We start from the raw sequence: 57,108 nt of genomic DNA, 5'->3' as shown, positions 1-57,108 counted from the left end.
AGGGTCGCCCCCACCACCCGCCACGCCACCCCGGCCAGCACGGCGACCAGCAGCGGGAACGCCACCAGCAGGATGGTCCGGACCACGTGGGTGCTGTGCCGCACGTCGGCCATCGAGCGGGCGACCAGCACGGTGAGCGGGTCGGCCGCGGTGCCGGCGGGTACGGCGACCACCCGGACCGGGCCGACGAGCCCGACCCGCTCGGCCGGCACCTCAAGCCGCTGCCGACCGTCGCGGTTCAGCCGCTCCGGGCGGACCATCGGCACCAGACGGTCCGCGTCGATCGAGGCCGCCCGGATCCGTCCCTGCCCGTCAACGACCTGAACGCGGACCTGCCCGCCGGCCACCGGCAGCGGGTCGGGCAGCGCGTCCTCGGCGGCGAGCAGGGCGACCGCGTCGGCGGTGCGGAACGCCTCGGTGTCGACAGTGCGCTGGAGTACGAAGCCGAGCGCGCCGAGCAACACCACCCCGCCCACGGCCAGCCCGATGGTGAGACCGACCACACCGATCGCCATGAGTCGCCCGCGCAACCCGAGGACCGGCATCCAACCGGGCCTGGCCCGACGGGTGGTGGCCGGGCCGTCGGCGGTCACGTCGCCAGCCGGTAGCCGGCACCCCGGACCGTCTCCAGCCGGTCCCGGCCGAGCTTGCGGCGCAGGTAGCCGACGTACACCTCGACGGCGTTCGGCGCGGTCTCCAGGCTGGCGTCCCACACGTGGTCCAACAACTCGACCTTGGAGACGACCTGGCCCGGCCGGCGCATCAGGTAGTCCAGCAACGCGAACTCCCGCGCGGTCAGCGCCACCTCGGTGTCCGCCCGGGTCACCCGTCGACGGGCCGGATCCAACCGCAGGTCACCGACGGCGAGGACGGTCGGGCGCTCCGGCGCGCCCCGACGCAGCAGGGCCCGGAGCCGGGCCAGCAGCACCACGTACGAGAAGGGTTTGGTCAGGTAGTCGTCGGCGCCGCAGTCGAGGCCGTCGGCCTGGTCGTACTCGCCGTCCTTGGCGGAGAGCATCAGCACCGGCAGCCAGTGCTGTTCCGCGCGCAGCCGCCGGACCAGCTCGTACCCGGAGAGGCCGGGCAGCATCACGTCGAGGATCATGGCGTCGTACCCGCCGTGCCGGGCCGCGTCCAGGCCCGCCGGGCCGGTCGTCGCCACGTCCACCGCGAACCCCTCCGCCTGGAGACCCCGTTGCAGGGCAGCCGCCAACCGGGCCTCGTCCTCCACCACCAGCACCCGCACAGGCTCAAGGGTGCCACCCGGGTCAATCGGCGCGGTTCGGTGTCCTCAGCGCGTTCACAGCACGGACGAGGCAAGATGGCCGCAGGAGGTGCCACCATGTCCGTCCTGAGAAGCCGTCCCGTCCTTCGCTGGCTGGTTCCGGCCACCGCGGCCGTCGCCGTCATCGGCGGTGGCGCGGCGATCGGCACGTTCGCCGCCGAGGCCGAGCCGAGCCTGCCGCCCCGAACCGCCGCTCAGCTCCTGGTCGACCTGCAGACATCCCGGCTGGAGGGGTTGTCCGGGACCGTCGTGCAACGCGCCGACCTGGGCCTGCCGTCCCTCGTCGGGCTGGTTCCCGGCAACGAGCTGACCACCCTGCTGACCGGCACCCACACCCTGCGCGTCTGGTATTCCGGGCCGGACAAGCAGCGGGTCGCGCTGATGGACACGCTGGGCGAGCAGGACATCATCCGCAACGGCCAGGACCTGTGGACGTGGCAGAGCCGCAGCAACACCGCCACCCACCGCGCGCTGGGCGGCGACGCCGGAGCCTGGAAGCCCGCACCGGAACCGGCAGCGAGCCTGCCGTCCACCCCGCAGCAGGCCGCCGACCTGGCGTTGAACGCGATCGACCCGAGCACCGAGGTCAGCGTGGGCCGGTCGGCGACCGTCGCCGGACAGGACGCGTACGAGTTGGTGCTCCAGCCGCGCGACCAGGCCTCCCTGGTGCACCAGCTGCGGATCGCCATCGACGCCAAGCAGCACGTGCCGCTGCGCTTCGAGGTGCTCGCGAAGGGCAGCGACCGGCCGACGTTCGAGGTGGCCTTCACCCAGGTCGACTACCGCCGCCCGGACGCCGACCAGTTCCGCTTCAACCCGCCGCCCGGCGTGACTGTCGACGAGGAGAAGGCCGCGCGCCCGACGGGCAAGCCCGGTCACGTCGAGCCGGCGGGTGACCCGCAGGTCCGTACTGTGGGCGACGGCTGGACGACAGTGCTGGTCGGCCGCCTCGACGGGGCCGATGCCGACCGGAAGCCCGCCCCGAAGCAGGCGACTCCCCCGGCCGGAGCCGGGCCGGACCTGGACATGTCGAAGCTGCTCGGCGGGTTGCCGACGGTCAGTGGTGACTGGGGCAGCGGTCGGCTCCTCACCAGCAAGCTGTTCAGCGTGCTGCTCACCGACGACGGCCGGGTGCTCGCCGGAGCGGTGACTCCGGAGCGGCTCTACGAGGCCGCGCGCGGCTGATCTCCGCGGTGTTCGCGCCGGGTCGACCTCACGGTCGGCCCGGCGCTCCGCTGTGGGTCAGCCCGGGTCAGGCGACGCCGAGGGCGCTGAGATACGCGTCGGCGAGGACCGCGTGGCCGGGCAGGTACGGGTGGACCCGGTCGTCGGCCCAACGCGTCGCCGGACTCACCGCCAGCACCCGGTCGAACGCCGCCTGGTTGGGCACGTGCACCGCGTCGAACTCGGCCGCCAGCCCCGCCATGACCGCCGCGTACCGGTCGGTGTCGGCGCGCTGCGGGACGCTCCGGTCGGGCTCGATGAAGAACGGGTCACCGAGGATCAGTCGGCAGCCGGTGGCGTCGACCGCCCGACGCAGCAGGTCGCGCAGCGTGCGCTCGTACTCCTCGATGCCGACGGCCTCATCCGGCCGGTCACCGTAGTGCCGCCAGATGTCGTTGATGCCGATCAGCACCGCGAGCCAGTCGGGGCGCTCGGCGATGGCGTCGTCGTCCCAGCGGGCGGCCAGGTCCCGCACCGTGTCGCCGCCCACACCCCGGTTGACCCATTCCAGCTCCAACTCCGGGTGCCGCGCGTCGACCAGGGCCCGCACGAGACTCACATATCCGCTGCCGTAGGGCGCGGCGACGTCACGTCGACCACAATCGGTGATGCTGTCCCCGATGAAGACCACCCGTTGGCCGGTCCGCAGGATCATCTGTCGTCACCTCGCGATCACCGGCGCGCCGGACCGCCCGGCTTGGTGAGAACCGGCGGAACGCGCTATCTTCAACAGTTCGAAGGCACAAAAAAGAACGGCTAAAAGCCGTTCCTGCAAAGGATTCTAATCTTTAGGGAGACGGCTTGTCAAGGCACTCCGGCGGTTCCGGCGAATTGCCGCTCGACGACGAGATCGGTCGCGAGCAGGAGTACGTCTCGATGCTCTACAACCGGCTGGACCAACTGCGTCAGCAGGCCGCCCACCGGCTCACCGCCGAGCTGCACAACACCGGCGGCACCCTCCAGGACCGCTCGCAGCGCGACAGCTCGGTAGCGATGTACGCCGATCAGGTCGAGCAGTTCTCCGCCGTGGAGAACGGGCTCTGCTTCGGCCGTCTCGACGGCGACGACGACTCCCGCCGCTACATCGGCCGGATCGGCATCTTCGACACCAGTGGTGACTACGATCCGCTGCTGATGGACTGGCGGGCACCCGCCGCCCGGCCGTTCTACCTCGCCACCGCCGCGAACCCGCAGGGCGTACGCCGTCGCCGGCACCTGCGTACCCGGCAGCGCAAGGTGACCGGGCTCAACGACGAGGTGCTCGACATCGACACCGCCTCCCCCGGCGCCCACGAGGAGCTGACCGGTGAGGCGTCGCTGCTCGCCGCGCTCAACGCGGGCCGTACCGGCCGGATGCGCGACATCGTCGAGACCATCCAGGCCGAGCAGGACGAGGTCATCCGCGCGGAACTTCCGGGCGTGATGGTGGTCCAGGGCGGCCCCGGCACCGGCAAGACCGCTGTCGCGCTGCACCGGGCGGCGTACCTGCTCTACACGCACCGGCGGGAACTCTCCAGCCGTGGCGTGCTGCTGGTCGGCCCGAACGCGACCTTCCTGCGCTACATCTCCCAGGTGCTGCCGACGCTGGCCGAGACCGGCGTGCTGCTGCGTACCCAGGGTGATCTCTTTCCCGGGGTGAGCGCCCAACGGACCGAGCTGGCCGAGACCGCGGCGCTCAAGGGCCGGGCGGTGCTGGCCGAGGTGTTGGCGCTGGCCGTACGGGATCGGCAGTGGGTACCGGACGAGCCGTTGGAGATCGAGGTCGAGCGGGAGACGCTGACCCTCGACCCGGAGATCGTGCGCGCGGCCCGGGATCGGGTCCGCCGGGCCGACCGACCGCACAACCTGGCCCGCGCGCTGTTCGACGTGGAGATCGTGCACGCGCTCGCCGATGAGGTGGCCGAGCGGATCGGCGCCGACCCGCTCGGCGGGGACAACCTCCTCGACGAGGCGGACCGCGCCGAGATCCGTCGCGAGCTGCGCGAGGAGACGGAGATCCAGGCCGCCCTGGACCGGCTGTGGCCGGTGCTCACCCCGCAGCAGCTGCTCGCCGACCTGTACGCCGACCCGGACCGGATCGCCGCCGCCGCGCCGATGCTCAGCGAGGACGAGCGAGCGCTGCTGCGCCGCGAGCGCGGTGGCTGGACGCCGGCCGACGTCCCGCTGCTGGACGAGGCCGCCGAACTGCTCGGCGAGGACGAACGCGCCGCCGCCGCCCGGCGGGACCGCATCCGGATGATGGAACGGGAGTACGCCGAGGGCGTGCTCGAAATCGCCAAGGGATCCCGATCGATCGACGTCGAGGACGAGGCCGAGGGCGGTGAGATCCTCGGCGTGACCGACCTGATCGACGCGGACCGACTGTTGGAGCGGCAGGAGGAGGCCGACCGGCTGACCACCGCGCAGCGGGCCGCCGCCGACCGCACCTGGGCGTTCGGCCACGTGATCGTGGACGAGGCGCAGGAGCTCTCGCCGATGGCCTGGCGGCTGCTGATGCGCCGCTGCCCGAGCCGGTCGATGACGATCGTCGGCGATGTGGCACAGACCGGCGCGCTGAGCGGCACGCCGTCGTGGGCGGATGCCCTCGCCCCGTACGTCGAGCAGCGGTGGCGGCTCACCGAGCTGACGGTCAGCTACCGCACTCCCGCCGAGATCATGGCGGTCGCCGCCGACGTACTGGCCGAGATCGACCCGGCACTGCGGCCGCCGCGCTCGGTGCGGGAGAGCGGCGTACCGCCGTGGGACCGGGCGGTCCCCGACGGTCGGTTGGCGACGGAGCTGGTCGCCGAGGCCACCCGGGAGGCGGCCGGGCTGAGCGAGGGGCGGCTCGGGGTGCTCGTGCCGGCCGGCCTGGTGGGTGAGTTGGGTGCGGCGGTGACCGCCGCCCTGCCGGAGGCTGCCGTCGGCGAGCATCCGGAGCTGGAGAGCCGGGTGGTGGTGTTGACAGTCGCCCAGGCCAAGGGGTTGGAGTTCGACTCGGTGCTGGTGGTCGACCCGGACCGGATGGTGGCCGAGTCCCCCCGCGGACGCAGCGACCTCTACGTGGCCCTGACCCGCGCCACCCAACGCCTAGGCGTCCTCCGCCCAACCCCCACCCGCTGAGTCGATCATGAGGTTGACGTGGACTGTGATCTTCCAGAGCCACGTCAACCTCATGATCACGCCGCCAAGGGGGGCGGTGGGTGGGTTAGTCGTTTGATTTGTCTCTGATGGACTTTGCCGGTGCGGTCGCCGACGTGGACTGGTCGCTGGTGCCGCCGCCCATCGGGGTGCTCAGGCCGCCGGTGGTGGCATCGCCGGTGGTGGTCGGTGCGACAGTGCCCGGATGTCGCTCCGGCTGCCGGGCCACCCGCCGTACGCTCGCCGGCCCGGCAGTGCCACCGGTGGTGGTCACCGCGCCCTGCCCGCCGACGGGGCCACCGTCGCGCAGCACCTGTGGGTCGATCCGTTCCTTCGCCGGGTCGAACGGGTCATCGCGCTGGATCTGACTCTCCACATCGGTGCGGGGCACCGTCACCTCGTCGAGGGCGCCCTTGCCGTACACACCGCCGGCGATCCGATCCTCGGCCTCGCGGGCGGCGTCCTGCCGCATGTCGTCCTCACGCACGTCCATCACCTCGCAGAAGCTGTGGAACTGACTGCGTGCCCGACCATCGGCCGACCAAACCCGGGGTGACCGGGAGGTCGTCCACGGCGGTTCACCGTCACGCCGTCCGCTGGCCGCCTGCCCGCAGCCCGAGATGTCCATGCTGTCCCGCGACCGGTGGGAGATGCCCGCCGGCAGGAGGGGATGACAGCGTGCGCACAGTACGCCGTACCGCCGTCGCGGCGCTGGTGGCCGCGACGGTGACGACCGGGCTCGCGGTGCCCGCTCAGGCGAAGCCACGACCGGACCGGACATTCGACGTGCAGGCCCACCGGGGCGGCCTCGGGCTGCGGGTGGAGAACACCCTCGCCTCCTTCGGCAATGCCCTCCAGCTCGGGGTGAGCACCCTCGAACTGGACGTGCAGATCACCGAGGACGGTCAGGCCGTCGTCACCCACGACCGGAAGGTCACCGGCACCAAGTGCGTCGACACCGCTCCGGTGACGCCCGGCGACCCGGAGTTCCCGTACGTCGGGAAGTACATCAACACGCTCAGCCTGGCCCAGGTGCGTTCGCTCGACTGCGGGTCGAAGACGCTGTCGGACAAGCCCGGCCAGGTCGCCGTCCCCGGTGCCCGGATGCCGCTGCTGCGTGAGGTCTTCGCGCTGGTCAACCGCTACCGGGCCAAGGACGTGAAGCTCAACGTCGAGACCAAGGTCGAGGCCGGCGCGCCGACCGAGACCGCCCCCCGCGAACAGTTCGTCCGGGTCACCGCGGGCGAGATCCGCGCCGCCGGGCTGCTCAAGCAGGTCACCATCCAGAGCTTCGACTGGGGCGCGCTGATGCGCATGCGTCAGGTCGAGCCGAAGCTGCCGCTGGTCGCGCTGACCAACTACGACTTCCTCCAGACCGGTCAGCCGGGCGCGTCGCCGTGGCTGGGCGGGCTGGACATCGACGACTTCGGCGGCGACCCGATCACGGCGATCCGCAGCTTCGGCGCCAGCGCCTTCTCGCCCGTGCACGGCATGCCGCAGAACGGCACTGTCACCGACCCGGGCTACAAGCCGTACGTCACGAAGGAGATGGTCGCCGAGGCGCACCGCTACGGGATCAAGGTGATCCCGTGGACGGTCGACGACGTGCCGACCATGACCAAGCTGATCGACGACGGTGTGGACGGCCTCATCACCGACTACCCGGACCGGTTGCGGGGCGTGCTGGCCCAGCGCGGTTACCGGCTACCGAAGGCGTACGCCGCGCCGTTCGACATCCAGGCGCACCGGGGCGGTCGGGCCACCCGGCCGGAGAACACCCTGCCGGCGTTCGCGAACGCGCTGTCCAACCGGGCGATCTCCACGCTTGAGCTGGACACCAACGTGACGGCCGACGGCAAGCTCGTAGTGCTGCACGACCGCACCGTCAACGGATCGCACTGCGTCGACACCAAGCCGGTGCGCCGCGGTGACCCGACGTTCCCGTACGTGGGCAAGCCGGTGCACGAGTTGACCCTGGCGCAGCTCAAGACCGTGGACTGTGGCACGAAGACGCTGCCCGAGCTGCCGGCCCAGGTGCCCGCTCCCGGTGCCCGGATCCCGACCCTGGACGAGGTATTCGCCCTGGTGAAGGCGAGTGGCCGCACCGACATCGGCATGAACATCGAGACGAAGATCAGCCCGGTGGTGAACGACACCGAGCCGTACCGCAGCTTCACCCGCAAGCTCGTCGACGCGATCCAGCGGGCCGGCCTCACCAGCCGGGCCACCATCCAGTCGTTCGACTGGCGCACCATCACGTACGCCCGGCAGCTCGACCGGCGGATCGGCACTGTCGCCCTGGTCTGGCAGTACGGCCCGGCCGAGTGCGCGACCCTCGCCGACGAATGCTCGCTGGAGGCGGTCTACGGCGACCCGTCGGTGAAGAGCCCCTGGACCGGTGGACTGGACTGGTGGAAGTACCAGGACCTCGGCAAGCTGACCCGGGCCGCGGGCGCTGGCACTGTCTCCGCCAACTGGCAGGTGCACGACCCGAAGCAGGGCACCGTCGCCTCGGCCGACTGGTACCTGCGGGAGAACCCGGCATACTTCCACGGACCGGACGTCCGGACCCTTCAGACGCGCGACAAGCTGAAGGTGATCCCGTACACCGTCGATGACGCCACCGTGATGCAGCGGGTCATCGACCTGGGCGTCGACGGCATCATCACCGACGACCCGGGCCTTCTGGTGAGCGTGGCGATGCGCAACGGCCTGCGCTGACCTGCCGACCACGCGATCGCCGGCCGGATTTTTCCGGCCGGCGATCGGTGTTACCTGCTCCGGGGCCTCGGGTAGTCGGGGGTTGTCCCCGCCACGAAAGCGAACCGTGCCGTGGCCGAAACGCGGTAGCGGGGCGAGGGAATGCAGGTACGACTCATCGCATCCTGAGGAGGACCAGATGAGCACGCAGGCTGCTTCCACCCGGCCGATGAACCGGCCCATGAACGACCCGCAGAACCCCGCTCAGATGCGGGACATGCAGACCCAGCAGATGCCGGTCATGCGGGACGGGCACCGGAACGACATGCAGGCACCCGGTACGGAGACCAAGCAGGCGTTCAAGACCACCGAGTTCTGGATCTACCTGATCGCGGTGGCCGCCGTACTGGGCGCGTCGCAGGTCGTCGGGCAGAACTCCGCTGGGGTGGACATCTTCCGGGCCGACAACGCCTGGTTCCTGATCACCCTGCTGACGCTTGGCTACCTCGGTAGCCGAGGCCTGGCCAAGGCCGGCAGCAATCACCGCAGCAGCGAGGAGCGCAAGGCCCGGCACTGACCGGCCTCAGCTCACAGTGGCCTCCGGGAGACTCTCCCGGAGGCCACTGTCGTCGTCCGTGGACCCGTTACTCGTCGCCGCCGAAGTCGCCGAAGTCGCCCTCGAACGCGTCCTCCATCATCTCGCCGGCGATCATGCCGCCGGCGACACCGAGCGCCGCGCCGGCCACCACGCCACCCACGCCCATCCCGCCGCGGCCGTGACCGTGGCCGTGACCCGGGCCGTATCCGTGGCTCGGGCCGTACTGGGAGCGCAGGCTGCCGTAGCGGGACGTGGTCTCGCGCAGCCAACCGTCGACGACCTGCGCCCAGTCCACCCGGTCAGCGTCGGTGTGCGCCACCTGGTAGCGGCCGAACGCGTCGTGCCCGGCGCTGAGGAACCCACCGCGCTTGTCGCACTCCAGGATGACCTCCACACCGCGCTGGCTGGTCACGAAGGTCAGCTCGACCTCGTTGATGGTGCTCGCGTACTGCGGGGAGGCGAAGAACTCGATCTCCTGGTAGAACGGCAGCGTCTGCTGCACGCCCCGGATGTGGCCACGCTCCAGGTCGGCGTGCTTGAACCGGAAGCCGAGCCGCTGGAACGCCTCCAGGATCCGCTCGTGCACCGGCAGCGGGTGCACCGCCACCTGGTCCAGGTCGCTCTTGTCCACGGCGCGGGCGATCGCCAACTCGGTGCGCAGACCCATCGTCATGCCGTGCAGGCGCTGGCCGTACACGTCGGTGATCGGGGTCTCCCACGGCACCGGCAGCTGGAACGGGATCGAGAGCTGCTGCTTCGGGGCGAGCTGGAGCGCACCGCTGACCGCCATGCGGTGGAACTCCATGGTGCCCGCGTACTCGGTGTCGTGTCCCTCGACCTCGACCCGGGTGACCAGGCCGATCACCACCTGCTCGATGGCTGCCTCAGCGTCGCCGCCGACGAGGTTGACCTGCCCGTCGAGGGTCAGGCCGGGCCGGGTGTTGGGGTTGGTCAGCACGGTGTCCACGCTGGGACCGCCCACACCGAACGCGCTCAACATCTTCTTGAAGACCATCGGAACTCCTGTGCGACGCCGACCGCTCCAGGTTGGAGTCGGACGTTGACTCGAACGGCACCCTATCCGGCACCCCTGTGAGGTGGCTGTGAAGCGCCACGCGATGGGAGGAGCTGATGTCGCAGACGAATCAGGCGCTCGGCCACCCAGATAGATCGACTCGGCTTCCTAGAAAGCGGGGTGTCCTCGCGACCGGGTTACCCCGATTTGCAGGAAGCCGAGTCGATCAGGGTTGGGTGCGGGCGAACGCACCGTCCTTCACCTCGGCGACGAACGCGGTCCATCGGTCGGCGCTGTAAACGAGGGTTGCCGCCGCGCGATCCTTGCTGTCGCGCACCGCCACCCGACCAGAACCGTCCAGCACCGGCCCCGCCTCGACACAGCTCCCACCGTTGCTGTCACTCTTGCTGCTGATGTGCCAGGCGACATCAGGAATGCTCTCGTTCATGACAATTCCTCCGCGATGCTCGTGATCAACTTCGTTGATTCGCTCTCGGTGAGCGATGAGTCCAGCAGACGACCATAGGCACGAACAAAGCGCTCAGCCTTCGGCCACTCCAGGTAGAGCCGCCCTCCCAGAGACTCCACGTAGGCCACCGCAGGATACGGCTCCGGCAGACGGAATATCCAGAACGTGCCGTCGAGCCCCTGATGCAGGCCCACGTCGAGCGGCATGACTCTGATTGCCACGTTGTTCATTCGCTGCGCCTGCGCCAGGTGGTGCAGCTGTCGCCCCCGTACCTCCGGCCCACCGACCATCCGACGCAGCGCACCCTCGTCGATCACCGCCGAGATCCTGAGTGGGCGCCGTCGCCTCAGGACCTCTTGACGGCTCATCCGAAGTTCCACCCAGCGATTGATCGTGCCTTCGGTAACTCCCGGCTCTGCTGCGTTACGAATCAAGGCCTCGGCGTACTCGCGGGTTTGAAGCAGCCCTGGAACCAGTGTGAGGTGAAAGCAGCAGACCTGCTCCGCGCGACCCTCCAACCAGGGATATTCGATGAAGGAGGCGTCCACGACGTCGCCGTAGTCCTCGTCCCACCGGTCGGTGCGCCATACCTCCTCAGCAAGCGCCAGGAGGCGGGCCCGCTCGGTTGCGTGGTGGAATCCGTAGAGATCCAGCAGCGCGATCACATCACCCTTGCGAATCGGCCAGTCCGCGCGTTCGTACCGTCCGAGCGCGGACATGTCTCGTTGCAGATGCTCGGCGACCAACTTGAGCGTCATCCCCCGCTCCTCCCGCAGGATCCGCAATTGCTGACCCAGCCACTGCGCACGCAAGGTTCGGATGAACGGCTTGTGCGGCATGATCCACCTCTCAAATATGTTGGCGACGCCCACGCAGGAACCATTGCTCCAGCTCCAAGCCACTGGAAATGTGGCCTCCGGGTGAGGGTGATCACCGGCCCCCGGGGACGCCCGGTGCAAACACGGCAACCGCGGCTGTGCCAACAGCCGAGAAGGTGACGAGAGACGGCCTCGCGAGTGGCATCCGCATACCGGCTCTCGTCGGGTCTCAACTGGAGCGTCGGGATGTGCGAATCCCGGCTCCGAACCGACTTGAACGAATAACTACCACGGCAAAGGGCCCTTCGCGACCCTGACCCGCCCATTGGTCGACGACGCGCGAGGTGATGAATGACCCGAGGGACGATCTACGACGGCACGCTCAACGGCAGCGCCCGGCTGGCTCGGCTGCACCCGAGCCAGGTCCGGGACCGGCACTTCACCGTCGTCGGTTTCGGCCGACGAGGCCTGGACCCCGGGGAGGTACGACGGTTCCTGCACCGCGTCGCGCTCGACCTTGCGACGTTGCACCACGATGTCGCTCGGCTCAGCGAGGAGAACGCCCGGGTGAAGCGGGCGCTGCGCGACTGGCAGAGCGCCTGGTCCGAGCGGGGTCAGCCGTGAGCCCGGGCCGGGAGCATCAGTACAGCGGGCTCTTCACGCCGTTGCCGCGGTTCGCCGTCGAGACGCACCCGCAGAGGCCTCGGCACGTGATCCACCTGCCGGTGACGGTCACCGACCTGGCCGAGGCACTGGACCTGGCGCGGACGCTCGCCCGTTCGCTGGCCTCCATGCCGCAGGTCGACCTCGGCGGCACCACCGTCTCGGCCGAGGACGCGCAGCACGTACGACACTGGGTCTTCTGCGACCGGCTCATGCCCGGTCGCCGCCGCTGCGCGCGGCAGGCCGACCACGTCGGCGTCTGCCTGCCGGACGACGGTTCACAGATCGATCTACAGTCTGGGCGATGACGACGGGGAGACGGGCACGTCCAGCCGTGCTCGCTGCGGCACCATGACCACCGCGGTGATCAACCAGGCGAGCGCAGCCAGCAGCGCCACGAGACCGGCGGGGACCAGGCCCCAGGGCAGGGCACGCGGCGACAACGTCCATGCCTGCCGGGTGTCGGCGAGTACGCGTGGCTGTCGAGCCGAGGCTGGGACGGCCACCTCCCACTCGTACGCGCTGCTGGGCTCGTCGTCGATGATCTTCCAGGACTCCTGGACGTCGACGCCGTGGATCGGCCCCTGCCGCCCGCGGCCGCCGCGGGTCCAGTTGCCGACGCACCGGCTGTGCATGGCCTCCAGCCGATCGTGGGTCACATAGCAGTGATCGACAGTCGCCCGGCTCTGGTCGGCGGGCCATGAACCGGCCACCCAACTCAGCATCCCGACGAGGATCAGGCCCACGACGACGATCGCCGCGAACCGCATCTGCACCGCGATCATGGCTGTGCTCCCTTGTTCGAGTCCTGGGCTGGGGTGGGCGCCATGTAGTTGTTCTTCTCAGCCGAGGCGCATGGTCCGGGCTAGTCAGGTTCCACGATCACCAGCTCGCCTACCTGCTCGCCGATCGTGGTGCGTGCCTCTGCCGGCAGCCCACGGTCGGTGATCAGCACGTCGGCGGCCTCCAGTGGGGCGATGGTGGCGATGCCGATCGTCTCCCACTTGGTGTGGTCGGCGAGCACCACCAGTCGACGCGCGGCACCGATCAGGCAACGGTTGACCCCGGCCTCCAGCAGGTTGGGTGTGGTGAAGCCGGTCCGTGGGCTGAGGCCGTGCACACCGAGGAAGAGCAGGTCGACGTTGAGCGCGCTGATCGCCGCCTCGGCCACCGGCCCGGTCAGCGCGTCGGACGGGGTACGGATGCCACCTGTCAGCACGACGGTCTGGTCGGCGCGCGGGTTCTTGTAGAGCGCGTCGGCCACCGGGATCGAGTTCGTCACCACTGTCAACCCGCGTACGTCGGAGAGGAGCGTGGCCAGCGCGGCGGTGGTGGTGCCCGCGGAGAGCGCGATGGCCATTCCCGGCTCCACCATCGTCGCCGCCCGCTCGGCGATGGCCCGCTTCTCCGCCTGTTGGCGGATCGACTTCGCGGCGAAGCCGGGTTCCTCTGCCGAGCCGGGTCCGGCGAGGGTCGCGCCGCCGTGCACCTTGTCCACCAGGCCCCGGTCGGCCAACACCTCCAGGTCGCGTCGGATCGTCATGTCGGAGACGCCGAACCGACTGACCAGGTGACTCACCCGCACCCCGCCACGTTGGCGGATCAGATCGAGGATGGCGGTCTGCCGCTGCTGGGCGAGCAACTCAGGGAACCTCCTTCACACCCAAGGCATCGGCCCGATCCTCACGGACGACCGCCACCTCACCGGCCGGCAGTGCCAGCTCACCGGCGCAGTATCCCCCGGTCAACAGCTCGACGCCGCGCGCCGGTAGGCGTACCTCGGTGTCGGTGTGGTTGATCGCGAACAGCCAGGTCCGGTCGGCGTCGCGGCGGCGGACCACCTCGACGCCCGAGGGTGCCGACGCCGCCGGGCGGACGTCGGCCTCGGCGAGCAGCCGCGCCACCAACCGGTCGGTGGCCGGCTCGTCCAGCCGGGTGCCGACGTACCAGGCGGCGCCGTCACCCACCCGGTGCCGGGTCAGCGCCGGCACTCCCGGCAAGGGCCCATCGGTGTACGAGGCGAGCACGTCGGCGCCGTCCGGGTGCACCCACTCGGTCCACACGTCAGCGGTGCTGCCGTCGTCCAACTGGACCTGCTCACCCTCGCGCAGCGGGAAGAACTCCTCGGTCCGGACGCCGAGCAACTCCCGGAACGCGCCCGGGTAGCCGCCCAGCCGGATGTGGTCGTCGGCGTCGACGATGCCGCTGAAGTAGGTGACCGCCGCCGTGCCACCGGCCTCGACAAAGCGGTGCAGCGCGGCGACGTCGGCGTCCCGGACGAGGTAGAGGGTCGGCACCAGGACCAGCCGGTAGCCGCTGAGGTCGGTCGACGGGTGGACGATGTCGGCCGTCACACCGGCACGCCAGAGCGAGCCGTAGAGGGCGTTCAGCCGGTCGGCGTAGGTGACGTCGGCGCTGGGGTGCGAATCCAACTCGACACCCCACCACGCCTCCCAGTCGAACAGGATCGCCACGTCGGCGTCCACCCGGCTGCCGCGCACCTCCGCGAGGGCCTTGAGGTCCGCGCCGAGCTGGCAGACCTCGCGGAACACCTTGGTGTCCGGCCCGGCGTGCGGGACCAGCGCGGAGTGGAACTTCTCCGCCCCGGCCCGGGAGGCGCGCCACTGGAAGAAGAGCACCCCGTCGGCGCCGCGGGCGACGTGCGCGAGGCTGTTACGGCGCATCTGCCCGGGCAGCTTGGCAACGTTGCGGGGCTGCCAGTTGACAGCGCTGGTGGAGTGCTCCATCAGCAGCCACGGGTCGCCGCCGGCGACGCCCCGGGTGTGATCGGCGGCGAGCGCCAGCCCGAGGTGCGCCTGCGGGTCGGCGGCGGTCAGGTAGTGGTCGTTGGAGACGAGGTCCACGTCGGACGCCCAGGAGTGGTAGTCCATGCGCTTGATACCGAGGCCGATCATGAAGTTGGTGGTGATCGGCTGCCGGACCAGCGTCTGCAACACCTCCCGCTCGGCGCGCAGCTGGGCGCGCTGCTCGTCGGAGGAGAACCGCAGGAAGTCCAGTTGCTGCGTCGGGTTGGCGAAGGTCGGCGCGACACGCGGCGGGTTGATCTCGGCCCAGTCGCCGTAGCGCTGGCTCCAGAACGCGGTGCCCCAGGCGTCGTTGAGCCGGTCCAGGTCACCGTAACGCTCACGCAACCAGCCGCGGAACGCCTCGGCGCTGACGTCGCAGTAGCAGTGCACGTTGTGGCAGCCCAGTTCGTTGGAGACGTGCCACATGACCACGGCGGGATGCTCGGCGTACCGACCGGCCACCGCGCGCACCAACTCCAGCGACCGCTCGCGGAACACCGGTGAACTGGGGCAGTACGCCTGCCTTCCCCCCGGCCAGAGGATCGCGCCGTCGGCCCGGCGGGGCAGCGTCTCCGGATGCGCGCGGGCCAACCACGGCGGTGGGCTGGCCGTGGCGGTGGCCAGGTCGACCTGGATGCCACCGTCGTGCAGCAGGTCCAGCACCCGGTCCAGCCAGCCGAACTCGAACCGCCCCGGGGTGGGCTCCAGCAACGCCCAGGAGAAGATGCCGACGGAGACCAGGTTGACCCCGGCCTGGCGCATCAGGTCGACGTCCTCGGACCAGGTTTCCTCGGGCCACTGCTCGGGGTTGTAGTCGCCGCCGAAATAGATGCCGTCACCCTGCCATCGCCGCATGACAGCTGAGGGTGCACCCGCTGGTCCATCGAAGTCAACAGGTTCCAACATCGAGCTTCTTTCCAACGCTTGCCGGGTAACAGCCGGATCACGACTGGGTTATCAGAGGCGAACTGCCCTCTTGACAGGGCCTGACCGCAGGGTAGCTTGAGGCCCCAATGGCCGTTCGTGTTCGCCAATGTGGATTCTCGGTGGATCTCAATGTGTGATCACGACGCTGGACCTGCCTTCACCACCCTGAGGCCCTTGGGCGTAGCTCCTTCTCATCCGCAGGAGGCACAGATGTCCCGTCCCCAATCCCAAGCCGAGTACCTGGCTCGGCTCGTACCGCCCTCAGTCGCCGGCATCAACCGACGATCGTTGCTGGCCGGCGCGGCCGGCACGGGCGCGCTGCTCGGCACCGGCCTGCTCGCCGGCTGTGGCGACGACTCCGGCTCCGGCGGGTCCAGCACTGACGTGTCGCTCGGCTCGAACCAGTCCGACCCGAAGCCGAAGGACGTCGTCGTCAAGGTCACCGACGGCTTCAAGACCTCGTCCGGTGTGCAGGTCGCGATCAATACGGTCGATCACAACACGTTCCAGGAGAACATCAACAATTACCTACAGGGCAAGCCGGACGACGTGTTCACCTGGTTCGCCGGCTACCGGATGCGCTTCTTCGCGCAGAAGGGCCTGGCCAGCGACATCAGTGACGTGTGGGGCAAGCTCTCCGGCTACTCCGACGCCTTCAAGAAGGCATCGACCGGCGACGACGGCAAGCAGTACTTCGTCCCGGCGACGTACTACCCGTGGGCCGTCTTCTACCGCAAGTCGGTCTGGCAGCAGCGCGGCTACCAGGTGCCCACCACCATGGACCAGTTCACCGCGCTGGCCGGGCAGATGAAGAAGGACGGCCTGACCCCGATCGCCTTCGCCGACAAGGACGGCTGGCCGGCGATGGGCACCTTCGACATCCTCAACCTGCGCATCAACGGTTACCAGTTCCACATCGACCTGATGGCCGGCAAGGAGGCCTGGACCTCCGACAAGGTCAAGAAGGTCTTCGACACCTGGGCCGGCCTGCTCCCCCTGCACCAGCCGGACAGCCTCGGTCGCACCTGGCAGGAGGCCGCGCAGTCGTTGCAGCAGAAGAAGAGCGGCATGTACCTGCTCGGCCTCTTCGTCGGCCAGCAGTTCAGCAACGACGAGCAGGACGACCTCGACTTCTTCACCTTCCCCGAGATCGACCCGTCGATCGGCGCCAAGGCGCTCGACGCGCCGATCGACGGCTACATGATGGCGCGTAAGCCCAAGAACGAGGAGAACGCGCGCAAGCTGCTGGAGTACCTCGGCGGCAAGGCCGCCGCGGACATCAACCTCAAGAACGACCCGGCCGTCCTCGTCGCCAACAGCGGCGCGGACGTCGGCGGCTACACCGCGCTGCAGAAGAAGGCCGCCGAGCTGGTCGGGTCGGCCACCGAGATCGCCCAGTTCCTCGACCGCGACACCCGGCCGGACTTCGCCTCCACGGTGATCATCCCGGCGCTCCAGCAGTTCATCAAGGACCCCAAGGACATCGGCGGGCTCACCTCGTCCATCGAGAACCAGAAGAAGTCGATCTTCACTGACTGACGGCGGAAGGGGGAGGACATCGTGTCCGACCTGCCCCTGATCCAAGCGGATCGCGCCGTGCCGCCGTCGGCGACGACCACCTCCACGGGTGGTCGTCGCCGACGGCTACGGCTCCTGTCCCGCACCGACCGCGTGGTCATCACGCTGATGGTGCTCGTCCCGCTGCTGCTCGTCACCGGGTTCGTCTGGTTGCCGGCGGCGGCCACCGTGCTGCTCTCCGGCACCAACTGGGACGGCATCGGCCCCCTCAACGAGATCGAGTTCGTCGGCGCGCGCAACTACAGCGACGTGGTGAACATCTACCCGCCGTTCGTGCCGGCGATCCAGCACAACCTGCTCTGGCTGGCGGCGCTCTTCGTGGTCGCCACCCCGTTCGGCATGTTCCTGGCCGTGCTGTTGGACAAGGAACTGCGCGGCAGCCGCTTCTACCAGACCGCGCTCTACCTGCCGGTGGTGCTCTCGCTGGCGCTGATCGGCTTCGTCTGGCAGCTGCTCTACTCCCGCGACCAGGGGCTGATCAACGCCGTCTTCGGCAGCAGCATCGACTGGTACGGCGACTCGAACGTCAACATCTGGGCGGTGATGGTCGCCTCCGGGTGGCGGCACGTCGGGTACATCATGCTGCTCTACCTGGCCGGCCTGAAGGGCGTCGATCCGTCCTTGCGCGAGGCCGCGGCGGTCGACGGCGCCTCGGAGCGCACGACCTTCTTCCGCGTCGTGTTCCCGGTCATGCGGCCCATCAACATCATCGTGCTGGTGGTGACCGTGATCGAGTCGCTGCGCGCGTTCGACCTGGTCTGGGTGGTCAACAAGGGCCGTAACGGGTTGGAGCTGATCTCCGCGCTGGTCACCCAGAACGTGGTGGGTGAGGCGAGCCGGATCGGCTTCGGCTCGGCACTGGCGACGATCATGCTGGTCGTCTCGCTGGTCTTCATCACCATCTACCTGGCGACCGTGATGAGGGAGAACCGGCAATGAGCACCGCGACCGTCACCCGGCGGACCGAGAGCGGGGCCGACGCGCCGCCGCCCCGCCGCAAGCTGACCCCGTTACGAATCCTGCTGCACGGCTTCCTCATCGTCGTGTCGCTGGCCTGGCTCTTCCCGATCGCCTGGGCGGTGCTGACCTCGCTGCGCTCGTACGACTACACCGCCGCGAACGGCTACGTCTCGTTCGGCGGCTGGACCTTCGACAACTACGTCACCGCCTGGCGGACGGCGGAGTTCGGACAGCACTTCCTCAACTCGGTCTACATCACCGTGCCGGCGGTGCTGCTGACCCTCTTCCTCGCGTCCTGCGTGGCGTTCGTCATCGCCCGGTTCAGTTGGAAGCTCAACCTCGTCCTGCTCGGGGTCTTCACCGCGGCCAACCTGCTGCCCCAGCAGGCGCTGCTCATCCCGCTGTTCCGGCTGTTCACCGAGGTGCCGCTGCCGGAGTTCATGAGTGACTCGGAGCTGCTCTACGACAGCTACTGGGGCCTGATCCTGATCAACGTGGCCTTCCAGTGCGGCTTCTGCGTCTTCGTGCTCAGCAACTACATGAAGGCGCTGCCCCGCGACCTGTACGAGGCGGCGATGGTCGACGGGGCGAGCATCTGGAGACAGTACTGGCAGGTCACCATGCCGCTGTGCCGGCCGGCCCTGGCCGCGCTGGCGACGCTGGAGGTGACCTGGATCTACAACGAGTTCTTCTGGGCCACCGTCCTCATGCGCACCGGCGACAAGTTCCCGGTGACCAGCTCGCTCAACAACCTGCGCGGTGAGTTCTTCACCGACAACAACCTGGTCTCCGCGGGCAGCGTGCTCGTCGCGATCCCCACCCTGGTGATCTTCTTTATGCTCCAGCGGCACTTCGTTCGGGGCCTGACCTTGGGAGCATCCAAAGGATGACGATCCTGCACCTGCGCCGCGCGCGGACCAGCCTGGTGCTCGACGCGCGCGGCCCGGGGCTGCCCCGGATCGTGCACTGGGGCGGCGACGTCGGCGCCCTCGACGACGACGGCCTGCGCCAGCTCAGCGACGCGACGGTACCGCCGGTGGTGCCGAGCAGCTTCGACGAGCCGACAGTGCTGTCCCTGCTGCCGGAGGCGAGCGCCGGCTGGAGCGGCCGACCGGGTCTGGCCGGGCACCGCGACGGACGAGACTGGTCCACCGCCTTCCGGCTGGACGGGTTGGACGTGCACGACACCGGGCCGGGCATGGCGCTGCTGACCGTGCGGGCGTCGGACCCGGCCGCCGGGCTGACAGTGACCATCGAGATCACGCTCGACCCGTACGGCCTGCTGACCGTTCGGCACCGGCTGCGCAACGACGGCGACAGCGCGTACGAGCTGCGGGAGCTGACATCGGCGCTGCCGGTGCCGGCGGTCGCCACCGAGCTGCTCGACCTGACCGGCCGATGGTGTCGGGAACGGTCCCCGCAGCGGCACCCGTGGCAGCACGGCACCTGGATCCGCGAGGGCCGGCACGGCCGTACCGGTCACGACGCGACTCTGCTGCTGGTGGCCGGGACCGCCGGGTTCGGCTTCGGCCATGGGGAGGTCTGGGCGGTGCACACGGCCTGGAGCGGCGACCACGTCACGTTCGCCGAACGTCGGCCCACCGGAGAGTCCACAGTGGGTGGCGGCGAGCTGCTGGCCCCCGGCGAAGTCCGGCTCGGTCCTGGCGAGTCGTACGAGACTCCCCTGCTCTACGCGGTCTGGTCCGACGCCGGGCTGGACGGGCTCAGCGACGTGCTGCACACCCACCTCCGGGCCCGCCCCGGGCACCCACGCTCCCCCCGCCCGGTGACCCTCAACGTCTGGGAGGCGGTCTACTTCGACCACGACCTGGACCGGCTGCGGGCGCTCGCCGACCGGGCCGCGCAGATCGGCGTGGAGCGGTTCGTGCTCGACGACGGTTGGTTCCGGGGCCGGCGCGACGACACCGCAGGGCTCGGCGACTGGTACGTCGACGAGGGCGTCTGGCCGGACGGCCTGCAACCGCTGATCGAGCACGTCACCGGCCAGGGCCTCCAGTTCGGCCTCTGGGTCGAGCCGGAGATGGTCAACCCCGACTCGGACCTGTTCCGCGCGCACCCCGACTGGGTGCTCGCCGTGCCGGGGCGGCTGCCGCCGGCCTGGCGTCACCAGCAGGTGCTCGACCTGGGTCGCCCCGAGGCGTACGACCACGTGCTGGAACGTCTCGACACGTTGCTCACCGACCACCCCGGAATCCGGTACCTCAAGTGGGACCAGAACCGGGACTTCACCGAGGCCGGGCACCACGGCCTCCCCGGGGTGCACGGGCAGACCCTCGCGGTCTACCGGCTCTTCGACGAGTTGCGCGATCGGCACCCGGGCCTCGAGATCGAGAGCTGCTCGTCCGGCGGAGCCCGGGTGGACCTCGCCATCCTGGCGCGTACCGACCGGGTCTGGGCCAGCGACTGCAACGACGCCCTGGAGCGGCTCAGCATCCAACGCTGGACGGGGCTGCTGCTGCCACCGGAGCTGATCGGCACCCACGTCGGCCCGGAACGCTCACACACCACCAACCGCGTACACGACCTGGGTTTCCGGGCGGCGACCGCGCTCTTCGGCCACCACGGCATCGAGTGGGACATCGCCTCGATCAGCGCTGCCGAGCAGACCGAGCTGGCCGCCTGGGTGGCGCTGCACAAACGGCTGCGCCCGCTGCTGCACGCTGGTCGGGTGGTCCGGGTCGACCACCCCGACCCGGCCGTCTGGGCGCACGGCGTGGTCGCCCACGACAACACCCGAGCGGTGTACGCGGTGGCCCGGCTGACCACATCGGTGACGCAGGTGCCCGGCGCCGTGCGGCTGCCCGGCCTCCACCCCGGCCGGCGGTACCGGGTGCGACAGGTGTCGGGCGTACCGGGCCCGGCGAGCATCGACCTGTCCCCGCCCACCTGGCTGGCGGGTGGTCTCACCCTCAGCGGGGCTGCGCTGGCCCGGGTGGGTGTGCAACTGCCCGCCCTGCACCCGGAGCAGAGCCTGGTGCTGGAGCTCGACGCCGTCGGCTAGAAATTTCTTTGCTCGGGGTGTCGAGAACGGCGGGGCCGGCTTCTACCTCAGGGTGAGAGCACCGACGACGGTGCCCAGGCGTGAGGAGCCAACAATGAAGTACATGCTGCTGATGCAGTTCAGCGCCGCCGGAACCGACTTCCCGAGCATCGACACCTGGACCCAGGACGAGGTCCGGGCGCACATCGCGTTCATGGGCGAGGTCAACGCCAAGCTCACCGCCGCCGGTGAGTGGGTCGACGGGCAGGGTCTCGGCGGCCCGCAGCAGGCCCGGATCGTCCGCGCCGGCGAGGGCGGGGCACCGGTGGTCACCGAGGGGCCGTTCGCCGAGACGAAGGAGTTCCTGGCCGGCTTCTGGATCGTCGACTGCGAGAGCCCGCAGCGGGCCGTGGAGTTGGCCGCGCACATCTCCACGGCGCCCGGCCCCGGTGGTCGTCCGCTGAACATGCCGATCGAGGTGCACCCGGTGATGTCCGCCCCGGCACAGGAGCTGTGAGGGCTGAACACCGATCCCCGCATCGAGGACCTGCTGCGCGAGTTGGCGCCGCAGGTCCTCGGCGTGCTCAGCCGCCGCTTCGGTGACTTCGCCACCGCTGAGGACGCGGTGCAGGAGGCGCTGCTGGCCGCCGCAACCCAGTGGCCGACCGAGGGACTGCCGGCGAACCCCCGTGGCTGGCTGATCCAGGTCGGCTACCGGCGGATGATCGAGCTGGTCCGCGGTGAGCAGGCCCGACGCCGCCGGGAGGACCTGGTCGCCCGCCGGGATCCGGACGACCAGCGGTACGCGCCAGCCCCGGACGAGGAATTGACCGCCGAGCGGGACGACACGCTGGTGCTGCTCTTCCTCTGCTGTCACCCGGCGCTCGCGCCAACGTCGGCGGTGGCGCTGACCCTGCGCGCCGTCGGTGGGTTGAGCACCGCCGAGATCGCCCGCGCGTTCCTGGTGCCCGAGGCGACGATGGCGCAGCGGATCAGCCGGGCCAAGCACCGCATCCGGGTATCCGGGCTACCCTTCCGGATGCCCGAGCCGGCGGATCGGGCGGACCGGTTGGTCGCCGTACGGCAGGTGCTCTACCTGGTCTTCACTGAGGGCCACACCAGCACCACCGGCCCGGACCTGCGTCGCGTCGATCTCGCGGCGGAGGCGATCCGGCTGACCCGCGCACTGCACACGCTGCTGCCGAACGACAGCGAATCAGCCGGGCTGCTGGCGTTGATGCTGCTCACCGAGGCCCGCGGGCCGGCGCGGACCGGGCCCTCCGGCGAGCTGATCTCACTCGCCGATCAGGACCGCAGCCGATGGGACGCGACGGCGATCGCCGAAGGCGTCGCACTGGTCACCCGGGCCCTGCCGCGCGGGCCGGTCGGTCCGTACCAGGTACAGGCCGCCATCGCCGCCCTGCACGACGAGGCGCCGAGCACCGAGCAGACCGACTGGCCGCAGATTCTGGCGCTGTACGAGGTGCTGGAACGCTTGGCCGCCAGCCCTGTGGTGGCCCTCAACCGGGCCGTGGCAACTGCCATGGTGCACGGACCAGCCGCCGGCCTGGCTGCCCTCGACACGTTGACGGACGACCCGCAGTTGGCCGGACACCACCGGCTGGCCGCCGCCCGCGCCCACCTGCACGAGATGGCCGGTGACCAGGCCCGGGCGGTCGCCGACTATCGGATCGCCGCCGCCCGCACGAGCAGCCGCCCCGAGCAGCTCTACCTGACCATGCGAGCAGCCCGACTGGCCGCCCAGCCCGGGGACTGCCCGCCTCGCGGGTGGTCGCCGTGACGAGAGCCCGTTTGGGTGTGACGGCAGCAGCCTCACGCACCACGGCCGGCAACCTTGGACAGTTTCCGTCAGCACGAAACGGAAAGTGTCCAAGATCTACCCTGCCGGCTCCTTCGCACGCCCCTACCGGCGTCGCCGGCTTGGTCGGGACCGACAGGCGGGCCAGCGCCCCCTCACTCGACGCGGATCAGCGGGCGGGTGTGGGCCGGGCCGCCTTTGGAGTTGATGCCGTAAACGATTCATCCATGGCCTGAGCGCCGGGGCGGCGCGGCTCCACGGCGCGGCCCGGCGACGCGGCCCGGCAGCGCGGCCCGGCAGTGCGGCCCGGCAGTGCGGCCCAGCAGCGCGGCCCAGCAGCGCGGCCCAGCGGCGGGGCGCTATGTGGCCGATTCGTTTGTGACATCAGCTCCAAAGGCATTCGGTGGTAGGTGCCGGGGGTGCCCGGACGTCACGTGCACGGGCCCGCCGGGCGGGGACCTCACCGGCACTAGCCTGGGTGGCGATGGGCTCATCGATCACGAAGGACCGAGGGGACGCATGGCGTACGTGCTGCTGGGGATCGCCATTCTCGCCGAGGTGGTGGCGACCAGCCTGATCAAGAGCACCGCCGGGTTCAGTCGACTCTGGCCGACGGTGGCGTGCCTCGGCGGCTACGCGCTGGCGTTCCTCCTGCTGGCCCAGGCCGTCAAGGAGATCCCCGTCGGGGTGGCGTACGCCCTCTGGTCGGGTCTGGGCACCGCGGCCATCGTGGCGATCGGGGCGGTTTTCCTGGGTGAGTCGGTGGGGCTCGCCAAGCTCACCGGCATCGCACTGATCATCGCCGGGGTGGTCATCGTGAACCTCGCCGGGGAGCACTGACCGGGACGGTTTCCGGTGGCCGGGCCCGGTGCGGACCCGGCCACCGGTCCGACGGTCAGCTCGCCGTGCAGCTCACCGCGGGCAGGCTGTTGGTGCCGGTCCAACTGCCGAGGAAGCCGAAACTGGCGCTGGCCCCGGCGGCCAGTCGTCCGTTGTAATCCGTGTTGCGGGCGGTCACCGTGGTTCCGCTGCTGGTGAGCGCCACATTCCAGGACTGGGTGACGCGTTGGCCGTTGGCGAAGGTCCACCCGGCGGTCCAGCCGGTGATCGCCCTCGCGCCGGCGGTCACCCGTACCTCACCCTGGAAGCCGCCCTGCCACTGGTTGGTCACCGTGTACGTCGCCGTGCAGCCACCGCTGGGGGGCGGCGTGGTCGGCGGGGGCGTCGTCGGCGGTGGGGTGCCGCCGAAGACGGTGGCCTCGCGGGCGGTCTGCCGGATGCCGTTGACCCCGTTGAAGAGGCGCTGACCCCAGTCGGTCAGGCTCGCCGGGTTGAAGTTGGTGGCCAGGTCGAGATACTCGACGCCGCCGCCGTTGCCGCTCCACGACCAGCCCAGCCAACCGATCCCGTTGGCCTGGCTGTACGCGAGGATGGCGTCCTCGTCCGGGTTGCCGTCGGAGTGGTTGAAGCCGAACTCACCGACCACGATGGGCAGCCCCGCGGTGCGGAACCGGCCCAGGTAGTCGCTGATCTCCGCGGCGGTGTCGAAGACCCCGTACATGTGGATGGAGAACACGGTGTTGCGGGCCGGGTCGGCGGCGAAGACCGACGCGGCGTTGTCGCGCATGGTGAACGACCAGTCCTGCCCCCAGTTCGGCGCGTCCACCATGATCGTGTGGGTCAACCCGCCGGCCCGCAGGCGCTTGATCGCGTTGGCGTTGTCGGTGGCCCACGAGCCGTAGTTCTGGTTGCCGTACGGCTCATTGCCGATGTTGACGATGACGTACCTCTCCTGGCCGGCGAGGACGTCGGCGAGGCTGAGCCAGTAGTCGACGGCGCGGTCGAGGGTGATCGCGCCGCTCTGCTCGCCGTACCCGGTGGTGTCGTGCACCTCCAGCACGCAGATCAGCCGGTTGGTCTTGCAGAGCGAGATGACGTTGGCGACGTCGGCGTTGGTGTTGCGGGTCCACCGGTCGCCGCTGGAGAGCACCACCCGCACGGTGTTCGCGCCGAGCGCCTTGACGTCGGCGAACGAACTGGTCTGCTGCGGGTACCAGGTGTGCGCGTGGTTGACGCCGCGCATGATGAATTCGGCGCCGTTGGCGTCGTACAACTTGCCGCCAGCGACGGAGAACCCAGCCGCGGCGTGCGCCGGCTGGCCGAACGCCAGCACGGTGACGAGCAACGCGAGCACTGTCGCGCCGGCGGCGGAGAGTCGAGTCTTCATGGCCTTCCTCAGGGAGGACCCCCGGTGCCCGACAGGGGTGGGGACGTGACGGGAAAGGCGGCTGCAGCCCGGCAGCCGCGCCCGGCTCCCGGCGCAGGCATCAGCGTAGGACGATGGATTGGCCTTCGCAACCGGTTCAGTTGACGGGCCCGCAGCCCGGACAGCCGCAACGGCCCACGCGGACGCGGGCCGTCACGGGGCGGTCATCCCCACCACAGGATGTGCGCCACACCCGGGTCTTAACCGGTTAAGAGCGACGGTAGGCAGGTGGTCGGCTCCCGTCAAGCATCGCGGCAGCCGAACCGGACGGGAGGGTTGACCGCTGTGCACCGGGGTATCCCGGGAACGATCCGTCAGCGAGAGGGGATACCAGGATGGTCAGCGTCGGCTACACCCTGATGAGCGAGCAGGCCGGGCCCAAGCAGCTGGTGGACCATGCGGTACGGGCCGAGGCGGCTGGCTTCGACCAACTGGTGGTGTCCGACCACTACTACCCGTGGCTGGACTCCCAGGGCCACTCCCCGTACGCCTGGTCGGTGCTCGGCGCTGTCGCCCATGCCACCTCCCGCGCGGAGCTGATGTCATTCGTGACCTGCCCGATCCGCCGCTACCACCCGGCCGTGGTGGCGCAGAAGGCCAGCACCGTCGGCGCGCTCTCCGACGGCCGGTTCACCCTCGGCCTGGGTGCCGGGGAGAACCTGAACGAGCACGTGGTCGGCGGCTGGCCGCACGTGCAGCAGCGGCACGAGATGTTCGAGGAGGCGTTGCAGATCATCCGGCCGTTGCTCAACGGCGAGACGCTGACCTTCTCCGGCAACCACTTCGACGTGCCCGACGCCTACGTCTGGGACCGCCCGGAACGGCCGGTGCCGATGGCCGTCGCCGCGTCCGGTCGACAGTCCGCGACGTTGGCCGCCGAGTACGGCAACGGCCTCATCTCCACCGAACCCGACCGGCACATCATCGAGATGTACGACGACGCCGGGGGCGTCGGCCAGCCCCGCTACGGCCAGGTGGCCATCTGCTACGGCCCCGACGAGGCGGAGTGCCGCAAGATCGTGCACGACCAGTTCCGCTGGTTCGGCATGGGTTGGAAGGTCAACGCCGACCTGCCCGGCCCGGAGTCGTTCGCCGCCGCCACCCAGTTCGTCCGCGAGGAGGACGTCGCCGAGGGCATCTCCTGCGGCCCGGACGTGGACGCGCACGTCGAGGCGTTCCGCAAGTTCGTCGACGCCGGCTTCACGCACGTGGCGATCATCCAGGTGGGTGGGGAGACCCAGCCGATGTTCCTGGACTGGGCCCAGGAGCAACTGCTGCCCCGACTGCGCCAACTGTGAATCGGATCGCGACCCATCCGCCGGTCGGGTCAGCCCGACCGGCTCGGACCAGCCGGTTCGGGCTGGCCGAACTGCGGCTCGGCATGGCCGCGCCCCGGCCAGCCGCAGGACTCACCAGCGAGTGGCGACTCGTCGACGGACTGCGCACCCACACCCGCCGCAGCGCCGACCCGGGGACCGGCACGCCACCCGTGGTGCTGGTGCACGGCCTGGCCGTCTCGCACCGGTACCTCACCCCGCTGGCCGTCGCGCTCTCCACGTACCGCAACGGTGGCGGGACGAAGCGACACGGCTGGTGCCGCAGGCGTCCCGGGTGGTCGTTCCCGGTGCCGCGCACAACGTGATCACTACCGCTCCAACTGCCGTCGCGGACGCGATCCGGCGCCTGCTCGCCCCTCATCCCGCACTCACGGACAGGTGAACATCATGCGCTTCGGCAATACGGAGATCCGCCCGCTCGGCGGTGGCCTCGGCTGCCTCCTGATGATCCTCTTCTCGATCGTGGCGTCGGTGGTGCTGACCGTCCTGTTGAATCTGGTGCTCTGAGCCCCGTACGTCTCAACGGCGCAGGCCCAGGGCGTTGAGCACCTCCCGGACGGCAAGCCGGGCCGGGTCGAGCACCGAACGGCGGGCCCAGCGGGCCGCGGGCGCGACGGTGGCCCGCCACACCGCCCTGAGCCCCCGCGCCACCGGCACGACCGTCACCGACCAGACCCACCGGACTCCGGACAGCAGCGGGCGCAGCAGCAGTCGGTGGAGCAGTCGCAGCATCCGGCCGGCCGTCCGCCACGCACCGACCACTGCGGCGACGACCAGCCGACCGACGGGCGTGAGCACCGTGCCCAACCATCGCAGCGGCCACAGGACCAGGTACCTGGCGAGCCAGACGAGCACGCGCCCCAGGACCACGAGGGCCGGACGCAGCCCATGACGGGTCAACCAGACCAGCGCGGGCCAGATCACCGTGCGGACGACCCACACCAGCGGAAGCCACAGCAGGTGCCGGGCGCACCAGACCAGCGGAAGCCAGACCAGCCGGTGCAGCAGCCAGGCCAGGGGGGCCAGCAGCCAGCGGCGCAGGCACCGGCCGGCCGGGCGGAGCAGGTACCGGTGCAGCAGTCGGCCGGCAGCCACGATCAGCTCCCAGAGCAGGCGTACCGGCAGCACCACGACCAGCGCCACACCACGCGCGACGGCCGCGACGAGCGGAGGCGCGACGGCGGCCGGCTGCGCCCTGCCCGAGACCGGCGGGTCGGCGGCCGGACGAGCCCTCGGCGGCGCGGCCCGGTGATCGTTCGGCGGACCTGGCAACGGCGAGCGGAGGGTGCGGCGGTCGGTCACGGTGGCACGGTAATCGGCCGGCGCCACGCCCTGGGTGGCACCGGCCGCGCGAGCCGACGGCGGCGTCAGCCGGGAGACAGCTCCAGCGTGGCGAGCAGCGGATAGTGGTCGGAGGCGGTGGCCGCCACCCCGTCGCGGATCACCCGACAGTCGCGCACCCGCTGCGCCACCGCCGGACTGCCGAGCAGGTAGTCCAACCGCATCCCGGCGAACTCGGCCCCACCCAGCCCGGTGGGCACCGTGTAGCCGGCGGCCTCCGGCGCGTCGACGTTGCCCGACGGCCAGAGGTCGACGAGACCGGCGGCGAGCAGCCGGGCGACCGCCCGGGTGTCCACCGTGTCGCCGGAGCGACGCAGGTGCCGCCGCCGGTAGAGGGTGGGCATACCAGCCAGCCGGTCGGTGTGGTCGACGGTCGGATCGAGCGAGTTGAGGTCACCGGTGATCAACGTCAACGGCCCCTGGTCGTGGCGCATCGCGGCGATCAACCAGTCCACCTCCATCCGCCGCCGACCCCCGGAGTACGGGTAGAGGTGGGTGCCCAGCACAGTGAACGGGCCGGCCGACGTGGCCACCACGACGCGGGCGGCGGCATGGTGGAACGGCCGACGCACCGGCCTCGCGTCGACGACCCGGTACGGCGGCCGGACCAGCACCGCCACCGGCTGCCCGAAGCAGGACCGGGCCAGGTGGGGAACCATCCCCACCCGGCCCGCCACGCCGGCCATCAACCCGCCCCTGTCAAAACCGCGCAACTCCTGCAACGCCAGCACGTCCGGTGCCTGCTCGTCGACGACCTGAACCACCTGATCCAGCCGGTCGAGGCCGCCGCGATCCCGGCCGCCGGTGCGAATGTTCCAGGTCATCACCCGCAGCACGACGGCGACGCCTAGTCGGCTCGGCCGGCCCGCGCCAGCTCGTCGTCGAGGGTGTCCACGTCCTCCGACTCGATGGCCGGCTGGTTACCTTCCTTCAGATCCTCGTTCGGGCGGATCACCAGGTAGAGCAGGCCGATCCAGAGCGCGGAGAGCACGATCGCGCCCATGAAGTCGGTCGGGTGGTGCATCCCCCGGTACATCCGGGACGTGGCCACCCCGACCGGCATGAGCACGGCCAGCCCCACGAAGATCCAGCGCCACCACCTGTCGGTACGCGGGAACACGATGACGGTGATCGCCAGCCAGACGCAGATCGTGGCCGCGATGTGCCCGGACGGGAACGACGAGGTGGGCATCTGCCCGTCCAGGTTCTCCACCGGCGGACGTGGCCGGTCCACCGCGCGGGCCGACGCGAGGAAGAGGGTCAACTCCCCCACCATCGCCAGCGCCACGAAGAGCACCGGGCGCCAGCGCCGCCACACCGCCAGCACCAGCGGGCAGAACACCAGCGAGATCAGCAGGATGGCATGGGTGTCACCGAACTTGCTCCACCACCAGCTGATGTCGGTCAGCACCTCGGTGTGCCGTTCGGCGAACCACCGCGGCACCTCAGTGTCGAGGGTGTCGAAGAAGGTGCCCTTGGCGTGGTAGCTGACGTACGTGCCGAAGCCGTACAGCGCGCCGAACACGATCACCCAGCCGACCAGCAGCTCGGCCACCGCCGAGCGGGGATGGGCCAGCACGTGTTCCTCGGCCGGGGCGGGGGCGATGTCGTGCCCCGCCTCCGGCTCCAGGCCCTCGGTCAGCGGCGGCACCGGCTTGCCCCGCTCCCGCCGCCACAGGCGGAAGGCGTACGCGGTGACGCCCAGCCAGGCGGCGCCGAGCAGCCAGGCGGCCAGCACGTCGGAGACGAAGTGCACGCCCAGCGCGATCCGGGTCAGCCCGACCAGCGCCACCAGCACACCGACGCCGACGATGGCCGGCTTACGCCAGCGGGGTGCCATCGCCGGCAGGAACACCAGCAGCAGCGCTCCGTACGCGACGAACGAGCCGAGCGCGTGCCCGCTCGGGAAGCTGTTGCCGGGCGCGCTGGCGATCGGCACGTCCACCACCGGGCGGAGCCGGCCGACAAGCGTCTTCAGTGACGGGTCGAGGATCAGGCCACCGACCCCCGTGATGATCAGGTAAACGGCGAGTCGGGGCTGTCGCCGGATCAGCAGACCGACCACGGCGATGGTGACCAGCCAGATGAGGATCGGCCGGCCGCCCAGGTCCGTCACCGCCTGGAGCACGGTGACCAGCGCGTGGTGCGGGGCGACGAGCCCGTTGAACCACTCGGCGAGCCCGTGGTCGACGTCCTGCAACGGGCTCCACTGCACCCGGACGAGCAACAACAGCAGCCCGAAGGCCACCCCGGCACCGGTGACGGCCACCAGACCGGCAATGCTCCGTTCGGCGAAATGACCGACCGGACGGTGCGCCACCTCTTTGACCGCGGCCACCCCGCACCTCCCTTTCCTGTCTGGCGAGGCGCTTTACCCGATCCGCGTCCGTCGTACACGCCACAGCGCTAGAGCGCCGACATGTCCCCGGTGTCGTACAGCTCGGCGCGGTCCGGGTCGGGCTCCCACAGATCCGGTTGGGCGGGCTCCCGCACACCAATGCGCAGCGCCTCCAGTTGCGCGGCGAAGGACAGCCCGCCGAAGAGCGCCATCCCGGTCAGGTTGGCCCAGAGCAGCAGCGCCATCATGCCGGTCAGGGCGCCGTAGGTCTGCCCGAAACCGTCACTGAACCGCACGTACGCGGCGAGCAGCAGGCTGGCCAGCCACCACAGCGCGGTGGCGATGCCGGCCCCGAAGAACAGCCAGGACAGGCCCGGCTGGTTGCGGCGCGGCGCTTGTCGGAACAGCACGGCGACGGCGACGACGGTCAACCCGAGGCTCAGCGGGAAGCGGATCACGTCCCAGATGCCGTTGGCGAGCGCGCCCCACTCGTAGTGTTCGCGCACCGAGTCGCCCATCGCGCCGCCGCCGACCAGGATCAGGAAGCCGGCGAGGGCGGGCAGGCCGGCGGTGACGGCCAGCACGGCGGCCCGCAGGTATTTGCGCAGCGCCGGGCGGTCCCGCTCGACGCCGTAGATGCGGTTGGCGCCCCGCTCGATCTGGGCCATCGTGGTGGTGAGCGCGAACAGGCCGGTGAGCAGACCGAGGGTGAGGGCCAGCTCGCCGGCGTCCTCGACGCGTTCGCCCTCACCGAGCAGCTCGGAGACCACCTGCTCGCTCTGGCCGGGGGTGAGCGCCAGGACGGTGTCGGCGACCACCTGGCCGCCCTCCCGGACGCCCAGCTCGCTGATCAGCCCGGTGAGGGCGATCAGGAACGGCACCACGGCGAGGCAGAGTTGCAGCGCGAAGGCCCGGGAGTGGCTGAACCCGTCGCCGTAGCGGAACCGGATGAAGGCGTCCCGCAGCAGGTGCCAGCCGCCCTGCCGGCGCAGTGTGTGCCAGGCGTCGTCGGCGGACAGCTCCTCGTCGGCCATCAGCCGGGTCTCCGGCACGATCCGGGTGCTACTCACGGCGCGCTTCCTCGATCAGCTGCTCGCCCCGCTCCCCGGCGCCTTGCGCGTCAACGGCCAGGTCGGGGGCGCCCTCGGGCTGCGGAACGCAGAGCCAGAGCGCCTGGGGTCGGATCTCCGCCCGCAGTTGTCGACCCGGGGAGATCAGGTCGCCGTCCAACTCCCGAGGCTGCGCCCGGTTGCTGCTGACCACCACGCGCCGACCCCGGAACACCTCCAACTGCGGCACCTGGCCGCTGCGGCGGATCACCGCCCAACCGAGCGCGAGCCAGTGCCGCAGGTTTCGGGGGGTGAGCACGGCGACATCGAGCCAGCCGTCGTCCGGCTCGGCCTCGGTCAGCAGGGTCACTCCGCCCTGCAGCCGGCCCACGTTGGCGATCAGGACCGAACGGGCCCGGCGGCGCACCGCCGGCCGGTCGTCGATGCGGATCTGCACCCGCATCGGCCGGTCCCGCAGGTGGCGGACGGCGCCCACCACGTACGCGGGCCAGCCGATGCGGGCCTTCGTCGTCTCGTTTGTGGCTTCGAGCATCTGGGCGTCGAAGCCCATGCCGGCCATCACTGTGAAGTACTTGTCCTCCACCGCGCCGACGTCGAGCAGTCGCCGGCCGCGTTCGACGGCGACCTGGAGCCCGGCGGCCAGATCGGTGGAGAGCCCCAGGTTGGCGGCGAGCAGGTTGCCGGTGCCCTGCGGCAGCACGGCGAGGGCCACGTCGGTGCCGACCAACCCACTGACGCAGGCCATCACGGTGCCGTCGCCGCCGCAGGCGAAGACCAGGTCGACGCCGGCCTTGACGGCCTCTTCGGTCTGGCCCCGACCGGGGTCTTCGACAGTCGTCTCGTACCACTGCGGCTCGGGCCAGCCGGCCGCGGCGAGGGCGTCGTCGACAGTGCGGCGCAGCTCGTCGAGATCGTCGACCTTCGACGGGTTCACCACCACGGCGGAGCGCAACCCGCCGTCGCCGCCAGCGGGCCGCCTGTCCTGTCCAGCATCCACGGCGTCAGTGTGCAGCACCCGGACGGCTTCAGCGACCCGGCGTCGACGTGGCGTCGGAAGTGCCACAGACAGGTTTCAGAATGCTCGTGCCCGTCAGGCCGCCGCCCGCAGGGCGATCTCCACCCGTCGGCGCAGATCATCGAGGTCGATCCCGGACTCGGTGAGCACCACCGCTCCCAGCCCGTGGCCCTCCCGGAGCACCCCGAGCAGGATGTGCTCGGTGCCGATGTGTTTGTGTCGCAGTCGCAGGGCCTCCCGCAGGGACAGCTCCAGCGCCTTCTTGGAGCGGGGCGAGAACGGGCCGCCGAGGTAGCGCCTACGCCCCCAGCGGCGACGCGGCGCCGGCACCGCCTCCCGTAGCGCGTCCGGGCCGAAGGACTGCTCGATGCGGGCCACGATCGCGGCCAGGTCGATGCCGATCTCCCGCAGGGCCGCCGCGTCCGCGTCGCCGAGGCCGGCGCCGCCGCTGACTGTGTGCCGGCGGACGCGTTCGCGCAGGTCGTCGGCGCGCACCCCGGCGTCGGCGAGCACCCGGCTGGCCAGCCCGGCGTCGTCGGCGAGCAGGGCGAGCAGCAGGTGCTCGGTGCCGACCGGGCGTTGGCCCTCGACCCGCGCCTCCTCCAGCGCCCGTCGCACCACGTCGCGTGCCCGGTCGGTGAACCGTTCGAACATCACGCCTCCCAGGATGAGTTGACCGCCGGTCGCCCGGCGTGCTTCTTGTGCACTGCCTGCCGGCTGACCTCGAGCGTGTCGGCGATCTCCTGCCAGGACCAGCCCTGCCGTCGGGCGTTGTCAACCTGGACCACCTCGAGTCGCTCGAGGAGCCGGCGTAGCGCGCGGACGGCGCGCAGCCCGACCCGGGGGTCGGTGCTGCCGGCTGCCGCCGCTAGTTCTGTCGCCTGACTCATGCCGTCAACATACGTTGACAACTGCGGGTCTGTCAACCCTGGTTGACGAGCGGCGACCGCAGCGGATCGGACCCGCCACCGTGCTCAGCCGACTACCCTCGGTCAGGGACAGCTTGGTCGTGCCGGGCGCGACGCCCGGGAGGTGATATCGGATGGCCGCACCCGCCGACGCAGCGGTGCTGGTCGGCCTCGGGTCGGAACTCGACCTCCCGGTCGTCGAACAGGCCGCGCAGGAGGCCGCCGGACACGGCCGGCCACTGCACCTGCTGCACACCTTCGATTGGCGCGCGGCCTTCGCCGCGGACACCGTCGCCGCACCCCGCGACCAGGCCGAAGATCTGATCACCCACGCCGCCCAACTCGCCCACCAGACCGAGCCAGGGCTGACCGTACGCGGGGAGATCGTCGAGAGCGCCATGCTGCCCACCCTCATCCGCCGCTCGGAGGCCGCCTTCCTGCTGGCCGTCGGCGACAGCGGCATGGCGGGCAGCGGTCAGTGCGTTCCGGCCGAGACGACAGCCGTGCAGTTGGCCGCCCGGGCCGGATGCCCCCTGCTGGTGGTCCGACGTGAACCGCCGCCGCAGGGCCCGGTGCTGGTGGGCGTCGACGGCTCGCCCAGCTCACACCTCGCCCTGCAGTGGGCCCTCAAGTGCGCGGCCCGCCGCGACGCCCGACTGCTGGCCCTGCGGGTGGTGGAGTACGACGAGGACACCGACGCGGTCGCCGAGCAGCTCACCGAGGCACTGGTCCGGCACGCCGGGCGGGACCACACCGTGCCGACCGAGTGTCGCGTGGTACGCGGCGACCCCGCCGACGTGCTGATCGACACCTCCCGCAACGCGCAGGTGGCGCTGGTCGCCGCCCGCGGCGACGAGCCGGGGCGGGCCATGCTGGGCGCGGTCGCCCAGTCCCTGCTCTACCACTCCCCGGCCCCGGTGGTCGTCGTCCGCGGCCTGGCCGAGGCGCCGCTGACCGGGCCCGATGCCCGCCCGGCGCGGGACCAACGGCCCTGACCCCGGGCGTCCGCACCGGCCAGGCTGGACGCCGGAGGCCCCACTCCTACCCGCGAGAGGCAGCATGATGGAGACCGCTCTCGACGTGCACCACGCCCTCACCGACGACGAGCTGCGCCGGCTGGACGCCTACTGGCGCGCCGCGAACTACCTCACCGTCGGGCAGATCTACCTGCTGGACAATCCGCTGCTGCGCGAGCCGCTGACCCCCGACGACATCAAACCCCGACTGCTCGGGCACTGGGGCACCAGCCCCGGCCTCAATCTGATCTACGCCCACCTCAACCGGGTGATCGTGGCGCGCGACCTCAACGCCATGCTGGTCACCGGCCCCGGCCACGGCGGCCCGGCCATCGTGGCCAACACCTGGCTGGAGGGCACCTGGTCGGAGCGCTACCACGACGTGGCGCGCGACGAGGCCGGGATGTCCCGGCTGTTCCGCCAGTTCTCCTTCCCGGGCGGCATCCCCAGCCATGTCGCGGCGGACGTGCCGGGTTCGATCCACGAGGGCGGCGAGCTGGGGTACGCGCTGAGCCACGCCTACGGCGCCGCGTTCGACCACCCGGACCTGCTGGTGGCCTGCGTGATCGGCGACGGCGAGGCGGAGACCGGGCCGCTGGCCGGCAGTTGGCTCTCCGACGTGTTCCTCAACCCGGCCCGTGACGGCGCGGTGCTGCCCATCCTGCACCTCAACGGTTACAAGATCGCCAACCCGACGGTGCTGTCCCGGATCCCCGAGGACGACCTGCTGGACCTCATGCGTGGATCGGGCTACCAGCCGTACGTCGTGGCCGGTGACGAGCCCGCCCGGGTGCACCGGACCCTCGCCGCGACGCTGGACCGCGTGCTGAGCGAGATCGCCGAGATCCAGCGGAGGGCCCGCTCCGGAGGCGTCGTCGAACGCCCCCGCTGGCCGATGATCATTCTGCGGACGCCGAAGGGCTGGACCGGCCCGAGTGAGGTCGACGGCACCCAGGTGGAGGGCACCTACCGCGCCCACCAGGTGCCGCTGTCGGGCGTACGCGACAACCCTGCGCACCGGGCCGAGCTGGAGCACTGGCTGCGCAGCTACCGGCCGGAGGAGCTGTTCGACGCGACCGGCGCGCCGGTGGAGGAGCTGCTGACGCTGCCGCCGCGCGGTGACCGGCGGATGAGCGCCAACCCGGTCACCAACGGCGGCGTGGTGCTGCGCGACCTGACCCTGCCGGACTTCCGCGACTACGGCGTGGAGGTTCCCGAACCGGGTACGCCGATCGCCGGCGCGACCGGGGTGCTCGGCCCGTGGATCCGCGACGTCATCAGCGCCAACCCGGAGACGTTCCGGCTGTTCGGCCCGGACGAGGTCGCGTCCAACCGGCTGGGTGCGGCGTTCGAGGTGACCGACCGGGCCTGGGTGGCCGCCACAGTGCCCGGCGACGACCACCTCTCCCCCGACGGGCGGGTCATGGAGGTGCTCTCCGAGCACCTGTGCCAGGGCTGGCTGGAGGGCTACCTGCTGACCGGCCGGCACGGCGTGTTCACCAGCTACGAGGCGTTCATCCACATCGTCGACTCGATGCTGAACCAGCATGCCAAGTGGCTGAAGGTGACCCGGGCCATCCCCTGGCGGCAGCCGATCGCCTCGCTGAACTACCTGCTCTCCAGCCACGTCTGGCGGCAGGACCACAACGGCTTCTCCCACCAGGACCCGGGCTTCATCGACCACGTCGTCAACAAGAAGGCCGAGGTGGTGCGGGTCTATCTGCCACCGGACGCCAACACGTTGCTCGCCACGATGGACCACTGCCTGCGCAGCCGGCACTACATCAACGTGGTGGTGGCCGGTAAGCAGGCCGCCCCGAACTGGTTGACGATGACCGAGGCGATCCAGCACACCCGGCGTGGCCTGGGCATCTGGGAGTGGGCCAGCAGCGACGGCGTCACCGAACCGGACGTGGTGCTCGCCTGCTGCGGAGACGTGCCCACCCTGGAGACGTTGGCCGCCGCCGAACTGCTGCGCCAGCACCTGCCGAAATTGAAGGTGCGCCTGGTCAACGTGGTCGACCTGATGCGCCTCCAGCCGGACACCGAGCATCCACACGGTCTGACCGACAACGAGTTCGACACCATCTTCACCCAGGACCGGCCGATCATCTTCGCGTACCACGGTTATCCATGGCTGATCCACCGACTCACCTACCGCCGCACGAACCACGAGAACCTGCACGTGCGCGGTTACAAGGAGGAGGGCACCACCACCACCCCCTTCGACATGGTGATGCTCAACGACCTGGACCGCTTCCACCTGGTCATCGACGTCATCGACCGGGTGCCCGGGCTGGCCGCCAGCGCCGCGCACCTGCGCCAACGGATGGTCGACGCCCGGCAGGCGGCCCGCGACTACACCCGCCAGTACGGCGAGGACGACCCCCAGGTCGCCGAATGGCGCTGGGTCCGCGACACCGACCCGACCACCCCCTGAAGGAGGACGACGTGCGCAACGCGGAGATCCTGGTCGGCTACGACGGCTCCACCGACGCCTCGATCGCCCTGAACTGGGCCATCGACGAGGCACGGCACAGCGGCCAGCCGGTGCGGCTGGCGTACGTCTTCGAATGGCTGACGGTGGCCAGTTGGGTCGGCCCGGGCGTGGCCCCCGGCGTGTGGCCGGACGACACCGCCCGCCGGCAGGTCGACGACCTGGTGCGCAAGGCCGCGGCGGACGCCACAGCGGCGAACCCCGGGCTGACCATCACCGGCGAGGTGTACGACGGGCCGCCCGCGCTGGTGTTGCAGGAACGCTCGGCGGAGGCCGGGATGCTGGTGCTCGGCAGCCGGGGTCACGGCGGATTCGGTGGCCTGCTGGCCGGGTCGACGGCGGTCTCGGTCGCCGCGCACGCCCACTGCCCGGTCGTGGTGGTCCGGGACGGGGCCGACAAAGCCCTGGCCGGCCCGGTGGCGGTCGGCGTGGACGGCTCGGAACCGTCGCTGGTGGCGCTCGGCTTCGCGGCCGAACGGGCGGCACAGCGTCAGGTGCCGTTGCGCGTCCTGCACGCCTGGACGCCCGGCCCAGGCGGGGCGGCCGGGGTGCCCGACGAGCGGGCCGCCGTGGAGCAGGCGCTGGAGCCGTGGCGGCGGACGTTCGCCGAGCTGACCATCACCGTCGATCTGGTCCCGACCAGCCCGGCGGCCATGCTGATCGAGGCGAGCCGGGACGCGCGGCTGGTGGTGGTCGGCAGCCGCGGCCGGGGCGGGCTGGCCGGAATGCTGCTCGGCTCGGTCAGCCAGCAGCTCATCCAGCACGCCCACTGCCCGGTCGCGGTGGTCCGCGAACGCTGACATCCGCCGGGCGGGGCCGCACCGGGATGCGCGACCTGACCCGGGGTCACCGCCGCGCGGTCGTCGGGTCGGACGGGTCGAGGGAGAAGAACTCTTCCTCTTCCTGAGCCAGGTGCAGGCGCAGCACCGCGTCCAACCCGTAGAGGGTGGCCAGCAGGTCGGGAACCTGGTCGGGGCGCGGCCGGCCGTCGGCGGTCTGGGCGAGTTGGGCGCCGAGCAGGTCCACCTGACGGCGGATCTCCACGTGTGCCCGACTCATCGTCGACGTCGCCTCCTCGCTGCCCAGCGGGGCGGCCAGCGCGGGGTAGAGCTGTCGCTCCTCGGCAGTCACGTGCGGCAGCACGCGTTCGGTCAACCGGCGGTACGTCTCGCGTACCGCCGGCAGGCACCTCGGCGAGGCCGGGTCGGTGGCGACCAGGTCGGCGGTGTCCCGCAACCCGGCCAGCACGTCGCGGACCGCCTGATGTTCCGCCGCGTAGTGGGCGAGCAACTCCCGGGTGCGCGGCGGGACGTCGCGCCGGCGCAGCCCACCTCCCAGTGCCCGCAGCGCGTTGAGGATCACCAGCACGTCGATGCCCTCCTGAAGGAACGCGCCAACGACCGGGGGCAGCCGACCGGCCGCCGCCACGAGCATCGCCAGCACGGCCAACCCCATCCCGACGGTGGCGCTCTGCACCGCGATCCGCCGGGCGTACCGGGCGATCTCCACCGCGTCGGCGAGCCGGTCCAGCCGGTCCACGGTGAGCACCGCGTCCGCCACGTCCGCCGAGGCGCTCGCGCCGGTCGCGCCCATCGCCACGCCCACGTGCGCCTCAGCCAGTGCAGGAGCGTCGTTGACCCCGTCGCCGACCATCACGGTGACCGCCCGGTCGGCCTCCGCCCGGACCCGGGCCACCTTCTCCTGCGGCGTGCAGCGGGCAAGCACGTCGTCCACCCCCACCATCGCCGCGACCTGCGCTGCGGTGGCCGGTTGGTCGCCCGTGACCAGCAGGATCCGCCGCAGCCCCGCCGCACGCAGGCGCCGTACGGTGCGGCGGGCGTCGGGGCGAACCGGATCCTCCAGCAGGATCGCGCCGAGCACTCCACCCTCGTCGCTGACCCACACCGCAGACCAACCGGCCAGCTCGGTGCGGGCCCGCGCCCGGTCCGCCCACTCGGGCAGCTTCCCGGTGACCTGACCGACCCGGACCAGTCGGCCGTCGACCCGGCCGGTGACCCCCCGTCCCGGCTCCTCGGTGACGCCAGTCGGCTCGGTCAGTGTCAACCCCCGATCGCGAGCCTGCCGGACCAGCGCGGTGGCCAGCACGTGCGGAGACAACTGCTCCACCGAGGCCGCGAGGCGCAACACCTCGTCACGATCACCAGCCGGGGCGACTACCGTCTCGGCGGCGCGCGGGCGGCCGGCGGTCAGCGTGCCGGTCTTGTCCACCAGCAGTGTCCGAGCCCGGCCGAGCAGCTCCAGCGCGCCACCGTCGCGGACCAGGACCCCGCGCCGGGCCACCCGGGACAGGCCGGACACGATCGCGATCGGGGTGGCCAGCAGCAGCGGGCAGGGGGTGGCCACCACCAGCACCGCCACCGCCCGGACCACGTCGCCGGAGAGCAGCCAGCCCAGCCCGGCCAGGACCAGCGTGAACGGCACGAAAGCGGCGGCGTACCGGTCGGCCAGCCGCACCATCGGGGCCTTGCGGGCGGTCGCCTCCTGGGCCAACCGGACGATCCCGGCGTATGTGCTCTGCGCAGCGTTCCTTGTCGCGCGCATGCCGAACCCCGCGCCGGCGTTGACCACACCGCTGGGCACCGCCTCCCCGGCGGCCCGCTGAACCAGCCGCGACTCTCCGGTCACCACCGACTCGTCCAGCGTGGCCGCCTCGCCGACGGTCCCGTCGACCGGCACCACGTCCCCCGGGCCGACCAGCAACCGGTCCGCCACCGCCACCTGGTCCAGCGGCACCACCTCGATAGCGCCTCCGGGCCCACGCCGACGTGCGGTACGCGGAGCGCGCTCCAGGAGGGCCCGCAGGTCGCGGGTGGCCCGGCGCTGCGCGTACGCCTCCAACGACCGCCCGGTCGCCAGCATCACGGCGATGACCGCCCCGGCCAGGTACTCCCCGACGCCGAGCGCACCGGCCAGCGCCAGCACGGCGATCACGTCCACGCCGAAGTGCCGGTGCCACAACGAGCGCAGCATCGACCATGCGGCCGGTAGCAGCGCGGCCACCGTGACGGCCGCCCAGATCAGGTCGGCTGCGCCGGCCCGGCCGGCGATGCGCAGCACCGCACCCGCCAGCACTGCGGCGGTGAGCCCAACCAGCGGCACCCACGCCCACCACCGCCGGACCCGTCCGCGGACCGGCTGCTCCGGTACGCACTCGTTTGGCTCGGCCCCCACCTGCGCATCGTCGCAGCCGGTGGGCGGCCAGCGGCCGGACACCGGGCGTTTCGCCCGGTGTCCGCACGTCGTGGCGGTGTGCCGGGCCTGGTAAGGCGGGCGTAACGGCTCGGCGTGGTCGGGACCTGTGGCCCCTGCGGGCACACCACCGGATGGCACAGGATGAGGCGGCAACCCCAGACACGGCGACGCGCCGTACGGCACGATGAGCAGAGACGGAAAGGTCGTGACCATGAGTCAGGAAAGTCAGCTGACCACCGCGCTGGCGGAGGCCGCCGCCACCGCCGGCCACGCCCCCTCGGTGCACAACAGCCAGCCGTGGCGCTGGCGGGTGCTGCCCGACGCGTTGGAGCTGCGCTCCGTCGCCGACCGACAGCTCGCCGCCGCCGACCCCGAGGGGCGACTGCTCGCGATCAGCTGCGGCACCGCCCTGCACCACGCCCGACTGGCGCTGGCCGTCGAGGGGTGGCGCGCCGTGGTGCAACGGCTGCCCGACCCGGCCGACAGCGAGCTACTGGCTCGGCTGACCGACCTCAGCCACACCACGGCCGACCCGGACGCCATGCGCATGGTGCAGTGCATGCAGGTCCGGCACACCGACCGGCGGCCGGTCAGCGACGAGCCGGTGCCGCCCACCGCGATCGAGGAGATCACCCGGGCGGTCACCGCCGAGGGGTGTCGTTTGCAGATCCTCGACCGCGACGAGATGTTGGAGCTGGCCGCCACCGCGGGGCACGCCGACACGGTCGAGGCCGAGGATCCGGAGCTGCGCGCCGAGCTGGCGTACTGGACCAGCCGGGCCGGCGAGGGCACCGGCCTGCCCGCCGAGGTGCTGCCCGAGCAGCCTGCGCAGACCACCGTGCCGGGCCGCGACTTCGGCCGTCCCGGCAGCCTGCCGGTGGGCCCAGGCCACGATCGGATGGCGGTGTACGCGATGCTGCACGGCGACGAGGACGAGCGGGACAGTTGGCTGCGCGCGGGCGAGGCGCTCTCCGCCGGTTGGCTGACCGCCACTCGGCTTGGCGTGTCCGTGGTGCCGCTCAGCGCGGTGGTGGAGGTGCCGGGCACCCGGCAGACCTTGCGTCAGATGCTCTCCGGGATCGGCTTCCCGTACATCGCGTTGCGGTTGGGCATCGCGGACCCGACGCAGGCGGGTCCGCCGCACACGCCGCGGTTGACCACCGCACAGGTGGTCGACACCTCCGCGGTCCGTTGACGGGTCTGGCGACGAGCGGCACCGGCGCTACCATGCCTCGGTGACCAGCAGCGTGCCGCCGCCCCGTCCGGAACCAACGGCGGCACCGTCGCTCGGGCTGAGCCCGCTGTCGCGGGTCCGTCTCGACGAGCTGTTGCAGGAGATGCTGGTCCGGGTCGGTGAGGTGGTGACCAGCCGGGAGCGCCTGCGAGCCCTGCTCGACGCGGTGGTCGGCATCGGCACCAACCTGGATCTGCGCACCACCCTGCAACGCATCGTGCAGGCGGCCTGCGAGTTGGTCGGCGCCCGGTACGGCGCGCTCGGCGTGGTCGGCCCGGACCGGCTGCTGCACGACTTCATCGTCCACGGCATCACGCCCGAGCAGCACGAGCAGATCGGCGACCTGCCGCACGGGCGGGGCGTGCTCGGCCTGCTCATCGACGATCCCCGGCCGCTGCGGATGCCCGACATCACCCAGCACCCCCGCTCCTACGGGTTCCCGGCCAACCACCCGCCCATGCACAGCTTCCTGGGCGTGCCGGTCCTCATCCGCGACCAGATCTTCGGCAACCTCTACCTGGCGGAGAAGCAGGGCGGTGCCCAGTTCACCGAGGACGACGAGGAGATCGTCGTCGCGCTCGCCGCCGCCGCCGGCGTGGCCATCGAGAACGCCCGCCTGTACGCCCTGGCGCACCGGCGGGAACGCTGGCTCGCCGCCACCGCCGAGATCACCACGGTGCTGCTGGGCGAGGTACGCCGTACCGACGCGTTGGCGTTGGTCGCCCGCCGAGCCCGCGAGGTCGCCGAGGCCGAGCTGGCGCTGGTGCTGCTCTACGACACCGACACCGAGCAGTTCTCCGTGGAGGTGGTCGACGGCCCCGACGAGCAGGCCCACGCGCTCGTCGGCACGGTCCTGCCCGCCGCCGACACCAGCTTCGGCGCGGCTGTCGCCGAGGGCCGGCACGACCAGGTGGACGACCTGGCGCACGCCGCGCCGTGGCCGGCGCTGCTGCACACCGGCCCGGCGATGATCTCGCCACTCACCACCGCAGAGGCCCTGCACGGCGTGCTGATCGTGGCGCACCGCCCGGAGCGCGGCGGTGGCGCCAGCGAGGAGGACCTGACGCTGCTGGGCAGCTTCGCCGGGCAGGCCGCGCTGGCCATGGAACGGGCGCGCGGCCAGGAGGAACGGGAACTGCTGGTGGTCCTGGAGGACCGCGAGCGGATCGCCCGCGACCTGCACGACGTGGTGATCCAACGACTCTTCGCCACCGGCCTGCAACTGCAGAGCGCCGCACCGATGGCCCGCCCGGAGGTGGCCAAACGGATCAACGCGGCGGTCGACGATCTCGACGCCACCATCCGCGACATCCGGCGGACGATCTTCGAGCTGCGTACGCCGATGACCTCGGAGCTGCGCACCGAGATCCGTGCGGCGGTCGAGGCCGCCGCCGAAGCGCTGGGCTTCAGGCCGCACCTGGAGCTTTCCGGGCCGGTGGACAGCGCCGTTCCGGACGCCATCCGCCCGGACCTCACCGCCGTGCTGCGCGAGGCGCTGTCGAACGTGGTCCGCCACGCGCAGTGCACCCGCGTCGACGTCGCCGTACGCGTCGACTCCGGCCAGGTCACCGTGACGGTCACCGACAACGGGGTGGGCTGCGACCCGGCCGCCGCCCGGGGTGGCCTGGTCAACCTGCGCGAACGCGCCAGCCGCCTCGACGGCACCTTCACGGTCACCGCGGCCGAGTCGCGCGGCACCGAGGTGTGCTGGGCCGTGCCGCTGCGCGACTGACTCCCGCGACCCGGGTCAGGGCGCCTTGCCGAGCAGACGCGTGGCCAGAACGGCGGCCTGCGTGCGGCGCTCCAGGCCCAGCTTGGCCAGCACGCTGGAGACGTAGTTCTTCACCGTCTTCTCCGCCAGGAACATCCGACCGGCGATCTCCCGGTTGGTCAGCCCCTCGGCCACGTACTCCAGGATCCGCCGCTCCTGCTCGGTGAGCGACTTCAGCTCGCGCGGCTGCTCGACGCCGTTGCGGATGCGCTCCAGCACCCGGGTGGTGATCGCCGGGTCGAGCAGCGACTGCCCGGCCGCGACGCGACGCACCGCGTCGACCAGGTCGGTGCCACGGATCTGCTTGAGCACATACCCGGCGGCACCGGCCATGATGGCTGCGAACAGCGCCTCGTCGTCCTCGTACGAGGTGAGGATCAGCCCCTTGATGGACGAGTCGACGGCGCGGACGTCACGGCACACGTCGATGCCGTTGCCGTCCGGCAGCCGCGCGTCGAGGATCGCCACGTCGGGCCGCAGCGCCGGGATGCGGCGGGCCGCCTCCTGCGCCGAGCCGGACTCGCCGACCACCTCTATGTCGCCGCCGCTCTGCAGCAGGTCGGCCAGGCCACGGCGGACGACCTCATGGTCGTCGAGGAGGAAAACCCGGATCATCCCTCGTTTCTACCCGCTGCCCGTGGCCCAGCGCACGGGCCGAAGGTCCCGATCGGCGCGAAGCGAGCGGGCGCTCGGACCCGACTGGTCGGGACGTCCGGCCCTGCTGGGCGAGCACCGAACGACGGACCGTGGAGGTACGCCAGCACAGCGGCACCACCCGCCGCCGGCCCAGCGGGAGAGGAGCACCGACATGGACATCGGCTACACCGCCGCCCAGTTGCGGACCGCCGCCGTGGACGCGGTCCGGGCACCGTCGTTGCACAACACCCAACCGTGGCGGCTACGGCTGCGCGACGGCGGCATCGAGGTGCTGGCCGACCCGGCCCGCCGGCTGCCGGCGACCGACCCGAGCGGGTGGGGTGTCCGGATCGCCTGCGGCGCGGCGTTGTTCAACCTGCGGATCGCCCTGGCCGTGGCCGGGGTCCCGGCCCGGGTGCGGCTGCGCCCCGACCCGGCCGAGCCGGACCTGCTGGCCCGGCTGGTACCGGACCTCCCGCGCCGGCCCACCCCCGCCGAGCAGAGCCTGCACGGGGCCATCCCGCGCCGGTTCAGCAACCGTCTGCCGTTCTGGCCGGACCCGGTGCCGGGCGACGCCCGCTGGCGCCTCGGCGAGGCCGCCCGTGCCGAGCAGTGCTGGTTGGAGCTGCTGATCGGGGTGAGCGCGGTCTCCGCGTTCGGCGAGATCGCGCGCAGCGCGCACCGGGTGCTGGAGCGCGACCCCGCGTACCGGGCCGAACGGGAACGGTGGCTACGCCGGGAGTCCACCCCGGACGGCGTGCCCAGCTCCGCCGGAGGTCCGCGAGGCGAGCCGCAGGACGTCCTCCCGACGCGCGGCTACGGTGGGCGTGACCGCGCCCCCGGGCGCGACTTCGAACCGGAACCCCTGGTGGGGGTGCTGGGCTCGGCGGGCAACACCGCAGTGGACCAGGTGATCGCCGGGCAGGCCCTGCAACGCCTGCTGCTCACCGCCACGGACGCCGGGCTCAGCGTGTCGATGCTCTCCCAGCCGATCGAGGTGCCCACGGCGCGGGAGCAACTGCGGCTGGCGCTGGGCCGGTTCGGCACACCGCAGATGGTGCTGCGGATCGGGTACGGCCAGCCGGGTCGACCGACCCCCCGACGTGGTGTCGCCGAGGTGCTGGACCTGCCGGTGGTGCCCGCCTGACCCGCCGAGGCACGGTCAGCCGGCGAGCACGGCGGCCTCCAGGGTCGGATCCAACCCGATCGAGCTGCGCTGCGGTCGCCCGGCGCGCGGCGGAACCGCACCGACCTCGCGCAGCCACCGCCAGGTGTCGCCGACGGTCTCGGCCACCGGCCGGCAAGTCAAGCCGGCGGCCAGTGCCCGCGTGACGTCCCGCTCCAGCAACCCCCGGGACGGGTGGCCGCGCGGCAGCCAGATCGGCAGGTCGCTCCACGGCTGCACCCCGGCGGCGAGGATCGACGCCGGATCGGTCCACCGCAACCGGGCGTCGACACCGGTCGCGGCCACGCACGCGTCGAGCAGCTCGCCCATCGTGGTCTGCGTCGGACGGCCGACCGCGTTGAACGTGCCGCCCACCTTCCGGGTGCCCGCCTCGAGCATCCACCCCGCCAGGTCGCGGACGTCGACGTACTGCACCGGCAGGTCGGGCGGGGCGGGGGCGAGTACGTCCCCGCCCCGCTCGACGCGCCGTAGCCACCAGGGCAGCCGGCCGATGTCCTCGCCCGGGCCCAGGATCAGGCCGGCCCGCGCGACCAGCGCACGCCCACCGAACACCTCCCGCACGGCACGCTCGGCACCGGCCTTGAGCTGCGGGTAGTCGCCGTCGACGGAGCCCGGGTCGGCGTCCACCACCGGGGAGTCCTCGTGCAACCCCGCCGCGGCGTGGTCGGTGTAGACCGAGCCGCTGGACACGTACACGTAATGGCCGACCGTGTTGACCAGGGCGCGGGCGGCGTCTCCGGCGGCCCTCGGCGCACCGTCCCAGGTGTCCACGGCGACGTCCCACTCGCCACCGGCGAGCGCCGCCAGACCGTCCGGCGCGGTGCGGTCACCCCGCAACCGGTGTACGCCGGACGGCACCGTGCCGTGCAGCCCCCGGTTGAACACCGTCACCGACCAGCCGCGGCGTAGCGCCTCGGCGACGGTGGCCCCGCCCACGAATCCCGTACCACCCAGCACCAGCAGTCTCATGCGCTCCACCCTGCTGGCATCGGCCGGCGAAGGGCACCCCCGTTCGCCGGCAGCGGATCTGCCCGTGGCAGAACCGGACGGGGATGCCGCCGTTCACCTGCAGCCAGTCGCCGGTCCGGCCAGCACGCTCCTGCGGCGCAGCAGCGCCGCACGCGCCCGACGGGCCGCCCGCAGGTTCAGGGCCGCCACCGCGCCGAGCAGGAGCACAACGCCCAGCAGCGCCGGCTCCAGTTCGTGTCGCAGCAGGCTGATGATCAGCGCGCCAACGCTGAATGCCAGCCAGGCTCCGACGCCGAGCCAGCCGGCGACCACCCGATCCCGGGCGAACAGCGGAGTCCGTCGAGTCACTGCCCAACCACCGAACACCGCCCAGCACAGGCCGATCGTCACCAGGACGGCGAAGGCCACGTTGGTGCGCGTCGGCAACCCGGGCTCGGTGGCCCAGAGCAGGCCGATCAGGGCGCTCGCGGTGAGACCGGTGAAGGCCAGGGTCAGGTAGCCGACCCGCCTGCGCAGCGACAACGGAGCGTCCAGTCGCGCCAGCACCTCTTCCGGAGTCATGCCTCGTACCCCTTCCGCACCAGCTCGTGACGTAACAACCTGCGGGCCCGGTTGAGCCGCGACTTGACAGTGCCGACGGGTACGCCGCAGATCAGCGCGCAGGCGTCCAACGGCTGGTCCTCCAGGTAGAACAGCAAGAGCACCTCCCGTTCCCGGGCGGGGAGCGCCGCCAGCGCCCCGGCCAGCGTCTCCCGGTCGACGACCTCCTGCGCCTCGTCGCCGCCGGGCAGGTCGTCGATCGGTTCGGGCTCCGGGCGGGCGTACGCGTCCCGCAGCCGGTTCATCACCGCCCGCCGGGCGATGATGAACAGCCACGGGGTGAACCGGTCCGGCTGCCGCAACGTCGGCAACCCCTTGAAGACCGCCAACCAGATTTCCTGCACCACATCGTCGTCGGACCCACCGAGCATCCGCCCGACGTACCGTTCGACCGCCGGATGCCAGCCCTGCACCAGCTCGGCGAACGCCTCCCGTTCACCCAACTGGCAACGGACCACCAGCAACTCATCGCTCATCGGCCCTCCTTCGCCTGTTCAGTCGGCGTGGAAGCCCGGCAGGTTCACGACCCGCCACAGCGAAAACCGGCCTCGGCGGGTGGGAGGGTCGCGACGGTAGACCCCCGCCCAGAATGCAGGAAAGCCACCCCGGGCATGGTCAACGAAGCCGCCGATTGCGAAACTGCTTCAATCTGCCTCAGCACAACCCGGACGGAGCAGGGAATGTCCAGCACCCCGCTGTCCCTGCCGCAGCCCTCCGCGCGGGCACCCGAGTTCGGCCACGACGCGCTCATCGTCTGCGAGAACCTGGTGCGGATCTACCAGACCGGTTCGATCGAGGTGCAGGCACTGCAGGGACTGGACCTGGCCGTGGAGAGCGGTGAGCTGGTGGCCGTCGTCGGTGCCTCCGGCTCGGGCAAGTCGACACTGCTGTCCATCCTGGCCGGCATCGACGCCCCCACCGCCGGGCGGGTCCGGGTCGACCGGTGGAATCTGCTGGCGATGTCCCGCGCGGACCGGGTGGACTACCGACGGCGCACCGTCGGGTTCGTACGGCAGCAGACGGCGAGCAACCTGATCCCCTACCTGACCGCACGGGAGATGGTGGACCTGCCGATGACGGCGGCCCGTACCCCGAAGCAGGAACGCCGGGAGCGCGCGGCCGAGCTGCTGGACAGCCTCGGTGTCGCCGACTGCGCCGATCGCCGCCCCGGGCAACTCTCCGGAGGGCAGCAGATGCGGGTCGCGATCGCGGTGGCGCTGGCCAACCAGCCGCGGGTCCTGCTCGCCGACGAGCCGACCGGCGAGCTGGACGCCGCCACGTCCGCCGAGGTCTTCGGTGTGCTGCGCGACGTCAACCGGCGTTACGGCGTCACCGTCGTCGTGGTCACCCACGACCCGGAGGTCAGCGGCCAGGTCGAACGGACCGTCGCGATCCGGGACGGACGCACCAGCAGCGAGGTGCTGCGCCGCACCACCACCGACGCGGAGGGCGACACGCACATGATCGCCGAGGAGTACGCCGTGATGGACCGGGCCGGGCGGGTCCAGGTGCCCCGCGAGTTCCGCCAGGCGCTGGCGCTGACCCGACGGGTCCGGCTGGCCCTGGAACCCGACCACATCACGATCCACCCCGACTCGGGAAGCGGCGAATGAGTAGCGAGCCGCTGCTGAGCGTCCGCGGCGTACACCGGCGCTTTCGCACCGGGCCGACCGTCGTGCACGCCCTGAACGGCGTGTCGCTCGACGTGGCCGCCGGTTCGATGGTGGCGCTGGTCGGCCGGTCCGGCTCGGGCAAGACCACCCTGCTCAACGTCATCGGTGGCCTGGACCGCCCGGACGCCGGCACCGTGCACGTCGACGGCACCGACGTGACAGCGCTCGACGAGGACGGCCTGTCCCGGCTGCGACGCGAGAAGGTGTCGTACGTCTTCCAGAGCTTCGGGTTGATCCCGGTGCTGTCGGCAGCGGAGAACGTCGCGGCCCCGCTGCGGATGGCCCGCGTCGCCCCACCCGAGCGCGAGCGGCGGGTCGAGTTGCTGCTGGAGCTGATCGGCCTGGCCGACCACGCCCGGCAGCGGCCGGCCGAGCTGTCCGGCGGCCAGCAGCAACGGGTGGCGATAGCCCGCGCGCTGGCCGCCTCACCCAAGCTCCTGCTCGCCGACGAGCCCACCGGGCAACTGGACGCCGAGACCGGCCTGTCGGTGATGGCGCTGCTGCGCGGGATAGTGGAATCCGAGGGCGTCACGGTACTGGTGTCGACCCACGACTCGGTGATGATGGCCCTGGCCGACCGGGTGATCCGCATCCACGACGGGCACCTCGACGAACAGGCGGCCGGGCAGCCGTACGTACCCGTGCCGGACGCCGGGTGACGCGACGATGAGGTTGGTCAGCCGGCGCGCCCGCGCGCAGTGGCCGTTGCTGGCAGCCCTCCTCGGGGTCGTCACGATCGGCGCGACCCTGCTGGGCACCTGCACCCTGCTCGTCACCCGCACCGCCGAGCGGGCGCTGGAGGTCGCCATGGCCCGCGCCGCCCCCGCCGACGTCGACGTGACCGTCTACACCGGCACCGTCGAGGGCCGCGACACGCAGTCCGTCGCCGCCGACACCCGTACCGTGGTGGCCTCCACGCTCGCACCGATCCCGGTGACGACGACCGCGCGGGCGTCGACGGTGCTGCGGGCGCTGCCGCCCACGCTCGCCACGGGCACCACCGTCCCGCCGCAGGCCTACCTGTCGGGGCTGGACGACCTGCCGACCCGAGCCGAGCTGGTCACCGGGCGCTGGCCACAGCACCCGGGCGACGCGGTGCTGCTGGAGTCCACCGCACAACTGCTCGGCCTCACCCCCGGTCGGCGGGTACGCCTCGGCGCCGAACTGGCCCACGCGCCCGTCCCGGCCATCGACGTGACAGTCGTCGGTGTGGTGCGCCCCCTCGCGGGACGCGGCTGGGACCGTGACCCGCTGGCCGCGGCCGGCTCCGCCATCGGCTACCGGGACGGCCGCTTCATGCAGCCGGTCAACGCCTACGGCCCGTTCCTCGTCGACCTCGCCGACCTGGTCACCACCGGCGCCACAGTCGACCGGATGGAGGTCACCGCCCATCCGGACCTGTCCCACAACAACCGCAGCAACCTGGAGACCGTGGCCGGGGCCGTCGACAACGCCGACCGCCGGCTGGCCGGCACCCTCGGCGAGCGCGTCCAGCTCGCACGGGTCGCCTCCGACCTGCCGCTGACCCTGCGGGCCGCCGACGACCAACGGCACGTCACCGCCGCCGTCGTGCTCGCCGTCGCCGTCCTCGGCGGTGTCCTGGCCGCGACAGCACTCGTCCTCGCGGGCCGGCTGACCGCGGGCATCCGCGCCGACGAGACCGCCCTGCGGGCCGCCCTGGGCGCCAGCCGTCGCCAGCTCGCCGCCACCGCGACACTCGAGGCCGGGCTCGTCGCCGCCGTCGCCGTCGCGCTCGCGATACCTGCCTCGTCGGCCCTGCACGCCGCTCTGACCCACCTGCCACCGCTGGACGACGCCGGCCTGACCGTCCGGCCAGCCGTCTCCGGCGTCCAGGTCCTCGCGGTCGTCGGTGGCGCGCTGGTGCTCGCCGCCGTACTCACCGTCCTGGCGATCCGACCCGTCCCGGCGGCCGGCGAGCGGCGTACCCGCCGCGAACTGCTGGCCCGATCCGGCGCCGACCTGCTGCTCGCGGTCTTCGCCGCCGTCGGGTGGTGGCAGCTGTACGCGCAGCCCACCACCGCCAGCCCACGCGCCGACGCGGTCCGGGTGCTCGCGCCGGCACTGCTGCTCACCGCAGGTGCCGCCCTGGCTCTCCGGGTGGTACTCCCCGCCCTGCGCGGTGCCGACCGGCTGGCGTACCGCGCCCGCGGGCTGGCGCTTCCGCTGGCGGTCTCCGAGGCTGCCCGCCGGCCACAAGCGGTCGCCGCCGGTCTGCTCGTCGGGCTGGCCTGCGCGGCCGGCACCTTCGGCCTCGCACTCGACAGCACGTGGCACCAGTCGCAACGCGACCAGGCCGCGCTCGCCGTCGGCACCGACCTGGCACTCACCCTCAGCACGGCGCCGGTGGCCGGAGACGGCGCCGTCGTCAGCGCGGCCACCACGGGGGCGGTGAGCCCGGCCCTCGACCGTGGCACCACGGTCGGTCAGTGGCTCGGCACCGCCGGCGACGCGCCGCGTCTGGTCGCCGTCGACACCACCCGCGCCGACGCGCTGCTGCGCGGGCGGCTCGACAGCGAGCGCGGATGGGCGGACGTCGGCACCGCGCTGGCACCACGCACCCGGGTCACCGGCCTCGCCGTCCCGGCCGGCGCCCCGCTCGTCCTGAGCGGAACCGCCTCCGGCGGCACCCCGCTCACCGTGACACCCCAACTGCTGCTGCAGGACGCCACCGGCCTGCGCACGTCCTGCACCGGTCCCGCCGTACCGCTCGACGGTCGGGAGGTACGGCTGCCCGACTGCGCGTCCGCCGACGGACTGCGGCTCGTCGCGGTCGCCCTGCCGATCGCCGCCGACCCGGTCGGCGGACGCGTCGCCGTCGCCGTCACGCTCACCGTGCCACCCGCCGGCTCGCAGGAGAGGTCCACCGACGGGTCGGACTGGACCGCCACGTCCGCGCCGCCGGTCCCGGGCAGGTTGGTCGACCCGACGGTCATGATGTCCGCCACGCCGACGGGAACCGCGCTGCGGATGGCCACGACAGTCGACCTCGCCGGCGCCGACGACGCCGCCCGGACCCTCGTCGCCACCGCCTTCCCGGACCCCGGCCCGGTGCCCGTCGCCGTCTCCGACCACTTCGCCAGCGAGGTCGGCGCCGATCGCGGCAGCAAACTCAGCGTCACGGTCGGCATCACGCCCGTCCCCGTCGTCGTCACCGAGGTCATCCCGACCGTACCGTCCGCCCCCGGCGCCGCCGCCGTACTGGCCGACCTGGACACGCTGTCCCGCGCACGCGTCGTCACCGGCGACCTGACGTTCCCGGTCGACGCCTGGTGGGTCGGCCGCCCGACCGAGCCCGGTGCCGCCGAGCGGGCCACCGCCCTGCACCTGGGCACCGTCGCGACCCGCGAGGCGGAGACCGCCCGTCTCACCGACGGCCCGCTCAGCGCCGGGCTGCCGGCAGCTCTCCGGCTCATCGTCCCGGCCGCCGCACTGCTCCTGCTCGCCGGCGTCGTCCTGCACGTCACCTGTGATCTGCAGGTCCGCGCCGTCGAGGTGGCGCGGCTGCGCGGCCTGGGGATGTCCCGGCGCGACATCCGAGCCGTGCTGCTCGGCCAGCACGCCGGCGTACTGCTGCCCCTGCTCGCGGCGGGCACGGCCGTCGGCGCGCTCGCCACCCGCGTCGTCGCTCCCCTGCTGGTGCGCTCCGACACCGGCGCCGCGCCCGTCCCGGTCGCCCAACCACACTGGCCGTGGCCGGCCGAGACCGCACTGCTCGCCGTCCTGCTGGCCGGATGCGTGCTGGCGGTCGCCGTCGTGGTCACCGTCCAGGCCCGCCGGGCCGATGCCGCGCACCTGCGGGTGGCACCGTGAACCGGTGGCTGACCCGCCGGTGGCCGACGCCGCACTGGCCCAGCGTCCGCGGCCGTGGCCGCACCGACGTCGGGCCGCTGCTGCTCACCGCCGCCGTCATCGCGACCGTCACGCTCCTCGCCGGGGCCGTACCGCCGCTGCTCCGCGCCGCCGCCGACAACGCCGTCCAGGACACGGTCCGCGACGCCGGCACCGACTCGAACGTCCTGGCACACGCCGACTGGGAACGCGACGACGGACCGACCGGTGGTCGGGTCCGGATGCCCAACCTCGCCGAGGAGGTCGACGCCTTCCTCGCCCGAACGACGTCCGCGCTCGGACCCGACCTGGACGCCGCGCTGCTTCCGCCCGTCACCGTCGTCAACGGCCCGATCCTCAAGATCACCGACGGCAACGCACCGCGTACCTTTCAGTTCACCTTCCTGGCCGGTGACCCCGGCGGCCCGGACGTCACCTGGATCGCCGGCAGCCCGCCCGGTCCCGCCGTCTCCGACCAGTACGTCGAGGTCCCCTACGACGGACCCCCCTGGCCGGTGCAGATCGGCCTCTCCGAGGCGGACGCCGCCGCACTCGACCTCGACCCCGGCGACCGGATCCCGGTCAAGGACGGCCAGGGTCGCGACAAGGACGTCCGAGTCAGCGGGATCTACCGACCCGCGGACAGCGCCGACCCGGCCTGGCGACTCGCCCCGGCACTGCTGCGCCCCGTACCCGGCGCGGACGGCGTCGGGACCACCCGGTTCAACGGCCTGCTGTCGCGCGAGTCGCTACCGGACGCCCGGCTCGCCGTCAACGAGGACCAACTGCGACGCACCGTCCACTTCGCACCCGTTCCCGACGCGCTCACCTCGGACTCCACCACCACGCTCGCCAGCCAGGTGGTCAAGCTCAAGGCGACCTCCGGCTCGTCGAGCGACCGCGACCAGTCCCTGAAGTGGGAATCGCAGCTCGACACCGTCCTGCGCGACGCCCGTACCCGCAACAACGCCGCTGCGGCACAGGCCGCCATCCTGCTCGCCGGGGTACTCACCGCCGCGGTGCTGGTCCTGCTGCTCGCCGCCGACCTGCTGGTCCGCCGCCGCACCCCGGTGCTGAGCATCGCCCGGCAGCGTGGGGCGGCGCTCCCCGACCTCGGCGCGGAACTGGTCATCGAGTCCGCAGTGGTGTCCCTGTCGGCCGCCGCCGTCGGGCTCGCACTCGCGCGCGCTGCCGCCCCGGGCGTCGCCTGGACCTGGGCCGTTCCCGTGGTCCTGGCCGGCGCCGTCGCCGGACCGGCGTTCGGCATCCTCGCCGCCGCCCGCGCCAGCCGTGACCGACGCCAACCCGCCAACCCCGCCGCTCGGCGCTGGATCCGGGCCACCGGCCAGCTGCGCCGCGCCGCCGTGGAGGCCGCTGTCCTGATCGCCGCGATCGCCGCCTTCGTCACACTGCACCAGCGTGGGCTCGTGCCCGCCGCCTCCCACGGCGACACCGGTGAACTGACCGGCGACCTCATCCTGCCGGTCAGCGCCCTCTCCCTGGGCGCGCTCGTCGGCGCGCTCGTCCTGCTCCGGCTACTGCCCCTCGGGGCGCGGTTCGCGCTCCGACAGGCCCTGCGCTCACGCCGCCCCCTGGCCGTGTTCAGTGCCGCCCAGGCGACCACAACGGCCGGACGCGCGCTGCCCCTGCTGGTGCTGGTCAGCACCACGGCGCTCGCGTCGTTCGCGCTCATCCTCGGCGCCACCGTCACCCGGGGCCTGACCGACGGCGCGTGGAGCACCGTCGGCGCCGACGCCCGCCTCGACGTCGGCGCGGACGCCCAGACCGCCACGCCCGCACTCGCCGAGCGCATCGCCGCCGCACCCGGGGTGGGGCAGGTCGTCGTCGCGCAGGTGACCGACTCGGCACGCGTCTTCGCCGAATCGACGCTGCTCACCCCACGCCTGGTCATCGTGGACGCCGCCGCGTTCCAGCACCTGCTGGCCACCACTCCGCTGCCCGACGCGCCCGCGCTGGCCCGGCTCACGGCTCCCGGTCCGGGCCCCGGTGAGGTCCCGGCGCTGGTCCGTTCGAAATCCGGCGAACTGCGCACCGGCTCGCGGCTGCAACTCCCCCGCGACGGCGCCCCGGCGATCCGTCTCGCCGCCGTCGGTACCGCTCCCTCCGTCGGCGGCGTCGACGACGTCGTCATCGTGGACGCCACGGCCCTCGCCCACGCCGGGCTGCCCGCCGTCGCGAACACCGTCTGGGTGACCGGTCCCGGCGCGGGGCGGGCCGTGACGAACACCGGAGTCGCCTCCGACGTCGTGCTGCGTACGGACGTCCTGCGGGCGCAGCGGGTGGCCCCGCTGACGGCAGGGCTGACACGGCTGGCGTGGACAGCTGCCGCGGTGCTGCTGGCGCTGGGGTTGCTCGGCCTCACGCTCGCCGCCGCCGCCGGTGCGTCGCAGCGGTGGCAGACCCTGACCCGTCTGCGGACCCTCGGCCTGCGGCCACGCGACGTCCGCTGGGTCGCCGCCGGAGAGTTGCTCCCGCCGGTCGTGGTCACCGCGGTGTGCGGCCCGCTACTCGGGGCCGTACTCGCCCGCCTGACGCTCGGCCCGCTCGACCTGCGGCTGCTCACCGGCCAGGCCGCCGACCCGGCGGCGGTCCTGCCGTGGTGGCTGCTGGGCCTGGTGAGCGTGGCGCTGCTGGCGGCGGCCGCCACCGTCGTACCCGTCGAGTCGGCGCTGCGGCGACGTGACCGGCTGAGCGAGGTACTCCGCGCCGGCGAATGACCGATGGTCACCCATGGAGAAAGAGGCCCGTCACCGGATATCCGGCAACGGGCCATCTGATCGCTCTGTGTGGATGGTGGGCGATACTGGGTTTGAACCAGTGACCTCTTCCGTGTCAGGGAAGCGCGCTCCCACTGCGCCAATCGCCCGTGGCGGCCCCAGGGGGCACATCGCGAGCGGACGACGGGATTCGAACCCGCGACCCTCACCTTGGCAAGGTGATGCGCTACCAGCTGCGCTACGTCCGCACGTCCCCGGCAAGCGCCGGCGACAGGTGGAACTCTACCCGATGCCAAGATCGCCTGACGCCGCCCCCTGGACGGTCGCGATTGCGCCGGTTGGCGGCGGGGTACTGAAGAACCTCGACAGCGCACCACACCCCCTAAGGAGGCTGTCGTGGGTATCGGCACCAGCATCTTCCTGATCGCGCTCGGCGCGATCCTCACCTTCGCACTGGACGCGAGCGTCGGCGGCATCAACCTCGACGTGGTCGGCTGGATTCTGATGGGCGCCGGCGTGCTCGGCCTGATCATGACCACGCTGATCTGGGGTCGCCGCCGCCAGGTCGTCACCACCACCGAGCAGCCGGTGGAGTACCGCCAGGTCGAAGAGCGGCGGGACATCGCCCCGCCGCTGTGACCCGAACAGGTCCACCGCTGGCGGAGCCGCCAGACCACTGCGTATCCGGGCCGGCCGCCGCACCGACGGCGGCCGGCCCGTCCGCAGACGCGATCGTGTCTCTCCTGTCCCGCCAGCGAGGCAGGCGGGGTGCCGGCCGCCGCCGGTGATGTCGTCCACAGTGCCTGTTTCCGCTGGCCGAGAGGGTTGCCGCCCCCGCGTTACGATCCAGATCATGGAGCCTCTCGACACGGTGCTGGCCGCGCACCGGGCGTACCTGCTCGGTTGGAACATCGGTAACGCCGGCGGGCCGGACCTCCCGACCTACCGCAGTGACGTGCCGCACGCACCCCTCAACGGCGTGCTGCGGGTGGTCGGGCGCACACCGCAGGACGCGCTCAGCGAGGCCCGGAAGCGCCTGCACGGCGTACCCCGGATCTGGTGGGTCGGCCCGGACAGCGACGCCGGCACCGCGGACGGCCTGGTCTCCCTCGGCGCCGCGCAGGTCGCCCGGATGCCGATCATGACCGTGGGGATCGCGGCGGTGGCGGAGGTGCCGACTCCGGTCGGTGTGCGGATCGCCGAGACCACCGACCTCACCACGTTCGTCCCGGCCTATGCCCGGGTGTCCGGAATCCCAGCGGACGGTGTGGCGGCGACGATCGAACGGGAGAAGGCATTCACCGGAGAGGGCACAGCGTTGCGGCTGGCCGGCCGCCTCGATGACGGTCGGATCGTCGCGACGGCCGTCGCCTGGATCAGCCACGGTCTGGTCACCCTCTACTTCGTCGGCACCCAGCCGGAGCAGCGTCGCAGAGGCATCGGCGCGGCCATGACCAGGGCCGCCCTCGAACTGGCTGCCGAGCGGGGCGTCCGCACCGCCGCACTCACCTCGTCGGCCGTCGGTGAGTCGGTCTACCGCAGCCTCGGCTTCCGGCCGGTGGGCGAGTTCCGCCTGTTGACCTTCTGAACCGGCCCCGCGCCGCCCGCCGCCCGCCGCCGCCTGCCGCCCCGCCGCCCCGCCGCCCCGCCGCCCCGCCGCCCCGCCGCCCCGCCGCCCCGCCGCCCCGCCGCCATGATCGTGCTGGATCCTGGATGTAGTGGCCTCATCGACGGTGCGATACCACTACATCCAGGATCCGGCGCGATCTTTGGATGGTGCGGGCCGGAAGGCGATGGTTGCCGGCGAAACCATTGACTACGGCGGTCAGACAGCGTTGTCTTTCCTGTGGCACCTGGGGAAGGGGAACGATGGTCGACGATTTGTCCCTCGTATTCTGCGTGAGCGCTGACGTGTCGGTACGCGAGCGAATGGTGCGGCGACTCGACGGGCTCGGCACTCTGGTCATCTGCACCGACCTCGCCGAGTTGCAGGCGATGATCGGCCCGCCCATGGTCAACGGGCCGGCCGCACTCCTCAGCCCCACCGCGCCCGGCACCGTTGGCGCGTCAGCCGCCGCCCTCGAAGCCGCCGCCCTCGAAGCCGCCGCGCCCGCAGCCGCCGCCGAACCCGCCCCCGCGGTGAAGGCCACCGCCGCACGGAGGGCCGCCGCCGCGCCCGCCCCTGCTGCGACCTCGAAACGGATCAGCCTGCGTGACCTTGAGATCTACCCGCTCGACCACGTGGTGACGTGGCGCGGAGAACGGCTGAGCCTGACCCGACTCGAACGCAACCTGCTCACTCAACTCGCCACCGCACCGGTCGGAGTCTGGACGTACCAGCGGCTCTTCGAATCGGTCTGGGGCTGCGCGTTCCTCGGCGACACGTCGAGCCTGCACTCGGCAGTGAAGCGGTTACGTCGCAAACTGCACGCCGTCGACGACGCCCTGCGCGTGCACACCGTACGAG

Annotated in this window: 50 protein-coding genes, 2 tRNA genes and 1 pseudogene (2 of these 53 running past the window's edge); 28 read left to right on the top strand and 25 right to left on the bottom strand. The window is 71.8% G+C overall.

The genetic code is table 11. From position 1 onward, the window contains the following. Positions 1-515 carry the 5' portion of an ATP-binding protein gene (locus ACGF3C_RS25040; RefSeq protein ID WP_357228322.1) on the bottom strand. Its footprint begins 892 nt before the window's first position, so 515 of the gene's 1,407 nt are visible here — the first part of the coding sequence; it begins with the start codon at positions 513-515; the stop codon falls past the left edge of the window. A 74-nt stretch (positions 516-589) separates the two neighbouring features. Next, the gene (locus tag ACGF3C_RS25035) at positions 590-1,246 is read right to left on the bottom strand and encodes a response regulator transcription factor (protein ID WP_355007020.1); all 657 of its coding nucleotides are present in this window, start codon (positions 1,244-1,246) and stop codon (positions 590-592) included. 96 nt (positions 1,247-1,342) lie between these two features. Here ACGF3C_RS25035 and ACGF3C_RS25030 point away from each other — a divergent pair, with 96 nt between their 5' ends. Then, positions 1,343-2,470 (top strand): sigma-E factor regulatory protein RseB domain-containing protein, encoded by a 1,128-nt coding sequence (locus ACGF3C_RS25030; protein WP_357228313.1) that lies wholly within the window; start codon positions 1,343-1,345, stop codon positions 2,468-2,470. 67 nt (positions 2,471-2,537) lie between these two features. Here the strand turns inward: ACGF3C_RS25030 and ACGF3C_RS25025 are convergent, their stop codons facing one another. Continuing rightward, positions 2,538-3,164 carry an SGNH/GDSL hydrolase family protein gene (locus ACGF3C_RS25025; protein WP_393225628.1) on the bottom strand — a complete coding sequence of 209 codons (627 nt, stop codon included), beginning with the start codon at positions 3,162-3,164 and terminating at the stop codon, positions 2,538-2,540. A gap of 146 nt (positions 3,165-3,310) precedes the next feature. On the opposite strand from ACGF3C_RS25025, the gene ACGF3C_RS25020 reads away from it, so the two are divergent. Next, positions 3,311-5,611, top strand: coding sequence for an ATP-binding domain-containing protein (locus ACGF3C_RS25020; protein WP_357228319.1), 2,301 nt, complete (start codon positions 3,311-3,313; stop codon positions 5,609-5,611). Positions 5,612-5,696: 85 nt separating this feature from the next. On the opposite strand, the gene ACGF3C_RS25015 is transcribed toward ACGF3C_RS25020, so the two are convergent. Next, positions 5,697-6,116 (bottom strand): hypothetical protein, encoded by a 420-nt coding sequence (locus ACGF3C_RS25015; protein ID WP_357235758.1) that lies wholly within the window; start codon positions 6,114-6,116, stop codon positions 5,697-5,699. A gap of 191 nt (positions 6,117-6,307) precedes the next feature. Here ACGF3C_RS25015 and ACGF3C_RS25010 point away from each other — a divergent pair, with 191 nt between their 5' ends. Together ACGF3C_RS25010 and ACGF3C_RS25005 are read left to right on the top strand one after the other, a co-directional pair. Beyond that, entirely contained in the window at positions 6,308-8,350 is a 2,043-nt protein-coding gene (locus tag ACGF3C_RS25010) for a glycerophosphodiester phosphodiesterase family protein (protein ID WP_393225623.1), read from the top strand. Between the two features lie 178 nt (positions 8,351-8,528). Next, positions 8,529-8,906, top strand: a complete 378-nt coding sequence (locus tag ACGF3C_RS25005; protein WP_357231521.1) for a hypothetical protein — start codon at positions 8,529-8,531, stop codon at positions 8,904-8,906. A 67-nt stretch (positions 8,907-8,973) separates the two neighbouring features. Here ACGF3C_RS25005 and ACGF3C_RS25000 read toward each other — a convergent pair whose 3' ends face one another. The 3 genes from ACGF3C_RS25000 to ACGF3C_RS24990 all read right to left on the bottom strand — a co-directional run bounded on the left by ACGF3C_RS25000 (position 8,974) and on the right by ACGF3C_RS24990 (position 11,250). Then, positions 8,974-9,942: a sporulation protein gene (locus tag ACGF3C_RS25000; RefSeq protein WP_357231518.1), complete on the bottom strand. Its 969-nt coding sequence runs from the start codon at positions 9,940-9,942 to the stop codon at positions 8,974-8,976. Positions 9,943-10,168: 226 nt separating this feature from the next. Continuing rightward, positions 10,169-10,390 (bottom strand): DUF397 domain-containing protein, encoded by a 222-nt coding sequence (locus tag ACGF3C_RS24995; RefSeq protein WP_355007027.1) that lies wholly within the window; start codon positions 10,388-10,390, stop codon positions 10,169-10,171. Then, a complete protein-coding gene (locus tag ACGF3C_RS24990; protein ID WP_393225618.1) occupies positions 10,387-11,250 on the bottom strand; it encodes a helix-turn-helix domain-containing protein in 864 nt (287 codons plus the stop codon). The genes ACGF3C_RS24995 and ACGF3C_RS24990 overlap by 4 nt, the downstream gene beginning before the upstream one ends. A 330-nt stretch (positions 11,251-11,580) precedes the next feature. Between ACGF3C_RS24990 and ACGF3C_RS24985 the strand changes: the two genes are divergently transcribed. Both ACGF3C_RS24985 and ACGF3C_RS24980 read left to right on the top strand, forming a co-directional pair. Continuing rightward, positions 11,581-11,853: a DivIVA domain-containing protein gene (locus tag ACGF3C_RS24985; protein WP_357231512.1), complete on the top strand. Its 273-nt coding sequence runs from the start codon at positions 11,581-11,583 to the stop codon at positions 11,851-11,853. A gap of 86 nt (positions 11,854-11,939) precedes the next feature. Then, entirely contained in the window at positions 11,940-12,200 is a 261-nt protein-coding gene (locus ACGF3C_RS24980; RefSeq protein ID WP_393225788.1) for a hypothetical protein, read from the top strand. Here ACGF3C_RS24980 and ACGF3C_RS24975 read toward each other — a convergent pair. The 3 genes from ACGF3C_RS24975 to ACGF3C_RS24965 form a co-directional block, all read right to left on the bottom strand. After that, positions 12,183-12,677: a hypothetical protein gene (locus ACGF3C_RS24975; protein ID WP_393225615.1), complete on the bottom strand. Its 495-nt coding sequence runs from the start codon at positions 12,675-12,677 to the stop codon at positions 12,183-12,185. The genes ACGF3C_RS24980 and ACGF3C_RS24975 overlap by 18 nt on opposite strands. A gap of 80 nt (positions 12,678-12,757) precedes the next feature. Next, positions 12,758-13,534, bottom strand: coding sequence for a DeoR/GlpR family DNA-binding transcription regulator (locus ACGF3C_RS24970; protein ID WP_393225612.1), 777 nt, complete (start codon positions 13,532-13,534; stop codon positions 12,758-12,760). 1 nt (position 13,535) lies between these two features. Further along, positions 13,536-15,554 carry a beta-galactosidase gene (locus ACGF3C_RS24965; protein ID WP_393225609.1) on the bottom strand — a complete coding sequence of 673 codons (2,019 nt, stop codon included), beginning with the start codon at positions 15,552-15,554 and terminating at the stop codon, positions 13,536-13,538. Between the two features lie 282 nt (positions 15,555-15,836). On the opposite strand from ACGF3C_RS24965, the gene ACGF3C_RS24960 reads away from it, so the two are divergent. The 7 genes from ACGF3C_RS24960 to ACGF3C_RS24930 all read left to right on the top strand — a co-directional run bounded on the left by ACGF3C_RS24960 (position 15,837) and on the right by ACGF3C_RS24930 (position 23,824). After that, entirely contained in the window at positions 15,837-17,165 is a 1,329-nt protein-coding gene (locus tag ACGF3C_RS24960) for an ABC transporter substrate-binding protein (protein WP_357224774.1), read from the top strand. 21 nt (positions 17,166-17,186) lie between these two features. Continuing rightward, the gene (locus ACGF3C_RS24955; RefSeq protein WP_393225606.1) at positions 17,187-18,143 is read left to right on the top strand and encodes a carbohydrate ABC transporter permease; all 957 of its coding nucleotides are present in this window, start codon (positions 17,187-17,189) and stop codon (positions 18,141-18,143) included. After that, entirely contained in the window at positions 18,140-19,054 is a 915-nt protein-coding gene (locus ACGF3C_RS24950; RefSeq protein ID WP_357224783.1) for a carbohydrate ABC transporter permease, read from the top strand. Before ACGF3C_RS24955 ends, ACGF3C_RS24950 begins: the two co-directional genes overlap by 4 nt. Further along, complete coding sequence (locus ACGF3C_RS24945; protein WP_393225603.1) at positions 19,051-21,186, top strand: alpha-galactosidase; 2,136 nt, start codon at positions 19,051-19,053, stop codon at positions 21,184-21,186. Before ACGF3C_RS24950 ends, ACGF3C_RS24945 begins: the two co-directional genes overlap by 4 nt. Positions 21,187-21,280: 94 nt before the next feature. Continuing rightward, positions 21,281-21,682, top strand: a complete 402-nt coding sequence (locus ACGF3C_RS24940; RefSeq protein ID WP_210786655.1) for a YciI family protein — start codon at positions 21,281-21,283, stop codon at positions 21,680-21,682. Positions 21,683-21,685: 3 nt separating this feature from the next. Then, a complete protein-coding gene (locus ACGF3C_RS24935) occupies positions 21,686-22,966 on the top strand; it encodes an RNA polymerase sigma factor (RefSeq protein WP_393225785.1) in 1,281 nt (426 codons plus the stop codon). Between the two features lie 537 nt (positions 22,967-23,503). Further along, positions 23,504-23,824: a multidrug efflux SMR transporter gene (locus tag ACGF3C_RS24930; RefSeq protein ID WP_112585076.1), complete on the top strand. Its 321-nt coding sequence runs from the start codon at positions 23,504-23,506 to the stop codon at positions 23,822-23,824. Positions 23,825-23,879: 55 nt separating this feature from the next. Here ACGF3C_RS24930 and ACGF3C_RS24925 read toward each other — a convergent pair whose 3' ends face one another. Then, on the bottom strand, positions 23,880-25,211 hold the full coding sequence (locus tag ACGF3C_RS24925) for a cellulase family glycosylhydrolase (RefSeq protein WP_393225598.1): 1,332 nt from the start codon (positions 25,209-25,211) through the stop codon (positions 23,880-23,882). Between the two features lie 374 nt (positions 25,212-25,585). Here ACGF3C_RS24925 and ACGF3C_RS24920 point away from each other — a divergent pair, with 374 nt between their 5' ends. Further along, complete coding sequence (locus ACGF3C_RS24920; protein ID WP_393225595.1) at positions 25,586-26,548, top strand: TIGR03557 family F420-dependent LLM class oxidoreductase; 963 nt, start codon at positions 25,586-25,588, stop codon at positions 26,546-26,548. Further along, the gene (locus ACGF3C_RS24915) at positions 26,545-26,892 is read left to right on the top strand and encodes an alpha/beta fold hydrolase (RefSeq protein ID WP_393225592.1); all 348 of its coding nucleotides are present in this window, start codon (positions 26,545-26,547) and stop codon (positions 26,890-26,892) included. Before ACGF3C_RS24920 ends, ACGF3C_RS24915 begins: the two co-directional genes overlap by 4 nt. A 214-nt stretch (positions 26,893-27,106) precedes the next feature. On the opposite strand, the gene ACGF3C_RS24910 is transcribed toward ACGF3C_RS24915, so the two are convergent. From ACGF3C_RS24910 to ACGF3C_RS24880, 7 genes are all read right to left on the bottom strand, one after another. Continuing rightward, positions 27,107-27,889, bottom strand: a complete 783-nt coding sequence (locus tag ACGF3C_RS24910; RefSeq protein ID WP_393225589.1) for a hypothetical protein — start codon at positions 27,887-27,889, stop codon at positions 27,107-27,109. Between the two features lie 65 nt (positions 27,890-27,954). Then, a complete protein-coding gene (locus ACGF3C_RS24905) occupies positions 27,955-28,764 on the bottom strand; it encodes an endonuclease/exonuclease/phosphatase family protein (RefSeq protein WP_393225586.1) in 810 nt (269 codons plus the stop codon). An 11-nt stretch (positions 28,765-28,775) separates the two neighbouring features. Further along, on the bottom strand, positions 28,776-30,266 hold the full coding sequence (locus tag ACGF3C_RS24900; protein WP_357224813.1) for a phosphatase PAP2 family protein: 1,491 nt from the start codon (positions 30,264-30,266) through the stop codon (positions 28,776-28,778). A 68-nt stretch (positions 30,267-30,334) separates the two neighbouring features. Further along, positions 30,335-31,336 carry a YihY/virulence factor BrkB family protein gene (locus ACGF3C_RS24895; protein WP_357224817.1) on the bottom strand — a complete coding sequence of 334 codons (1,002 nt, stop codon included), beginning with the start codon at positions 31,334-31,336 and terminating at the stop codon, positions 30,335-30,337. Further along, positions 31,329-32,333 (bottom strand): diacylglycerol/lipid kinase family protein, encoded by a 1,005-nt coding sequence (locus tag ACGF3C_RS24890; RefSeq protein ID WP_393225581.1) that lies wholly within the window; start codon positions 32,331-32,333, stop codon positions 31,329-31,331. Before ACGF3C_RS24890 ends, ACGF3C_RS24895 begins: the two co-directional genes overlap by 8 nt. Before the next feature lie 93 nt (positions 32,334-32,426). Next, entirely contained in the window at positions 32,427-33,005 is a 579-nt protein-coding gene (locus ACGF3C_RS24885; RefSeq protein WP_393225782.1) for a Clp protease N-terminal domain-containing protein, read from the bottom strand. Continuing rightward, the gene (locus tag ACGF3C_RS24880; RefSeq protein ID WP_030336062.1) at positions 33,005-33,241 is read right to left on the bottom strand and encodes an HTH domain-containing protein; all 237 of its coding nucleotides are present in this window, start codon (positions 33,239-33,241) and stop codon (positions 33,005-33,007) included. The genes ACGF3C_RS24885 and ACGF3C_RS24880 overlap by 1 nt, the downstream gene beginning before the upstream one ends. Before the next feature lie 152 nt (positions 33,242-33,393). Between ACGF3C_RS24880 and ACGF3C_RS24875 the strand changes: the two genes are divergently transcribed. From ACGF3C_RS24875 to ACGF3C_RS24865, 3 genes are all read left to right on the top strand, one after another. Further along, positions 33,394-34,254, top strand: a complete 861-nt coding sequence (locus ACGF3C_RS24875; RefSeq protein ID WP_393225578.1) for a universal stress protein — start codon at positions 33,394-33,396, stop codon at positions 34,252-34,254. Positions 34,255-34,321: 67 nt separating this feature from the next. Beyond that, on the top strand, positions 34,322-36,715 hold the full coding sequence (locus tag ACGF3C_RS24870) for a phosphoketolase (protein ID WP_393225779.1): 2,394 nt from the start codon (positions 34,322-34,324) through the stop codon (positions 36,713-36,715). Continuing rightward, complete coding sequence (locus ACGF3C_RS24865) at positions 36,676-37,572, top strand: universal stress protein (protein ID WP_393225575.1); 897 nt, start codon at positions 36,676-36,678, stop codon at positions 37,570-37,572. Before ACGF3C_RS24870 ends, ACGF3C_RS24865 begins: the two co-directional genes overlap by 40 nt. A 46-nt stretch (positions 37,573-37,618) precedes the next feature. Here ACGF3C_RS24865 and ACGF3C_RS24860 read toward each other — a convergent pair whose 3' ends face one another. After that, positions 37,619-39,964 (bottom strand): heavy metal translocating P-type ATPase, encoded by a 2,346-nt coding sequence (locus tag ACGF3C_RS24860; protein WP_357230733.1) that lies wholly within the window; start codon positions 39,962-39,964, stop codon positions 37,619-37,621. 232 nt (positions 39,965-40,196) lie between these two features. Here ACGF3C_RS24860 and ACGF3C_RS24855 point away from each other — a divergent pair, with 232 nt between their 5' ends. Continuing rightward, positions 40,197-41,180 carry an Acg family FMN-binding oxidoreductase gene (locus ACGF3C_RS24855; protein WP_393225572.1) on the top strand — a complete coding sequence of 328 codons (984 nt, stop codon included), beginning with the start codon at positions 40,197-40,199 and terminating at the stop codon, positions 41,178-41,180. 97 nt (positions 41,181-41,277) lie between these two features. Then, complete coding sequence (locus ACGF3C_RS24850; protein ID WP_393225776.1) at positions 41,278-42,951, top strand: GAF domain-containing protein; 1,674 nt, start codon at positions 41,278-41,280, stop codon at positions 42,949-42,951. Between the two features lie 15 nt (positions 42,952-42,966). Here the strand turns inward: ACGF3C_RS24850 and ACGF3C_RS24845 are convergent, their stop codons facing one another. Then, positions 42,967-43,605: a response regulator transcription factor gene (locus ACGF3C_RS24845; RefSeq protein WP_355576846.1), complete on the bottom strand. Its 639-nt coding sequence runs from the start codon at positions 43,603-43,605 to the stop codon at positions 42,967-42,969. A 193-nt stretch (positions 43,606-43,798) separates the two neighbouring features. Between ACGF3C_RS24845 and ACGF3C_RS24840 the strand changes: the two genes are divergently transcribed. After that, positions 43,799-44,773 (top strand): Acg family FMN-binding oxidoreductase, encoded by a 975-nt coding sequence (locus tag ACGF3C_RS24840; protein ID WP_357233284.1) that lies wholly within the window; start codon positions 43,799-43,801, stop codon positions 44,771-44,773. Between the two features lie 15 nt (positions 44,774-44,788). Here ACGF3C_RS24840 and ACGF3C_RS24835 read toward each other — a convergent pair whose 3' ends face one another. From ACGF3C_RS24835 to ACGF3C_RS24825, 3 genes are all read right to left on the bottom strand, one after another. Continuing rightward, entirely contained in the window at positions 44,789-45,781 is a 993-nt protein-coding gene (locus ACGF3C_RS24835) for an NAD-dependent epimerase/dehydratase family protein (protein ID WP_357233286.1), read from the bottom strand. A 93-nt stretch (positions 45,782-45,874) separates the two neighbouring features. Continuing rightward, positions 45,875-46,342 (bottom strand): hypothetical protein, encoded by a 468-nt coding sequence (locus tag ACGF3C_RS24830; protein WP_393225568.1) that lies wholly within the window; start codon positions 46,340-46,342, stop codon positions 45,875-45,877. Beyond that, entirely contained in the window at positions 46,339-46,857 is a 519-nt protein-coding gene (locus ACGF3C_RS24825) for an RNA polymerase sigma factor (RefSeq protein WP_357202238.1), read from the bottom strand. The genes ACGF3C_RS24830 and ACGF3C_RS24825 overlap by 4 nt, the downstream gene beginning before the upstream one ends. Before the next feature lie 204 nt (positions 46,858-47,061). Between ACGF3C_RS24825 and ACGF3C_RS24820 the strand changes: the two genes are divergently transcribed. From ACGF3C_RS24820 to ACGF3C_RS24805, 4 genes are read left to right on the top strand one after another with little or no spacing between them, the layout of a single operon-like run. Then, positions 47,062-47,994 (top strand): ABC transporter ATP-binding protein, encoded by a 933-nt coding sequence (locus ACGF3C_RS24820; RefSeq protein WP_357227184.1) that lies wholly within the window; start codon positions 47,062-47,064, stop codon positions 47,992-47,994. Next, positions 47,991-48,713 carry an ABC transporter ATP-binding protein gene (locus ACGF3C_RS24815; protein WP_357227182.1) on the top strand — a complete coding sequence of 241 codons (723 nt, stop codon included), beginning with the start codon at positions 47,991-47,993 and terminating at the stop codon, positions 48,711-48,713. The genes ACGF3C_RS24820 and ACGF3C_RS24815 overlap by 4 nt, the downstream gene beginning before the upstream one ends. Before the next feature lie 7 nt (positions 48,714-48,720). After that, complete coding sequence (locus ACGF3C_RS24810; RefSeq protein WP_357227179.1) at positions 48,721-51,885, top strand: ABC transporter permease; 3,165 nt, start codon at positions 48,721-48,723, stop codon at positions 51,883-51,885. Further along, a complete protein-coding gene (locus ACGF3C_RS24805; protein WP_357227176.1) occupies positions 51,882-54,641 on the top strand; it encodes an FtsX-like permease family protein in 2,760 nt (919 codons plus the stop codon). The genes ACGF3C_RS24810 and ACGF3C_RS24805 overlap by 4 nt, the downstream gene beginning before the upstream one ends. Positions 54,642-54,715: 74 nt before the next feature. Here the strand turns inward: ACGF3C_RS24805 and ACGF3C_RS24800 are convergent. Then, positions 54,716-54,790, bottom strand: a tRNA-Val gene (locus tag ACGF3C_RS24800). A gap of 26 nt (positions 54,791-54,816) precedes the next feature. Next, positions 54,817-54,889: transfer RNA gene (locus tag ACGF3C_RS24795), tRNA-Gly, on the bottom strand. A gap of 148 nt (positions 54,890-55,037) precedes the next feature. On the opposite strand from ACGF3C_RS24795, the gene ACGF3C_RS24790 reads away from it, so the two are divergent. From ACGF3C_RS24790 to ACGF3C_RS24780, 3 genes and pseudogenes are all read left to right on the top strand, one after another. Beyond that, positions 55,038-55,280 (top strand): DUF6458 family protein, encoded by a 243-nt coding sequence (locus ACGF3C_RS24790; protein WP_091400768.1) that lies wholly within the window; start codon positions 55,038-55,040, stop codon positions 55,278-55,280. Positions 55,281-55,494: 214 nt separating this feature from the next. Then, positions 55,495-56,229, top strand: a complete 735-nt coding sequence (locus ACGF3C_RS24785; protein ID WP_393225562.1) for a GNAT family N-acetyltransferase — start codon at positions 55,495-55,497, stop codon at positions 56,227-56,229. Between the two features lie 626 nt (positions 56,230-56,855). After that, positions 56,856-57,108, top strand: a pseudogene (locus tag ACGF3C_RS24780) (winged helix-turn-helix domain-containing protein); its annotated part runs 29 nt beyond the window's last position; the annotation flags it as partial.

Origin of the sequence: Micromonospora sp. NPDC047762 (assembly GCF_043204655.1) — a bacterium.
In the GTDB taxonomy this organism is placed as follows: domain Bacteria; phylum Actinomycetota; class Actinomycetes; order Mycobacteriales; family Micromonosporaceae; genus Micromonospora.
The sequence above is the reverse complement of the archived record's forward strand: the minus strand, read 5'-3'. Positions and strand labels throughout refer to the sequence as shown.

Coding starts and splice junctions, on each gene's coding strand:
- ACGF3C_RS24930 (WP_112585076.1), top strand. CDS start 23,504: ATGGCGTACGTGCTGCTGGGGATCGCCATTCTCGCCGAGGTGGTGGCG.
- ACGF3C_RS24875 (WP_393225578.1), top strand. CDS start 33,394: ATGGCCGCACCCGCCGACGCAGCGGTGCTGGTCGGCCTCGGGTCGGAA.
- ACGF3C_RS24925 (WP_393225598.1), bottom strand. CDS start 25,211: ATGAAGACTCGACTCTCCGCCGCCGGCGCGACAGTGCTCGCGTTGCTC.
- ACGF3C_RS24885 (WP_393225782.1), bottom strand. CDS start 33,005: ATGTTCGAACGGTTCACCGACCGGGCACGCGACGTGGTGCGACGGGCG.
- ACGF3C_RS24995 (WP_355007027.1), bottom strand. CDS start 10,390: ATGAACGAGAGCATTCCTGATGTCGCCTGGCACATCAGCAGCAAGAGT.
- ACGF3C_RS24810 (WP_357227179.1), top strand. CDS start 48,721: ATGAGGTTGGTCAGCCGGCGCGCCCGCGCGCAGTGGCCGTTGCTGGCA.
- ACGF3C_RS24985 (WP_357231512.1), top strand. CDS start 11,581: ATGACCCGAGGGACGATCTACGACGGCACGCTCAACGGCAGCGCCCGG.
- ACGF3C_RS25030 (WP_357228313.1), top strand. CDS start 1,343: ATGTCCGTCCTGAGAAGCCGTCCCGTCCTTCGCTGGCTGGTTCCGGCC.
- ACGF3C_RS24965 (WP_393225609.1), bottom strand. CDS start 15,554: ATGCGGCGATGGCAGGGTGACGGCATCTATTTCGGCGGCGACTACAAC.
- ACGF3C_RS24865 (WP_393225575.1), top strand. CDS start 36,676: ATGGCGCTGGGTCCGCGACACCGACCCGACCACCCCCTGAAGGAGGAC.
- ACGF3C_RS25005 (WP_357231521.1), top strand. CDS start 8,529: ATGAGCACGCAGGCTGCTTCCACCCGGCCGATGAACCGGCCCATGAAC.
- ACGF3C_RS24990 (WP_393225618.1), bottom strand. CDS start 11,250: ATGCCGCACAAGCCGTTCATCCGAACCTTGCGTGCGCAGTGGCTGGGT.
- ACGF3C_RS24845 (WP_355576846.1), bottom strand. CDS start 43,605: ATGATCCGGGTTTTCCTCCTCGACGACCATGAGGTCGTCCGCCGTGGC.
- ACGF3C_RS24785 (WP_393225562.1), top strand. CDS start 55,495: ATGGAGCCTCTCGACACGGTGCTGGCCGCGCACCGGGCGTACCTGCTC.
- ACGF3C_RS24815 (WP_357227182.1), top strand. CDS start 47,991: ATGAGTAGCGAGCCGCTGCTGAGCGTCCGCGGCGTACACCGGCGCTTT.
- ACGF3C_RS24820 (WP_357227184.1), top strand. CDS start 47,062: ATGTCCAGCACCCCGCTGTCCCTGCCGCAGCCCTCCGCGCGGGCACCC.
- ACGF3C_RS24870 (WP_393225779.1), top strand. CDS start 34,322: ATGGAGACCGCTCTCGACGTGCACCACGCCCTCACCGACGACGAGCTG.
- ACGF3C_RS24825 (WP_357202238.1), bottom strand. CDS start 46,857: ATGAGCGATGAGTTGCTGGTGGTCCGTTGCCAGTTGGGTGAACGGGAG.
- ACGF3C_RS24920 (WP_393225595.1), top strand. CDS start 25,586: ATGGTCAGCGTCGGCTACACCCTGATGAGCGAGCAGGCCGGGCCCAAG.
- ACGF3C_RS25000 (WP_357231518.1), bottom strand. CDS start 9,942: ATGGTCTTCAAGAAGATGTTGAGCGCGTTCGGTGTGGGCGGTCCCAGC.
- ACGF3C_RS24940 (WP_210786655.1), top strand. CDS start 21,281: ATGAAGTACATGCTGCTGATGCAGTTCAGCGCCGCCGGAACCGACTTC.
- ACGF3C_RS24835 (WP_357233286.1), bottom strand. CDS start 45,781: ATGAGACTGCTGGTGCTGGGTGGTACGGGATTCGTGGGCGGGGCCACC.
- ACGF3C_RS24950 (WP_357224783.1), top strand. CDS start 18,140: ATGAGCACCGCGACCGTCACCCGGCGGACCGAGAGCGGGGCCGACGCG.
- ACGF3C_RS24880 (WP_030336062.1), bottom strand. CDS start 33,241: ATGAGTCAGGCGACAGAACTAGCGGCGGCAGCCGGCAGCACCGACCCC.
- ACGF3C_RS24840 (WP_357233284.1), top strand. CDS start 43,799: ATGGACATCGGCTACACCGCCGCCCAGTTGCGGACCGCCGCCGTGGAC.
- ACGF3C_RS24855 (WP_393225572.1), top strand. CDS start 40,197: ATGAGTCAGGAAAGTCAGCTGACCACCGCGCTGGCGGAGGCCGCCGCC.
- ACGF3C_RS24830 (WP_393225568.1), bottom strand. CDS start 46,342: ATGACTCCGGAAGAGGTGCTGGCGCGACTGGACGCTCCGTTGTCGCTG.
- ACGF3C_RS25025 (WP_393225628.1), bottom strand. CDS start 3,164: ATGATCCTGCGGACCGGCCAACGGGTGGTCTTCATCGGGGACAGCATC.
- ACGF3C_RS24945 (WP_393225603.1), top strand. CDS start 19,051: ATGACGATCCTGCACCTGCGCCGCGCGCGGACCAGCCTGGTGCTCGAC.
- ACGF3C_RS24960 (WP_357224774.1), top strand. CDS start 15,837: ATGTCCCGTCCCCAATCCCAAGCCGAGTACCTGGCTCGGCTCGTACCG.
- ACGF3C_RS24975 (WP_393225615.1), bottom strand. CDS start 12,677: ATGATCGCGGTGCAGATGCGGTTCGCGGCGATCGTCGTCGTGGGCCTG.